The 55440-nt window shown below is 47.1% G+C and carries 49 protein-coding genes; 22 read left to right on the top strand and 27 right to left on the bottom strand.

Translation table 11 applies throughout. The annotated features are described in order from the left end of the window. Nucleotides 1–74: 74 nt before the first annotated feature. Together rimJ and Q1B11_RS11760 are read right to left on the bottom strand one after the other, a co-directional pair. Nucleotides 75–755: a ribosomal protein S5-alanine N-acetyltransferase gene (rimJ, locus tag Q1B11_RS11765; RefSeq protein WP_299732658.1), complete on the bottom strand. Its 681-nt coding sequence runs from the start codon at nt 753–755 to the stop codon at nt 75–77. Nucleotides 756–818: 63 nt separating this feature from the next. Further along, on the bottom strand, nt 819–1358 hold the full coding sequence (locus tag Q1B11_RS11760; RefSeq protein ID WP_299732655.1) for a hypothetical protein: 540 nt from the start codon (nt 1356–1358) through the stop codon (nt 819–821). Nucleotides 1359–1951: 593 nt separating this feature from the next. On the opposite strand from Q1B11_RS11760, the gene Q1B11_RS11755 reads away from it, so the two are divergent. Further along, nucleotides 1952–2116: a hypothetical protein gene (locus Q1B11_RS11755; RefSeq protein WP_299732652.1), complete on the top strand. Its 165-nt coding sequence runs from the start codon at nt 1952–1954 to the stop codon at nt 2114–2116. Further along, the gene (locus Q1B11_RS11750) at nt 2109–2393 is read left to right on the top strand and encodes a hypothetical protein (protein ID WP_299732649.1); all 285 of its coding nucleotides are present in this window, start codon (nt 2109–2111) and stop codon (nt 2391–2393) included. Before Q1B11_RS11755 ends, Q1B11_RS11750 begins: the two co-directional genes overlap by 8 nt. Before the next feature lie 31 nt (nt 2394–2424). Here the strand turns inward: Q1B11_RS11750 and Q1B11_RS11745 are convergent, their stop codons facing one another. Then, a complete protein-coding gene (locus Q1B11_RS11745; RefSeq protein ID WP_299732646.1) occupies nt 2425–2616 on the bottom strand; it encodes a hypothetical protein in 192 nt (63 codons plus the stop codon). 69 nt (nt 2617–2685) lie between these two features. On the opposite strand from Q1B11_RS11745, the gene Q1B11_RS11740 reads away from it, so the two are divergent. Further along, nucleotides 2686–2970, top strand: coding sequence for a hypothetical protein (locus Q1B11_RS11740; RefSeq protein WP_299732643.1), 285 nt, complete (start codon nt 2686–2688; stop codon nt 2968–2970). Between the two features lie 11 nt (nt 2971–2981). Here the strand turns inward: Q1B11_RS11740 and cydX are convergent, their stop codons facing one another. The 4 genes from cydX to Q1B11_RS11720 form a co-directional block, all read right to left on the bottom strand. Next, nucleotides 2982–3101 carry a cytochrome bd-I oxidase subunit CydX gene (gene cydX, locus Q1B11_RS11735; protein WP_299732640.1) on the bottom strand — a complete coding sequence of 40 codons (120 nt, stop codon included), beginning with the start codon at nt 3099–3101 and terminating at the stop codon, nt 2982–2984. Between the two features lie 14 nt (nt 3102–3115). Further along, entirely contained in the window at nt 3116–4249 is a 1134-nt protein-coding gene (gene cydB / locus Q1B11_RS11730; protein ID WP_299732637.1) for a cytochrome d ubiquinol oxidase subunit II, read from the bottom strand. A 12-nt stretch (nt 4250–4261) separates the two neighbouring features. Further along, nucleotides 4262–5842 carry a cytochrome ubiquinol oxidase subunit I gene (locus Q1B11_RS11725; protein ID WP_299732634.1) on the bottom strand — a complete coding sequence of 527 codons (1581 nt, stop codon included), beginning with the start codon at nt 5840–5842 and terminating at the stop codon, nt 4262–4264. A gap of 652 nt (nt 5843–6494) precedes the next feature. Then, a complete protein-coding gene (locus Q1B11_RS11720) occupies nt 6495–8468 on the bottom strand; it encodes a hypothetical protein (RefSeq protein WP_299732631.1) in 1974 nt (657 codons plus the stop codon). 195 nt (nt 8469–8663) lie between these two features. Here Q1B11_RS11720 and Q1B11_RS11715 point away from each other — a divergent pair, with 195 nt between their 5' ends. The 7 genes from Q1B11_RS11715 (at nt 8664) to Q1B11_RS11685 (ending at nt 13459) form a co-directional block, all read left to right on the top strand. Continuing rightward, the gene (locus Q1B11_RS11715; protein ID WP_299732628.1) at nt 8664–9224 is read left to right on the top strand and encodes a Smr/MutS family protein; all 561 of its coding nucleotides are present in this window, start codon (nt 8664–8666) and stop codon (nt 9222–9224) included. Nucleotides 9225–9438: 214 nt separating this feature from the next. Beyond that, nucleotides 9439–9819, top strand: a complete 381-nt coding sequence (locus Q1B11_RS11710; RefSeq protein WP_299732625.1) for a multidrug efflux SMR transporter — start codon at nt 9439–9441, stop codon at nt 9817–9819. After that, a complete protein-coding gene (locus tag Q1B11_RS11705) occupies nt 9798–10133 on the top strand; it encodes a multidrug efflux SMR transporter (protein WP_299732622.1) in 336 nt (111 codons plus the stop codon). Before Q1B11_RS11710 ends, Q1B11_RS11705 begins: the two co-directional genes overlap by 22 nt. 69 nt (nt 10134–10202) lie before the next feature. Beyond that, nucleotides 10203–10739, top strand: coding sequence for a peroxiredoxin (locus Q1B11_RS11700; RefSeq protein ID WP_299732619.1), 537 nt, complete (start codon nt 10203–10205; stop codon nt 10737–10739). Between the two features lie 432 nt (nt 10740–11171). Further along, a complete protein-coding gene (locus Q1B11_RS11695; protein WP_299732616.1) occupies nt 11172–11777 on the top strand; it encodes a YitT family protein in 606 nt (201 codons plus the stop codon). 52 nt (nt 11778–11829) lie between these two features. Continuing rightward, a complete protein-coding gene (locus Q1B11_RS11690; protein ID WP_299732613.1) occupies nt 11830–12252 on the top strand; it encodes a hypothetical protein in 423 nt (140 codons plus the stop codon). A gap of 478 nt (nt 12253–12730) precedes the next feature. Further along, nucleotides 12731–13459: an RING finger domain-containing protein gene (locus Q1B11_RS11685; protein ID WP_299732610.1), complete on the top strand. Its 729-nt coding sequence runs from the start codon at nt 12731–12733 to the stop codon at nt 13457–13459. Between the two features lie 139 nt (nt 13460–13598). Here the strand turns inward: Q1B11_RS11685 and Q1B11_RS11680 are convergent, their stop codons facing one another. After that, a complete protein-coding gene (locus tag Q1B11_RS11680; protein WP_299732608.1) occupies nt 13599–14027 on the bottom strand; it encodes a thioesterase family protein in 429 nt (142 codons plus the stop codon). A 208-nt stretch (nt 14028–14235) separates the two neighbouring features. On the opposite strand from Q1B11_RS11680, the gene Q1B11_RS11675 reads away from it, so the two are divergent. After that, nucleotides 14236–15879, top strand: a complete 1644-nt coding sequence (locus tag Q1B11_RS11675; RefSeq protein WP_299732605.1) for a hypothetical protein — start codon at nt 14236–14238, stop codon at nt 15877–15879. A gap of 218 nt (nt 15880–16097) precedes the next feature. On the opposite strand, the gene Q1B11_RS11670 is transcribed toward Q1B11_RS11675, so the two are convergent. The 18 genes from Q1B11_RS11670 to Q1B11_RS11585 form a co-directional block, all read right to left on the bottom strand. After that, nucleotides 16098–17735 (bottom strand): AarF/ABC1/UbiB kinase family protein, encoded by a 1638-nt coding sequence (locus Q1B11_RS11670; RefSeq protein ID WP_299732602.1) that lies wholly within the window; start codon nt 17733–17735, stop codon nt 16098–16100. A gap of 792 nt (nt 17736–18527) precedes the next feature. Next, complete coding sequence (locus Q1B11_RS11665; protein ID WP_299732599.1) at nt 18528–20873, bottom strand: diguanylate cyclase; 2346 nt, start codon at nt 20871–20873, stop codon at nt 18528–18530. Nucleotides 20874–21052: 179 nt separating this feature from the next. Further along, nucleotides 21053–22042: an alpha-L-glutamate ligase-like protein gene (locus Q1B11_RS11660; RefSeq protein WP_299732596.1), complete on the bottom strand. Its 990-nt coding sequence runs from the start codon at nt 22040–22042 to the stop codon at nt 21053–21055. Between the two features lie 43 nt (nt 22043–22085). Then, nucleotides 22086–23627, bottom strand: a complete 1542-nt coding sequence (locus tag Q1B11_RS11655; protein WP_299732593.1) for an inactive transglutaminase family protein — start codon at nt 23625–23627, stop codon at nt 22086–22088. Nucleotides 23628–23635: 8 nt separating this feature from the next. Beyond that, nucleotides 23636–24787, bottom strand: a complete 1152-nt coding sequence (locus Q1B11_RS11650; RefSeq protein WP_299732590.1) for a RimK/LysX family protein — start codon at nt 24785–24787, stop codon at nt 23636–23638. Between the two features lie 278 nt (nt 24788–25065). Continuing rightward, entirely contained in the window at nt 25066–26409 is a 1344-nt protein-coding gene (gene brnQ, locus Q1B11_RS11645; RefSeq protein ID WP_299732587.1) for a branched-chain amino acid transport system II carrier protein, read from the bottom strand. Nucleotides 26410–26713: 304 nt separating this feature from the next. Next, the gene (locus Q1B11_RS11640; protein ID WP_299732585.1) at nt 26714–27949 is read right to left on the bottom strand and encodes an ATP-binding protein; all 1236 of its coding nucleotides are present in this window, start codon (nt 27947–27949) and stop codon (nt 26714–26716) included. Beyond that, nucleotides 27946–28644, bottom strand: coding sequence for a response regulator transcription factor (locus tag Q1B11_RS11635; protein ID WP_067521808.1), 699 nt, complete (start codon nt 28642–28644; stop codon nt 27946–27948). The genes Q1B11_RS11640 and Q1B11_RS11635 overlap by 4 nt, the downstream gene beginning before the upstream one ends. Before the next feature lie 36 nt (nt 28645–28680). Then, the gene (locus Q1B11_RS11630; protein WP_299732580.1) at nt 28681–28962 is read right to left on the bottom strand and encodes a hypothetical protein; all 282 of its coding nucleotides are present in this window, start codon (nt 28960–28962) and stop codon (nt 28681–28683) included. Nucleotides 28963–29066: 104 nt separating this feature from the next. Next, entirely contained in the window at nt 29067–29600 is a 534-nt protein-coding gene (locus tag Q1B11_RS11625; protein WP_299732577.1) for a PepSY domain-containing protein, read from the bottom strand. A gap of 130 nt (nt 29601–29730) precedes the next feature. Further along, the gene (gene corA / locus Q1B11_RS11620; protein WP_299732574.1) at nt 29731–30690 is read right to left on the bottom strand and encodes a magnesium/cobalt transporter CorA; all 960 of its coding nucleotides are present in this window, start codon (nt 30688–30690) and stop codon (nt 29731–29733) included. Between the two features lie 308 nt (nt 30691–30998). Further along, nucleotides 30999–33722, bottom strand: a complete 2724-nt coding sequence (gene glnD / locus Q1B11_RS11615) for a [protein-PII] uridylyltransferase (RefSeq protein WP_299732571.1) — start codon at nt 33720–33722, stop codon at nt 30999–31001. A 463-nt stretch (nt 33723–34185) separates the two neighbouring features. Continuing rightward, nucleotides 34186–34980, bottom strand: coding sequence for a type I methionyl aminopeptidase (gene map, locus Q1B11_RS11610; RefSeq protein WP_299732568.1), 795 nt, complete (start codon nt 34978–34980; stop codon nt 34186–34188). A 153-nt stretch (nt 34981–35133) separates the two neighbouring features. Continuing rightward, nucleotides 35134–35415: a hypothetical protein gene (locus Q1B11_RS11605; RefSeq protein WP_299732565.1), complete on the bottom strand. Its 282-nt coding sequence runs from the start codon at nt 35413–35415 to the stop codon at nt 35134–35136. Continuing rightward, the gene (locus Q1B11_RS11600; RefSeq protein WP_299732562.1) at nt 35403–35819 is read right to left on the bottom strand and encodes a hypothetical protein; all 417 of its coding nucleotides are present in this window, start codon (nt 35817–35819) and stop codon (nt 35403–35405) included. Before Q1B11_RS11600 ends, Q1B11_RS11605 begins: the two co-directional genes overlap by 13 nt. A gap of 14 nt (nt 35820–35833) precedes the next feature. After that, on the bottom strand, nt 35834–36397 hold the full coding sequence (locus Q1B11_RS11595) for a hypothetical protein (protein WP_299732559.1): 564 nt from the start codon (nt 36395–36397) through the stop codon (nt 35834–35836). 588 nt (nt 36398–36985) lie between these two features. Beyond that, on the bottom strand, nt 36986–38464 hold the full coding sequence (locus Q1B11_RS11590) for a hypothetical protein (protein ID WP_299732556.1): 1479 nt from the start codon (nt 38462–38464) through the stop codon (nt 36986–36988). Nucleotides 38465–38816: 352 nt separating this feature from the next. Next, complete coding sequence (locus Q1B11_RS11585) at nt 38817–40319, bottom strand: hypothetical protein (protein ID WP_299732553.1); 1503 nt, start codon at nt 40317–40319, stop codon at nt 38817–38819. A gap of 400 nt (nt 40320–40719) precedes the next feature. On the opposite strand from Q1B11_RS11585, the gene Q1B11_RS11580 reads away from it, so the two are divergent. The 6 genes from Q1B11_RS11580 (at nt 40720) to Q1B11_RS11555 (ending at nt 47839) form a co-directional block, all read left to right on the top strand. Further along, nucleotides 40720–41106 (top strand): c-type cytochrome, encoded by a 387-nt coding sequence (locus Q1B11_RS11580; RefSeq protein WP_299732550.1) that lies wholly within the window; start codon nt 40720–40722, stop codon nt 41104–41106. Between the two features lie 18 nt (nt 41107–41124). Beyond that, the gene (locus Q1B11_RS11575; RefSeq protein ID WP_299732547.1) at nt 41125–42501 is read left to right on the top strand and encodes a D-arabinono-1,4-lactone oxidase; all 1377 of its coding nucleotides are present in this window, start codon (nt 41125–41127) and stop codon (nt 42499–42501) included. A gap of 228 nt (nt 42502–42729) precedes the next feature. Further along, on the top strand, nt 42730–44022 hold the full coding sequence (locus Q1B11_RS11570; protein WP_299732544.1) for an alanine racemase: 1293 nt from the start codon (nt 42730–42732) through the stop codon (nt 44020–44022). A gap of 2 nt (nt 44023–44024) precedes the next feature. Beyond that, the gene (locus Q1B11_RS11565; RefSeq protein ID WP_299732541.1) at nt 44025–45218 is read left to right on the top strand and encodes a DUF819 family protein; all 1194 of its coding nucleotides are present in this window, start codon (nt 44025–44027) and stop codon (nt 45216–45218) included. 3 nt (nt 45219–45221) lie between these two features. Then, nucleotides 45222–45992 (top strand): SDR family NAD(P)-dependent oxidoreductase, encoded by a 771-nt coding sequence (locus tag Q1B11_RS11560; protein WP_299732538.1) that lies wholly within the window; start codon nt 45222–45224, stop codon nt 45990–45992. Between the two features lie 260 nt (nt 45993–46252). Beyond that, entirely contained in the window at nt 46253–47839 is a 1587-nt protein-coding gene (locus Q1B11_RS11555) for a hypothetical protein (RefSeq protein WP_299732535.1), read from the top strand. 44 nt (nt 47840–47883) lie between these two features. Here Q1B11_RS11555 and Q1B11_RS11550 read toward each other — a convergent pair whose 3' ends face one another. Next, nucleotides 47884–49647 (bottom strand): sugar phosphorylase, encoded by a 1764-nt coding sequence (locus Q1B11_RS11550; protein ID WP_299732532.1) that lies wholly within the window; start codon nt 49645–49647, stop codon nt 47884–47886. A 47-nt stretch (nt 49648–49694) separates the two neighbouring features. Between Q1B11_RS11550 and galU the strand changes: the two genes are divergently transcribed. The 5 genes from galU to ahpF all read left to right on the top strand — a co-directional run bounded on the left by galU (nt 49695) and on the right by ahpF (nt 55223). Continuing rightward, a complete protein-coding gene (gene galU, locus Q1B11_RS11545; RefSeq protein ID WP_299732529.1) occupies nt 49695–50531 on the top strand; it encodes a UTP--glucose-1-phosphate uridylyltransferase GalU in 837 nt (278 codons plus the stop codon). Between the two features lie 3 nt (nt 50532–50534). Beyond that, nucleotides 50535–51356 carry an HAD-IIB family hydrolase gene (locus Q1B11_RS11540; RefSeq protein ID WP_299732526.1) on the top strand — a complete coding sequence of 274 codons (822 nt, stop codon included), beginning with the start codon at nt 50535–50537 and terminating at the stop codon, nt 51354–51356. 18 nt (nt 51357–51374) lie between these two features. After that, nucleotides 51375–52586, top strand: a complete 1212-nt coding sequence (locus Q1B11_RS11535) for a glycosyl transferase (RefSeq protein ID WP_299732523.1) — start codon at nt 51375–51377, stop codon at nt 52584–52586. Between the two features lie 300 nt (nt 52587–52886). Then, entirely contained in the window at nt 52887–53456 is a 570-nt protein-coding gene (ahpC, locus tag Q1B11_RS11530; protein WP_299732520.1) for an alkyl hydroperoxide reductase subunit C, read from the top strand. 183 nt (nt 53457–53639) lie between these two features. Continuing rightward, nucleotides 53640–55223: an alkyl hydroperoxide reductase subunit F gene (gene ahpF / locus Q1B11_RS11525; RefSeq protein WP_299732517.1), complete on the top strand. Its 1584-nt coding sequence runs from the start codon at nt 53640–53642 to the stop codon at nt 55221–55223. Nucleotides 55224–55440: the final 217 nt, after the last annotated feature.

Raw genomic sequence — 55440 nt, 5'->3', positions numbered from 1 at the left:
TCAATGGTCAGGGATGGGGTTCATTGGAACCCCGAATTAGCTGGATAATTTATGATTGACACCATAGTCACTTGTTATGTGCCTGTGCCTGGGTTTATTTTTGATGTAAGAATGTGATCTTGCCATTTACCATTTATTTTAAGATAGGATTTTGCATAACCTTCTTTTTCAAAACCTAACCTATTCAAAACTGCTGCACTTCGATCATTCTCTGGGATATAGTTTGCCATTACCCGATGCATACCAACAAATTCAAAAATATATTTTATAGCAGCTGATAATATTTCATACATGTAACCTTGACTCTCATATTTTTTGGCAACTGAGTAACCAACATTACATGCCTGAAAGACGCCATGTACGATGTTTGAAAAATTGCAAACTCCGATAATCTCAGTTTTTGTTTTATTCAAAGCAATAAATTTAACAGCTGTTCCTGAGTTGAATGAATCTTCATACTCAGAAATAAATTCCTGCCACTTTTCTAGTGTGTGAAATTCATAGTCCCTAGCTGGCTCCCAAAGCGATAGATGCGCCTTGTTTTCAAAATAGTAATTTCTCACCATCTCTGCTGAACTCTTGCTCAAAGTAACAAGAGTAGTTCTTTCGGTTTGGATATTAATCATTTTTGGTATTTTGTATGAGGCACATAACGCCAATTTCAGGGGCGCCGCAGGCGTCCCCTGGAAATTTTTGTTAGCTTCACTTCTTAGTTGGTTTCGGTGCAGGTCTTGGCTGAGGTGGTGGTTTATCACCTCTTACATTTCTTGCAGGCGGTGGCGGAGGTGGAGGCGGTTTTTGAGGCATGAAGTTTTACCTTAGCTCTGCTGGTGAATAAAGTTGTAATAGGGATAATATGCTACAACAAAAAGTAAGAATGAAATAATTAGTGCTGTAACACATTTGTATAGATTGTATGATTTGCGATCATTATTAACAGTATTGTGAGCTGCATAATCTCTGAAAGTACTTAGCAAATATTCCTCAAAAGCTTCATTTGTCCACGTTTCAGAATTTTCCAATTCGATTTTATTGTAATGCTCATTTATATCTTGAAAATAATTTTCTAGTACAACTGCATTTGGCACCATTTTGTAGGTATACCCATACCAAGATTTCACAAAGAAAACAATAGAAGTGATCAGTGAAACGATTCCTCCAAAAAAAATAACTGAAAAGAAGGCGTCAGGTTCAAATGACTTTTTTACTATTATTTCGTTGAATAAAAATAATGCCATTGCAGAAACAATCGCAAAAATAGTCATTGGTAATTTAAGCCTGCTTTCAATTTTTTCTCTTATATCAAGCTCATGAAAATACAACTTTTCGTAAAACTCTCTTCTTTCTTTTATATTCATATTCTGGATAATTAGTATGTGGAGCTAACGCTTAGTAGGCCAACTAATCCAAACTATTTCAGTCTAGGGGGCACAGTCCTGTTCTATCTAAGGTCAGGCCTTTCTCTGTGCATTATATTAATCGAAATCATCCTCTCAACCAAAAAGCACGCTACCGCCCGTGGATTGTGCCGTTGCCTTTCATTGGCACTGGGGAGCATAGGACCAGATAGCTCAGAAGTGATATTTGTGAGAGTGAAATTGTACGCTTGTTGCGTATGTGGCGGTAGTCGTGTCTTTACGAAGTGAGATGCAAGAAAAAATTTCATTTTTTAGTTTGCATGCGACACAACTCGTCGCAGGGGTGTTTTATGATGGGATTATGAACTGGGAAAGCGTTGCCGCATGGTGATGAAGTGAGCTTTCTATGCTACGCCTGTTTTCGGAGTCTGACAAGAATATGAATAAACGACAATCATCCTTGGAAAATACCATTCTCATTATTGAGCTGCTGAAGCGTATTCCCAAAAGCTGGTGGATTACAGCCTAGCAGATGCAAGTGCAACTGGCAGAGATTGGTCTGGACCGCGATATCCATACTATTCAGCGGCGACTTGAAGTCGCTGGTAGAGAGTAACCATTTTTCCATTGATATGAACGACAAGAACAAGCCTTATGGCTATCGCTGGAATCAGCAGGCTGTGGTTTTTACGGCCAATTCACTGAGTATTCAGGAATCGCTGATCCTGCAAATAAACCGCAGCGGATTATATGATTAACTTGCAGGAGCAGCAATTTGCTGACCTGCACTACGTGCTTGGCATCAGCTACAGCCACTGCTTGTTTGGCAAGGCGGTGATTCGGGTGGATGACCAGTATTACGATCCAACAGATTCCAGCAGCAGCGGGTTCCAGTTACATGACCTGTTTGTCAGCATCTACGAAATGCCAGTGAATGATCTGATCGATTTCATGGTGAAGAACAATAATGAGCTGCCGTCTATATTGAACCTGAAAGTATTGAACCTGAAAGTGGTGGAGATGCTGAGCCAGTAATCAGCATTTCTCCAACTTATCGAACGGTATGTCAATAAAAGGCTGGTGCTTGGGTTTGCCCCACCAGCGATTGCACCTTATCCATTTTCTTGATGATATGAGCTAACAGCAGTACACCAAGAATGGCTGCTTCCTTTTCACCGTATTCGGTTTCACTCCTCACCAGATCCACTACCGCTTTATAAGTTCGCAGTTTCACCGGCTCATCACTGTCGCTGAACATGGCAGCGTGGGTGGCTTACATAATGGCCATTTCAAACTAAATGCCCAGGATTTTTGTATAGCTCCTGAGGTGTTTTTCACATTCTTTGCTTTTCATGGTGCTGATGGCTGCGGCGAGTTTGGTGTCTGGCAGTTGGAGCAGGTCGCGGGTTTTCATGGTTTGTTAAGCACTTCTTTTGCAAATGTTGTCAGGCTGGGGTTGAGTTTAATGGATGCGCCCGGGAAAGCGGTTCTGGGTCAGGGATATACAAAAGAAACGGTACCATTTTATCGGTCTACCATTGCAGCGAAATGCGGCAAAGGTACGATTTGGTACCGTTTTTTAGGCTTAGGTTACAATAAAATTGAAACCTAAAATTTTTTAAATCAATCTAAATCATTGATTTCATTATCAAAATGATCGCTGTGAAATTCGTACCACATCACATTGATGATGCCGAAAGCACAGGCCAGTAATACACCCAGTATCCATGCGAAGTACCACATAATTTTTCTCCCTTTCAGTACAGTGAGTGGCTTTCTTGTTCAATCTGTTCAGCGGTCATGCGTCCCCACATTTTGTAGAAACACCAAGTAGTGTAACCAAGAATGGTAGGGACAAAGATCGCGGCTACACCGGTCATGATCGCCAGGGTCATGAAGCTGGAAGTGGCATCCCAGATGGTGAGACTGAAGGTTGGATTGGAACTGGACGTCAATACAAACGGGAACAGGCTGAAGCCTGCGGTCATAATGATGCCGGCCTGAGCCAATGAGGAGCAGATAAAGTTTAAGGCATCTTTATGAGTACCAGAGAACAGAATCACGCCAATGGTACCAAGAAAGCCAAGCACCGGAGCAATCATCATGATCGGGTACTGACTGTAATTGCTCAGCCACAATCCTTCGCCAAGAACCACCGTTTTGTTCAGTGGGTTGGACGGAGCATTGGGGTCAATCAAACTGGTGATTTGATAGCCATCGATATTAGCAATCCACAGTCCACCAACAGCAAAGGCCACCAGAGTTACCAGTGCTGAATAGCGGGCGACGATGGACGCACGATGACGAATAGGATCACCGGAGCGCAGTTTCTGCCACACAGCACCCTGCATGGTCAGCATGGCACCACTGACAACACCGCAAAGCAGAGAGAATGGGTTGAGCAGATTAAAGAAGTTTTCAGTGAAGCTGGATCGCATAAACTCATCCAGTTCAAAACCAAAGCCCACAAAGATGTTGCCAAAACCCACACCGAAGACGATGGAAGGCACAATGCCACTGGCAAACAAGCCCCAGTCCCAGGCGTTTCTCCAGCGGGTGTCTTCCAGTTTGGATCGGTAGTCAAAGGCCATTGGACGAATCAGCAGGGCAAATAACGTCAATACCATTGCCCAGTAAAAGCCAGAAAATGCAGTGGCATACACTGTTGGCCATGCTGCGAACAGTGCGCCGCCAGCAGTCACCAGCCATACCTGATTGCCATCCCAGTGGGGCGCTACTGCGTTAATCATGATTCGACGTTCAATGTCGTTTTTTGCCATAAAAGGCAGAAGGTTGGCAGTACCCAGATCGTAACCATCCATAATGGCAAAACCAATGAACAGTACGCCGATCAGTACCCACCAGATTAATCGAAGAATTTCATAATCCATCGTCATCACTCCTTATGCATTCTTCGGGTCAAGATGGGTTACTGGCTTTTGCTCAAAGTGGTAGCGTCCTGTGTGCAGGCTGCTTGGGCCCATTTTGGCAAACTTCAGCATCAGCCACACTTCCACCACAGCAAAAATACCGTAGAACAGAGTAAAACCGGCGATGCTGAGATACAGGTCGGTCACTGTTCGGCTGGAAGCGGAAAGGTATGTGGGCAAGATGCCGGAAATAGACCACGGCTGACGTCCAAACTCGGCAACAAACCAGCCCATTTCGCTGGCGATAAACGGCAGTGGTAGAGACCACAGACAGAGTTTCAGGAAGAATCGGCTCTTATATTCGTTGCGTTTTGCGGTTTTTACAAACGCAGTCACCAATAGCAGCAGCATCAGAACACCACAGCCCACCATAATGCGGAACGCGAAGAACAGTGGCCATACCGTTGGAATGGCGTCTTCAGCGGCCTGACGAATCATAGCGTCGTTAGCGGATGGAATGTCATCGGTATAACGGGTCAGCAATAAGCCATAACCCAGATCATCCACAACTTCTAAGAAGGCTGCACGATTTTCCGGAGTGTCCTCACCATTCTTGAGTTTCTGGAGTAACTCGTAAGCGCCCATACCGCTTTTGATACGGACGACTTTGTTCTCGATCAGATCCTTGATACCCATGACTTCTTCATCCAGAGAGCGGGTCGCAATGATGCCCATTACATAAGGAATTTTAATGGCGAAGTCGGTTTCCATGTTTTCCTGATCAGGAATACCAATCACGGTAAAGCTGGCAGGGGCAGGATGAGTATCCCACTCTGCTTCAATTGCAGCCAGTTTTACTTCCTGTACGTCACCCAGTTCATAGCCGGATTCATCACCCAGCAGAATGGTGGAAAGAATCGCTGCCAGACCAAAACCGGAAGCCACCGCAAAAGAACGGCGGGCAAAACCGACATCACGATTTTGCAGCAGGTAGTAAGCAGAGATGGAAAGTACGAAAATCGCCCCCGTGGTGTAACCTGCGGCCACGGTGTGAATGAATTTAACCTGGGCAACCGGGTTCAGAATCAGATCAGCAAAGCTGGTCATTTCCATGCGCATGGTTTCGAAGTTGAATTCAGCGCCTACCGGGTTTTGCATCCAGGCGTTGGCAATCAAAATCCAGAGAGCGGAGAGGTTGGTGCCGATTGCCATCAGCCAGGTACACGCCAGATGTTGTACTTTGCTCAGACGATCCCAGCCGAAGAAGAACATGCCCACCATGGTGGATTCGAGAAAGAACGCCATCAGGGCTTCAATGGCCAGCGGTGCGCCGAAAATATCGCCCACGTAGTGAGAATAGTAGGACCAGTTGGTGCCAAACTGGAATTCCATGGTCAGGCCGGTGGCCACACCAATGGCAAAGTTAATACCAAAGAGCTTGCCCCAGAATCGGGTCATGTCTTTGTAGATTTGTTTCCCCGTCATCACATAGACGGATTCCATGATCGCCAGCATAAACGTCATGCCAAGGGTCAGGGGAACAAATAAAAAATGATAGAGCGCAGTAATGGCAAATTGAAAGCGCGAGAGTTCTATGACTTCTTCCAGAATCATAAAGCTCCTCCACAGTTAATACAGGAAAAGACCCCGGCTACTACAGGGTAGAACGTAATGACAACATCAGCCAGATTCACTTTTACCGGGTAAGGTTGGCTCAGTTATTCATGTAGCCTGCGACCTTAATTACTTGGAGCGTAAGTCTCTGATTAAAGTTCCCTGATCAAACGGAGAGTTCTCAAATCACGTTGTCGCTGAAAGTGACTCAGGTTGCTGTATGAATAGTACACTGAAACGAACCTGGCCCGTCTGGAGCGGACTTTCTGGTAAGGCGTTGGTTTTGGCTTTGCTGTCATTGCGCACTAACACGTTACGTGCAGGGACAGAAATTAGTTCATTGACTATGGTACAGATACGAGCCTGGTAGGTATATTTCGGTATGCCGCAATTATCGGTATTTCAGGTTTTGTTGATGTGGGTCAAATTTGGAATGGTATGGTTATCTGTACCTAGGAACTGCCCCTGAATAACTTCACTGCTCAGAGAAGCGTTTTCCGTTTGCCGTTTACCGTAAAAGCGCAAGCAGCAAGGCTTTTACGGTAAACGGACAACGGTAAACGGGCAACGGTTCTGGTTAAAAGTGGAAGTTATTTTGTGACAATTCCCTATTTGGTCTGTCAGTATTTCCCATTCTGGGTTGAACAGCTTCTTAGACCATATTCTTCAGATTAAACCGCGTCAGTGTCTTCTTGGCATTGTACAGGTCAATCTGCCAGCTTTCTTTGGGCTGCGGAATCTCCATGGCAGACATACCGTTCAGAGAGTAAGAGGCGCTCAGTGGCGTTTCGTAACGGGCGATAAACTGCAAACGTTCGAGACTGGCGCCATAAGTCTCCACCAGAAAATGAATGGTCTGATCACTGAGTGGCACGCGATAATAGCGGATCAGGTTCTGAGCCAGCTTCTCGGCGCTGGACGCCAGATTCTTTTCCACCGCACCGGCCATGGCTTCGCCCCAGCCAGCTTTGGTTTTTGCGCTCATGCCGGGCTCGATATTGGCCAGGCTGGTGGCGTTGGAGGTTTCAATAGCCCGTTGGGTTTGAGGGTCGTTCAGATGAATATACGGGTCCAGAATTGTGGCAATTTCAATGGCAATGTCCCGGGCATTGGATTCTGTCAGCAGACCGGTTTGTTCGTGCCATGACGCCGAGTATTCTTTGCCAATTTTACGACCGGTCGGGAGTTCAGGAGAATCTTCCAGATATTGTCGGAGTTTCAATGCGATCTCTGCCCGATCTTCTTCATCGATAAAGATAAACTGCTCCGAGATGGTCAGGCTGCGTTTCAGGTTTTCATTCTTCTGGCTCTGGTAATTAGACGACAACTTCTGCCAGTTTTTCAGAGCGCGCTTTAACTGCAGACTGTCACGACCCTGTTTGAGGTAAGCCCGACGACTTTCGTTGTATATCTGCAGTGCTTTTTCCAGCTGCTGGCTTTTGGTTGTCAGGGTATGTAGCTGTTTGGACGGGCCTTTTTTTAACGGAGTGGTGAACATCAACTGACGGGCTTCACGAACCTGCAGGCTTAACGTGTCCAGTGCGCGTACGGCAATGGATAACAATTTTTGGGTACTCAAACCACTGCCACTGCCAATCTCCGAAGGCATACCAAGGTTACTGAGGTAGGTGTTCAGTGCCTTTAAACGAGAATAGACGCGCGCGCGGCTGATGCGCAGATCATTCCGTTCTTCTTCCAGTTTATCCAGCGCTTTGGCCAGATCCCAGTGACCGGTATATTCAATTTTCAGGAAGGGGATTTCACGCCCGCAAATCAGCTCAAAGCAAAGCGTGAGCATTTCTTCCACGTCGTGGAGCGTCATCAGGTTTTCGTTGCCTTCCTCAATTGCCGACAGAATCCGTTCAATAAACAGTGGCTCCCGACGTTGCCCTTGATGTGGGCGCATGACGATACCGTTGAGCCGCTTTTTCATGGCTTCTGCGGTTCTCGGGTGATGCTCATTCAGCGTTTGGAAAGCGTCGTTCGAAGCTTCTTCAGCTTCGGTAATAATATCTCGCATGCGGCTATACAGGCCGGCCCGGCGGAAAATCTCAATGCGCTCTGCCTGTTTGGCCAGTACTTGATTGCCGGTGAGATCTTCGATAGCGGTGGACACCCATTCGGGGCCAAGATCCATTTTTCGTAGAAGGATGCCAGCAGAATGAATACGACGTTGTTCCTCTGTCATATTAGCCTGACCAAGATCTCGTGCCTGATAGATGAGTTCAGGCAAGTGATCGATCAGGTACAAACGGTTCAGACGGTCGCGGATTGCCTGCCGGCCGTGAGTCATGTTGTGGAACAGTTTGTAGCTCATACCCAGGGCAACGGCGATTACCGAATAGCCCAGAAAGTAAAAAGCTCTCTCCAGGGGCATTAACACGCCATAGGCAAAGTAGTAACCGAAATAAGCCGCCATCAGCGTGACGGGGCCGGCGGTCCAGGCGTATTGAAAAACAATAACGCTCCAGGGCTCCGGCTGTGGTGCACTGGCGACTTTTTCCAGCCACCGCTGATCCCGCTCTTCCAGTTTGAGATCAATGTTATCCAGCTGTTTTTTCCGGTGCTCTTTTTTATCAGGAGCGTTTACATCAGTGACGTTGTCAGCGTCGGCTGTCTGCGACATGGAGTGACCTGAGAGGGAAGGTGTTATTCTTAAGAAGGTATTCTAATCGGCAATGTCGGTAAATCCCTATATGTATTACTACGGTTCTGGTGATCAGTGGACTGTCATTCGCATTTCATTCTATCCCGACTATAAGACAATGGTTACAATAGTATTTTGGTGTTTATCAAATCTGACTATAGACCTGCGCAACCTATGTGTAAAAACGACGACGAAGAACAAAGCTTTGAGCAGGCAATGAAGGGGGTTAAACCCCTGAAGAACAAAAACATCAAAGCCCAGATAGGTAAGCAACTGCCTAAAAAGGTATCGGTACCGGAAAGTACGTTACAGGCTCGGCGAAAAGCAGCGCAACAACTTCAGTCATCGGGCGGTGCTGCATTATCAGAAGCCTGGATCGAGCCCATCGAGCCGGAACAAAGCGTTGCGTTCTCCCGTGATGGTATCCAGCACAATCGTATGCGCCAACTCCGTCAGGGGATGATACCCATTCAGTTCGAGCTGGATCTTCACGGCTATAAGATCGATGAGGCTCGGGAGCTGATCAACGAGTTTATCCAGATTGCCCGACTGCGCGGTTTAACCTGTGTGCGGGTGGTTCATGGTAAATCCCATCGTACTAAAGATCGTCAATCTACCCTGAAGAGTCATACCAATCATTGGCTGAAACAAATGTCGGACGTACTGGCCTTTTGTTCCGCACCGCCTTCAGAAGGTGGCACAGGGTCGGTTCTGGTGTTGTTGAAGAAGCGTTAGAAGCTGTATATCTACGGCTGATTAAATAACCGTTGTTTTGCTACTCTCTTTTTCTATGTTCTTTATTTGTTGTTTTTATGCTGACTCACGTTATGAGTGATCACATCACGGTTCATTCCTACCCTTCAGAGCGCCACTGGCGTTCAGCTCTGTAGCGCCTACTATTTCTTTCCTAAACATCATAAAAATCGACAAACTTATCTGGAATTATCCTGTGTATTACTGGTGTATGTTGTTTCTTGCCATTATTACGGAAGTGGCCAGCACATCGTTTATGAAGATGGCTACCGGCAGTCACCCGGTGGTTGGCTATACATTGATGGCGCTGCTCATTTCAATTTCATATTTTTTCCTGTCTCAGGCGGTCAGGAAAATACCGCTGGCGATCGCTTATACCATGTGGGAGGGCGTTGGTCTGCTGTTGATTAGCTTGAGCTCCTGGTACTTTTTTGATGAACAATTTTCAGCGATGAAGCTGGCGGCCATGGCCTGCCTGATCACCGGCATGATGTTAATGAATTTGGGAGAGAAACTGTCTGAACGACAGCAGGCCAATAAGAGGGAGGAGAGCTCATGTCAGACCATCTGCAACTGATCGCCATTTTTTGGATCGTGGCCGCATCGAGCTGTGACATTTTTGGCAACGTGCTGACCAAACTGTCCAACGGCTTTACCAAAAAACGGTTGGCAGTGTTGGTGATGATCGTACAGATCGCCGCGTTTGTGTTTCTATCGTTTGCTTTGAAGAGTATTGATCTCAGTGTCGCCTATGCGCTTTGGGGGTCCCTTGGAATTATTGCGACGTCCATTATTGGGCGGGTGATGTTTGGTGAAAGCCTGCATCCGGTCAAGGTGCTGGGTATCTGTATCACATTGGTGGCGATTGTTTTTCTGAAGCTCTCTATGTAGCCGGATTTCGGGCAGCGAACAAAAGGTCGCCTAAACTGACACTTGAGTTTCCTGTCAGGAGTTGACCTTATGAAAATGATACCGGAAGTGACTTTTCAGACCCGTGTTCGTGATGAATCCATCCCCGGAGACAATCCGTTTCGCTGGCAGGAAGTCACCACCAAAGACATTTGTGCCCATAAAAGCATTGTTGTTGTTGCTTTGCCTGGGGCATTTACACCGACCTGTTCAAGCACGCACCTTCCTGGCTATGAGAAACATTATGAGGCGCTGAAAAGTGCCGGTGTCGATGAAGTCTATTGCCTGAGTGTTAATGATGCTTTCACCATGTTTCAGTGGAGTAAACGACTGGGGGTAGAAAAGGTCAAAATGCTACCAGACGGTAATGGAGATTTTACCCGGCTAATGGGGATGTTGGTGAAAAAGGAAAACCTGGGTTTTGGTTATCGCAGCTGGCGTTATTCCATGCATGTGGTGGAAGGTGAGATTCAGCAGGTCTTTACCGAACCAGGTAAAGAGGATAATTGCCCCCATGATCCCTTTGAAGTGAGCGGTGTGGAGAATATGCTCGATTATTTGGCTAATGCCGTTCCTTCCAACACATGAGTTAACGTACATTAAGGAGCTGTATCTGAATAACTTCATTGCTCTGAGAAGCGCTTTCCGTTTGCCGTTATCCGTAAAAGCCTTGCAGCATGCGCATTTACGGATAACGGAAAGCGGGTAACGACGTTGGCAAATGTGGAAGTTATTTTGTTTGTGAGAGTCTCTAAGCAATTCCTATCCTCGACTAATCCACAAAAAGTTGTCATATTGCCGTCACGATAAAAACAAACGACGGATGACTTTTTAATGGTTATGGATATAGGAGTTATACCAATGGCGTTTTTAAATTGTGGTGTGAGCAAGTTATTTTGGGCGACTGGGCAAGACGAAGAGACGAGTCATAGCAGTAGCTATGGCGAGGAACTTCAACGCTGATCCAGTCGGTCAAAATAGCTGCGCAGCCCATAATTTAAAAACAGAATTGGTATTACAATGGATCAGGATCATAGCCTGCGGGAAAACTTACTGGCGCTGATACTCGGCAGTGCGCTGGTTTCACTGGGGGTGGTTTTCTTTAATAAAGTGGGGTTGCTGACTGGCGGTACAGCGGGTTTGGCGATCTATCTTACTAAGGTGTCGTCGTTCAGTTTTGGACAGATATTTTTTGCACTCAACCTGCCTTTCTATATGTTGTCGTTCACTCGAATGGGGTGGCGATTTACCCTGAATACTTTTATTGCGGTCACTATTGTCTCGGTGGCGGTAGATCATCTTTACCACGTTATTCAGCTTTCCATGATTCACCCTTTGTATGCGGCATTATTGGGTGGTGGGTTGATAGGAACCGGTATGCTGGTGATCTTCAGGCACAAAATGAGTCTGGGCGGTTTTAACATTCTGGCACTGTTCTTACAGGATCGCTTTGGTATCAGTGCCGGTAAGGTACAAATGGCACTGGACTGTACCATTGTCGTGTTATCCATCTTTGTAGTGGATGCTCACTTGATCCTGTTATCAATTCTGGGTGCGGTTGCCACCAACCTTGTGTTGGCAATGAACCATAAACCGGGTCGCTATCAGCCGGTTCGCCAGGGTTGAGGGAAGGGCGCTGGCAAAATAACAATAAAAAAATGCAAAGAGAGTATTTGTAATGGTGCCTGAAATAACCCCGGAGTGGCTGTTAATCACAGCCGCCATTGCCATGTTGATCTCGCTGGTGGAAGCCTGGCTGGCAACCTTGATTATTTACGGGAAAGTGGAGTTTCTAAGAAAAATATTTCCTGCCACTCATAACCTGATTCGTTCCCATGTGGATTTCACCATTATGACGGCGCTTGCGGGTGTTCTTTATTTGATTATTACTCACCTGAACCTTGAGATTCCCGACTGGGTCATCACGATTTTCTGCATTGGCGTTTTGTACAACCCCAGTGGTTTTATTGCCAAAGCCATTAATCCTGAGATGGGGGGTGCGAATACGACCTTTGGTAAGGTGATGGTTTGCCTGGGTTTTGTTCCGGCAACTATTGGTTTTGGTTATACATCATTGGCTATTCTCGAAGTCTTGGTTTAATACCAATTCTGCTTTTAAATTGTGGGCTGCGCAGCTATTTTGCCCGACTGGGTCTGCGTTGAAGTTCCTCGCCATAGCTACAGCTATGACTCGTCTCTTCGCCTTTATGCCCTCGGGTATTGCCCAGTCGCCCAAAATAACTTGCTCACTCCATAATTTAAAAGCGACATTGGTATAAAAAACTTGTCCGTAATAGAGAGTTTTGAATGCAGGCGTTCCTTGGGTTCTATTACGAGGCTTGGGGGAAATATCAACTAACTGTTTGTGTGTCCAGTTGATATTTCCTCTTGGTGAGGAACTTATTTCTTTTAGGCTAGTCCTAGCCTAATAACAGTGATGAATGGATATTACGGGTAGCTGATAGAAGATTTCTATTACCCCATTCAGTATGACGTCATCAAAGCTGAACAGTCATTCTACAACAGCACGCTTTTTCTTAAAAAAGAAAGCTCCCCAAAGATTTTGTAGGGTATTTGTTATGAATGTTACACCATCCGATGGTCTTAATTGCAGTATCTGTTGGGAACCTTTCGATGCTAACCCTGCGGGTGAGCATGGGCGATTTGCTTTGCCGTGTAGTGCAGGGCATGTTTTTGGTAGAAAGTGTATTGCTACGTGGATCAAAGATCATAATACCTGTCCGCTAGATAGGGAGAATTTTACATTGGAGCAAAGAAGGCAAGTTAATCCAAACGCGCGTGACTTAAGTCAGCGATCTGTAAGCTTTATAGAATATCAACTGTTTTTCTTACATAGCTTAATGCCACAAATACCCATGCCCGAGCCTAGAGTTGAAAATAATCTGTTTGGCAGGTATCTAACTGAAGATATATTTTTGTCAATTGCTTATCAAGGTCTTATTGACATAAGTCGCCAGGTTTTGAATGGACAATTCGAAGATTATCATTCAGATGGACGAGATGTACGTAATGTTTCGGCTCGATGGAATGAGAATAATTTTATAGCTAGCAACTTACGCGATTTTGGGTTGGCAATTGGTGGCTATTTTTTGGGCTCAATTATGAGAAGCGTTACTTCACCAATGTATAGTGATTTACCTGCTGCTCAGGTGAGCACTCCCGAAGTAACGGAGAGCTCATATTCACCTTTCTCCGGTCTATATCCTGAAAATCGTGAAGTGATAAGACAGCTTTATAGCTCAACAGGAGGTGAGTCCAGGCAATATCCTTTCTTGGAATTTGACTAGATGTTTTTTTAAGACACTCGATGAGAGTTAAGAGTGTTGTTTAATGATGTAGTGAGCAGTGCTTGTGTGCGTGTCGCCTTCTTTGTTGCAATGCTCTGTGAGTAAAACGACCAAGCAAAGAAGGCTGTGAGGCAGGTGTCTATTGGTTCTCTATAGAGTTGATGGCTTCTTTCACATCATCACTGAGGTTAGCTTTGGTGCCGGTTTTGAAGTTGAACATCACGGCGGTCGCTTTACCCGTGGTGGTGACCTTGCCCAGTTTTTTGCTGACAATCCGGTATTCCATGGTCAGGCGATCATCCTGAATGTCTGATACTCGAGAACCAATCAACAGGGTGTCCGGATGAGTGACCGGGATTTTGAAGAAACATTCCGCGTGGCTAAGTACGGGGCCAATGCCGGTTTCTTTGGCTTTTTCCATCAATTCAAGACGATTAAAGTAATCCAGCCTGGCGGATTCAAAATAACGGAAATAGACCACGTTGTTTACGTGCTGCAAGGCATCCATTTCACCCCAGGCTACTGGCACTTCGGTGATGACCGGAAAATCTTCTAATAACGCTTCCATCGTAACTGTTTCCTCAATTTCTTATTATCAAGCTGCTGTTATCAAACTGTTGTTATCAAACCTTTGAACCTTAAAGGGAAATTACCGGTTAGACAAATGGTTTAGTGGAAACTATTTTGATCAATTGCTGTCAAAACAAGCGGGTAGTTTATCAGTGGTGTTGGATATGATGTTGGAGATCAGGTCGTGCGCGAGGTTAGCGGCGAAAATGGCAAACGCCCTACTGGCAAAAGCTCGACTGACAGAAGCCCTGCGTAAGCAAAGCCGGAACGCTATTGTGGGTGGTGTATTGGCCTGTTTGTCCGGTATTGCTCTGGGGTATCCCGATGCGGATCGGCAGGGCGAAGTGTATCCGGAGCTTCAGGATGTTCATCGTATTGCTCAGTTTCAAGGCATCAACACTCAGGACGAAACCCTGCGCTGGCAGGTGAATGAGCCTAATTTGATCCAGTGGTTACTGGCGCCTTGGGATGCAGCAAAAGTGAATGAGGCGCTCTTTTTATATAAAGAAGAGTACGGTTCAATCGCCGATACTGCGGTTAAGGTTGCTTCTATTGCCCGTGATCATTTTGATGCGTCAGGCCATCAGATAACGGAGGCTGAGCTTGAGCGTCTTTTGACGCTGGTAGAATCCACTGGTTATCTTCAACAGTTTGATCCGCGCGCTAGAGCCATCACGGTGATGGATACCGATGCCCAGTTTTTCCCCAGTGATGTGTTCGTCACGAATAATCTGTCTAGCGGCTCGAATGTGGCGGCGAACCAGAAGTCATCCAGCACTCTGATTGCAAGAAATACCCCTGTTATCGTGCTTGGACAGCTGACGCCAGTGTCTTCTCCCGGGCTTGATGCCGCAGAAGATAGCTGGGTTGCGCTGTGGCGGCCGGAGTTTGGATTGAAGTTTGCTAAATCCCGACATATTGCACTGGTTGGCGATGATTTGGTGAACAAACTTCAGTCCGGCTACGGTGATGATGGCTTGTCAGGTCAGCTCAAGTTAACCACCACCACGCGAATTAAATCAGTCGGTGAGTTTCATCGACTGCCTTTGGGCGTTCCTGTTTTCTATCAGAACGGTGAGTATTTAATGGCTGCGCGTAGCGGGATAGAGGCAGCTTCCCAGCAAACATCTGCAGGAGCTGTTCGACTGTTTAATGCTCAGCTGATGCCAGTTAGCCTTGCTACTGATCCGTCTGGCAGCTTGGGTGATCAAATACCCAATGTGCCTATGCTGCTGAATTATAAAAACTATCTGAACCAGATCAGTAATGTATTGCTGAAGTATCCTGCAGGCTATGTTGCTCTCGCAGAAAATGAAAACCGATACTTTGCTTTTGGTGAAGGCACTGTCGGGCCGGATAGTGAGAGAGGGATGGATGCTTCGACCTTTGCCCTGAAGGTAGTTCAGCCATTTGGCAAATGGTTACCGAGATATTCTGTTCATCAAGTACAGGAAGGCGTTGAAAACCGTCTGCTTATAACCACAAACCAGGGTGATTCAGAAGAGAACTTTCAGGCGATGTTGAACCATTGCTCCGTGGGTAATTTTGCCTCTGTGGGCGCTGGTAATAATATGGCTTGCCTTGGTAGTGTCACTCTGGAACAGCTTGGACAGATAAGCCCTCAGGCAAAAGCCGATGCATTGGCAACAGGCGGAATGACGGAAAGTGATCGGGTACCACTGGTTGCTTTGAGTGCGGTTGGTCTGACTCATCGGGAAGGTGATGGTGTTATCTGGTACATCACCGGCAAAGCGGCGATCTTTCCTGTTTTCAAGTCAGGCTACCTGAGCAGTTTTGTGCGTGATGGGCGATCTCTGTCAATTTTCAGCTATTTTCAGCTTGCCCCTTAGCGACAGAGATTGTCGCAAAATTCCAGATATCTCATTGGGTGTCGAAAAAGCCCTGGCTCCCATGCTTTTATGCCCTTTGGGTATTGCGTGGGAACCCACACTTCTAACCCTTTGAAAATTCAAGGATATGCATTCCCACGCTAAGCATGGGAACGAGATGTTTGGAGTTTTTTGCGACACTCTCGCGTCGCGTGGGAACCATGGGTTTTACAACACCCTCAACAGTCATAAAATAGATCATCGGGTTCCTCTGCTTTATCAGGTGAGTCTTTGTCTTTAAAGAGGCGTGCTTGAGGGATATTGATCGACGCTGGCTCGGTATCTAACTGCGCGAATAGCTTAAGCAGGTTGTTTGTTCTGTGGGAGAGTTCAGGGTGTTCTCCCTCGAGTAAATCGACGTCGTCTTTCCGCTTCAAATCATGAACGCAGTTAACAAGATTTCCCAGACATTTGTTTAGAGCTACTACTTCTGGTCTCAATGAGATTTCATATTTTGCCATTAACTCGTTGAGAAGTTGCTGCCAGGAAAATTCATCTCTAACTGGAACTTTTTCACTCCATTCATCCCAGAACCACTGTGCTTCTGAGTGTGTCAGGCGCAACAAAATATGGGTGCTTATGTTGGTAAGCTCTTCGAGCGTTAAGGGTTGTTGGTCAGCTTTTAAAAAAAGCGCTTCAACGATTTGTTGTATTTGACTCAATGTCTCTTTATAGGTAGTTCCTGTGTTGTCATATGTGGTGTCATATTTGAAAATCAACAAAAATTGTTTCGCAAGTTGAGTGTCATTGAGTAGGTTGCGCAAAGTATCCGGCAGGATAAAGGCATCTCCAAAGTCAATCAGACAGAGTTTGTCATTGCAGTGAATGCCGTTACCCGGGTGAATATCACCATGAACCAACCCGGTGGAGCAGGCAATCTCTAACCAGATATCGAGTAACTTCAGCGTTAGTGCTCGTGCTGCAGGTCGATCGGATTGCATCAATTCAGCAATACTATTCCCTTCAATAAACGCCATAACCAGAACGTCGCGGTTGCTTAATTCATGTATGATTTTGGGAATCATCACTTCATTGTTGAGGTCCAAGCTATCAACCGCTCGCTGAAAATAGGCAGCATATCGAGCTTCAATCTCTAAATTTGCTTCGGTAGTGATACTGGATATTTTGGCTTTGAGTTGTCGAATCAAAGGTTCTTTCTTATCAGGGGATAATTGGCCAATGACCTTGCTCAGTAATTGCGATAGCGGATGCTGATGTTTTTTGATGTCGTCAATTAAATGAGGTCTGACGACTTTTACGGCAACCATCTGCCCACTGGTAAGAGTCGCTTTGTGAACCTGAGCCACGGAGCCTGTTTTTATAGGCGTTGGATCAAAATGTGTGAAGGTGCTATCCCAGTTTTCATTGTGATGCTCCAGTGCGGAGGTGACCGCTTTTTGAATGTCTGAAAAGGGAATAGGGGGATTGTTCTCGAGAGTGGGTTTTAGTGTGTTACGCAATGACTCAGGTACTTCTGAAGACAGTGCCAGTACCTGAGCTATTTTTATGCCCAGCGGACCAGACTTGACCAGGGTATCAGCAAGATTGTTTTCTGTGTTAAAGCCGAGCCAGCTTTTTGCTTCCAGATATCGCATGTGGAATATGGCATTCATACGTAGCTGAAAAGATTCAGCGATATGACCTGGCACTTGAATCGCACTGGCACACATATTCGAAACTTGGCTGAAAAACGTCTGAAAGGTTTCGTGTTTTGAAGTGGCTGCATTTTCTTCAAGAGCCATTTGCTGACCTAACTGGCAACCCAGAGTCAGTCGCTCTTGTTCCTTGTTATCAAGCATGCGATGTTGGATAGTCACCAGCGGTTCTAATTGTTTCAGTCTGGGTTCTGACTCTAGATCCCTGTATAAAAAAGAAAAGCAGACTTCTTGTAGGCCTTTACTGCGGATTGGTTGGGAGATTATGAATTCGCTCTTCAGGTCTTTACCTATACCTACAGGGAGGTAATCCTGACATCGCTCAATCAATAGTTGCTTCTGGCTAAGGTATCTGGATTTTGCTTCAGGCCTTATTGGAAAGGCTGGCTCATGTGCTTTCGATGCGGCAATTTTTGATCTTTCTGCAGGATGGCAAAGTTTAATAAGCCGAGTGCAGATAGCTTTAAAAAAAGATGGCTTTTGTGCTGTAGGAATATGTCTGGTGAAGTCTGGCTTCGGGGAAGGGCGCCTACCTTGCCGACTGGCTGAGTTGAGTTTGTGAAGAGCTCTATCAGGTGGGTGATTCAGTGATATTGGGTTTGCAATGCTACTAATCTTGCCCATGTTTAACGGTTCGATAAATGACATAAGATCATTAGTTGACCGCACGAACAATTTAAAGTTCAAATCATAAGTTTGATGTTGTGAATGGTGCAGTATGTCAGTGGTAAGTCCGACAGGCTCTAGGAGGCTGACCGAGAATAGCGCCCGTAGCGAGGATGGTAGAAAATTGAGGATGAAGATTCTGTTTTGTGCAGTGAATAGTGGTGCTATTTGCTGAACAAAACAGAATCTTCAGACCAATTTACTACCACCGCACGACTGCATGGATGCAGGAGCTAGAGCAACGCAGGAGCAGTTGCCGCGTAGGGCAACCTATTCTCGGTCAGCCTCCTAACTACCTTTTGCGACAGCCTCTCCATGGGGCAGTCGAACATCCGTCAGCTCAGCGCTGATGGCGGTTTTGTTCTTGCCTTTTTCTTTGGCTCGATACATTGCCTTATCAGCGTCTGCCATCAGTTTTTCAAGAGAGTCCACGGTGCTACTCATGGCGGCGACGCCAATACTGATGGTGATGGGTTGTTGGTTGTCTGGTCCACAGAGTTTGGCATTCATGACGGCATAACGAATTCGCTCTGCTACCCGAAATGCCTGCCAGGGTTCGGTATTTGGCAGCAGGGCAACAAACTCTTCACCGCCAAAGCGCCCCAGAATATCCTGCTGGCGTAAGGCTTTTTTACAAAGGCTGGCGGTATTTTTCAAAATCAGGTCGCCAGTGTTGTGCCCTAGTTGGTCGTTAAATTGCTTGAAGTTATCAATATCCATGAACAGTGCGCAGCACGGCTCTGGATTATGACTGGTCCGTTGGCGATGAATCACGTTATCTGATTCTTCACAGAAGGCTCTTCGATTCAGCAGGCCGGTTAATGAATCGAGGCTGGCCTGTTGTTGCCAGAATAACGACTGACGATTGGATTGCGCCAGTGTGGCGGCGTGGCTACTGATATCACAGGCGGTTTGCCATGTATTGGCATTCCGGTGTTGTCGCATGGGAATCAGCGCCAGAATGATTTTCTTACCGGGCTCAATACTCAAGGGGAACAACCAGAAAATGGTACCGAATCGATCTTTGAAATTGATTCGTGTGCCTGATCCCGATGCAATTACACTCATCAGATCATTTTCAATGTCCGGTAATTGCTTGCGAAGATTGGCGGCGATATTAAGGTGGTTGCCTTCAACCTGCCATTGGTCCCCTTGATGTTGCAGCATAATGGCCGGAATTTCTGGAATCACGGTTTCACAGGTGGCCAGAATACGCTGGGTAATTTCAGACTCTGGCATGGGGGCATCCAGGGTCTGGAGGTGTTGGCGAAGAGCCGATTCAAAAACCCGACGCTTACTGCTGGTGGGTGCTACGGCATTGATAGCAACGCTGTGCTGTAGATTGTGGTAATGCCCGTACCAATAGAACAGTGGCAGTAACGCACCGTGCAGTGAAAGGAAAAAGACTTCATTAAAGGTGGGCATGCTTCTGGGCCACATTTCGGTAGACCAAGACCAACTCAGAAAACCCAGTAAAATAAGGGATGCCGGAAACGCTAATCGTGCCGGTCGGATGTTGTTATAGAGACAATAACCACTGGCAATGACCACCAGAGCCAGACTTAACAAGAGGCTGGTGGCCGCTACTGTGAGTACTGGTTCTGCCACTGGGTCGGAAGCGGTAATAGCATAAACGACAATGGCAAAGCCCATGGCAGTCAGTGACAGCACCAGTCGATCGACGTTGACGCTATACACTGGCAACAGCGTCAGAGAGCGATAGCAGGCGATGGCAGTGACGATTACACCGGTGGTGACCAGCATTAACCAGTGGCCGGGGTTTCCCAGCCAGGTGAAATTACGAAAAATATCGCCATCCCACATCAGCAGCATCAGAGTCGATGCCAGCATATGGCTGATCAGCAAATACATGGCGCGGGTTCGGTTGTGCATGGTCAGGACAAACAAAAACACCAGCGCCACGATCAACAGCGTAATAGCAGAACTGATGGCGGCATCTTGATTGCTGAGCGTTTCAAAATAGGCCATCGCAGGCCAGAGCTCTGGTAACAACCGGTTCGGTTTTACCTCATTGTGACGCAGATAAAATGTGCTGATTTGCCCTGGCGTTGTATTAAGCTCCAGAGTGTTTTGTTTGATGCCGTTGCGGCCACTGTCCAGCCCCATGGCAACAAGACGATAGCCGCCGTTTGCGGGGGCAAAAACATCCAGTTTACTGTGGGGGACCTGTCGGAACACTAACAGCCAGTCGTCTGTGGCAAAGCTCGGTTGTGTGACATCCAGTTGATACCAGTCTGCACGGCTCTGATGCTGGGGGGCAGTACTGAGAAAAATAGCTTTCGGGGCTTCAATAGGATTCAACTCGACAGGTATGGCACCTTCACCGTTGAGAACTATTGGCTGGGCTTGTATTGCGGTGGAATGCAGTAAAAAACAGGAAAAAAAGGTTAGCAACAGAGAATGTATCCAGCGGCGGTTGATAGGCCGTGGAATATGGTCAGCAAGATAGTGGCTGGTTGTCCTTAACACAGAGCCGGTTCCCTTATAGTGATCTACTGATAAGTAGTTACCCGGCGATGAGCAGACAGACCTTGAGCCATAAGGCTGGGCTGCGCTTCTGAACGACCATGTAATACTAACTAATGCTGGCTTTCCTTGCTGTGAGGTTTGCACCCGAGCCTCCTTCCTGGAGTGTTGGAGCAAACCTCATTTTTACACAGTCTTTAGAGTTCTGTGAAGTACAGAACCCTGAAGTACGTGAAAATTAGTGATCACTACGCTGATTATGCCTGATTTGGCCTGATTTGGCTTAGTTTTTCAGAGTGTTGGTTGTAAGTTTCTTTTTCGGTGTTTCAATCTGCACCGAAATGTTGCTGTGAAAAAGCGACTCGCTCGTCAATAGAAATATCGTGTTTGCGCAGGGCTTCAATGGCTTTCAATCTTGGCTCAATGCCCTGGCCGTTGGCGATTTGAATGGCAAGTCCGGGGCGGGCGTTCAGTTCAAGGATTAACGGGCCAAGATTCTGGTCAAGCACCAAATCGACACCAAGATAGCCAAGGCCGGTCATTTCAAAACAGTTGGCAGACAGCTGCAGTATTTTCTGCCAGTGAGGTACATTCAGTTTGCTGAAGTCATGACCCGTGTCCGGATGATTCTGAACCGGGCGATTATGCTGAACCGTGCGCAGAGGTTTGCCGGTGGCGATGTCCAGACCAACGCCTACAGCACCCTGGTGGAGGTTGGCCTTGCCATCGGAGGCGCGGGTGGCTAAACGCATCATGGCCATCACCGGAAAGCCCCGGAAAACAATGATGCGAATATCCGGCACACCTTCAAAACTGTAATTACTGAAGATAGGATCCGCAACAATCAGGCTTTCAATCACCGCCACATCGGTTTTGCCGCCGAGACTGTATAGACCACCCAGAATGTTGGACACATCCCGGCTGACAGCATCAAACGATAAACTTTCACCGCTGGCTTTGACATAACGGTCGCCGTCACGACTGGTGATGACCAAAATACCTTTACCGCCACTGCCTTTGGCCGGTTTGATAACAAACTGTTCCAGAGGCTCCAGAATGTCTTTTAATTTGCGGATATCCGATTGGTATTCGATCACACCAATGAGTTTGGGGACATCAACCCCGGCTTTTTCCGCCATGCGTTTGGTGGTGAGTTTATCATCCACCAGAGGGAGTAAACTTCTGGGGTTATAGCGCGAAATGTAGTTCAGGTTGCGGGCATTCATACTGAGAATGCCCGAGGCTTTGAGTTGCGCCGGGGTGCTGATGGACAGCTTTGCCAGCAACGTTTGCAGGTGTGAGCTGAAACTACTCATGATGTGCGCTTTCCATGATTTTCCATGACATGGGCAGTGGCCTTTACTGATGATTTTTTATTGAGTGAGCCAATGGATAAAAGCGCTTCAACTCCAGTAACCGGTACCCGGTGTATTGACCGAGCAGCAGAACAAGACCCAGCAGGGTTAACATCAGCTCCGGGAAGTTAAACGTCAACTGTTCAACAATAGGGTTGGACATTAACAGATAGCTCATGGTGGCAACCAGAAGACTGCCGCCGCCTTCCGTGACTACGTGTTTGGGGCCTTCTTCTTCCCAGAGAATGGACATTCGTTCGATGGTCCAGGCCAGGATGATCATGGGGAAGAAGGTTACCGTCAGCGCCTGGGTAATACCCAATTTCCAACTGAGGATGCTCATGGCCGCCATGATCAGAATAACCACGATAATGACCGCCCCCAGCCGCGCGACCAACAACATATTCTGTTGGCTGAGGAAGGAGCGAATCCATAAACCAATGGAGACGAGCGAGATAAATATGGTTAATCCTGGCAACAGCTGTGTCTGTAAAAAGGCCATGGCAATCAGAACCGGCATAAAGGTTCCGGAGGTTTTTAGGCCAACAATGATACGCATCACCAGCACAACGAGCACGCCAATCGGGATCAGTAGAATGATTTTAAAGGCGTTTTGAACTTCAAGCGGCAGGGTGTAAATCGAGAAATCAATCAGTGCTGCGCCGTCCTGTTTCGCTTCTGTGATGGCCAGCTCGCGGGTCGGGACATTACGGGAAATCATGGAAAAAGTAACATCGGAGCCAACACCACCCATCACATCCAACAGGGATTTGGCGCCCCGTTGCCACAGGAAAAAGTCTTCCGGTGTGCCGCGCTTGGCGGTTCTTGGGTTGAACAGATGCCATTGATTGCCGTCGTATACTTCGATCATATCCACAATAGGCTGTCTACGTCGTCCATCTTCCAGATGAAGGCCGCGCACGATACGGGCAGGAATCTCACTCATATTGAGCAAATTAACCAGCAGTTTAGGCAGTGATGTGCCTTCTTCTGTCATGCCCAATAACATATTGGTGTTTTGGCTGGGCTCTTTGGCGATAAAGTGGTTGATGAGTGTGCCAGCAAAGCTGGAAGGGTCAGAAGAGTGTTCTTTTACCTGCTTCAATAAACTCAAGGCTGCGGTCTGATAGGGTTCTGGCAGTACTGGAGGAATGACGGCTTCCGGTTCATCATGGATCTTTTTATCATAGTCCGGCTCCAGATGAAGCTTCACTTTATAAAACAAATCCTGCCGACCGTCCGCCTGACGAATACTCCAGACGGCTCGCTGCTGGCCACCTTCATCAATTTGGTTGATGCCATAACCGGGAGAGGCAAAGGATTCATCAAGAATGCGCAGACCGGATTGCTGGTCTGGCAATGTCAGGCTGGCTTGTGCCGGTTCGTCTTCAGCTTTAAACGTTACCCATGCCTCAATGCTCCACACTTTGGACACATCGTGGCTGAACAGGGGGAACCCAAGGGCAAAATGTTTGTACATTGCCAGCCCGAGGCCGGCAACAATGAGCAGGGCAATCATAAGACCCAGCTGAAAACGACCATTCATGCCCTAACTTACTCCTTGGTGCTGGCGGTGCTTGAAAGTTCTGTTTTGGAAAGCTCTGTATTAGAAAGCTCGGTAACGTATTCCTGAGACACATCCACCAGTGCTCGCTTTTCCAGGTAGCTGGCGCCAATCAGTACCGGGAAGTTGTAGTTTTCCCGATCCCGGAGTGTAAATTCCGCTTCTGCTTTAATGCCGTCAATACGAGTTTTCAGTTTGATCACCGGGCGACGATCATTATCATCACCGTGACGTTTAATGCGAACAAAACGAACGACGGGTTCTTCAAGCGCAATCAAGTCCCCGGAGGTATCGAGAATCTTGAAGCGTACCCAGCGTTTGTCGTCTTTACGGAACAGTTCCATTTCCTTTGCATCGATTGAGGACGTTTGCGCTCCAGTATCAATGCGGGCTTTCAGGATCGTACTGGCATTCTTGATCAGCACGTTTTCAATGGCACCGATGGTTTCCAAGCCTTTGACGCTGACGGGTTTGATAATAGCCCGGGTGTAGGATTTCTGTGTTACGGGTACCAACACTTTACGATTGCTGGACTTTAACACGAGCTTGGTGGCAATGAATTTCTGGTTAACATCGATCACCGCCAAATCCTGCATGAAGCTACGACCAATTAACAGCGGTGACTCATATTGGCTGCGATCGGTCAGTGAGACGGGAACAGACTGAGTGATCTCACCAATGGAGATGGTTAATTGAACCACCGGGCGTTCAATGGCGCTGAGTCCAGGGCGTTTGATCCGAATGGTGCCTTTGATCGGCAGCTCCATGGGAACGGTGCCTTTGGAGGTGCGGCTCAGATCAAATTTTACCCACTTTTTGCCATCGCGCTCGAATAGCTGAATATTGCGGGCATCCACGGAACTGTTTTCTGCGCCAGTATCCAGTTTGGATATCATGGTCAGGTCAAGGTTGGGTAGAGACGCGGTTTCATTCAGGCCTAATACCAAACGACCTTCCAGGTGGGCAGGTGTCTGAATCGTTTGTTCACGAATGGTAATCGTGTGGGTCTCAGGTGGTTTGGGTTTTTCTTCAGGTACAGGCTGTTGAGGTAATGCCGGTTGGGGCACCGATTGAATTATACGGGAATCGTCTTTTTTTGGACGATCCTTGAATGGTAGAGTCTGGCAACCAGTTAAAATCATGATGGAAAAAATTACAGCGGGAAGGGCCAAGTTGCGGAACATTTGACAAGACTACTGTTCTTTGAAAATAGGTTTTCACGCATCAGATGTGCGCAGCCATGGCTGTTGCCGTTATCAGCAAGAAAGTCCAACAGAATAGTAGCTGAAATACCGGCAACTAAAAGCGCGCAAGCTTACTTGATCCTCTGAATATTGCAATCCGTAGTACTGCATTAAATCCAATTGGGTCACATTTCTGACTCTTCCCAGGTTGGCATAGTTGCAATAACAAAGTTGCATTAATTACTTAACGACTCTGGTTGTTTAAATAGTGAACTCAACGTCAGGCTGATCAGAAACATCGCTAAGGCAGGTAAGACCCAGAGCATGTGATTGTGGTATCCCGGGAGGGAATCGAAGACTCTTAACAGTTGGGTAAAGAGTGGGTGACCCTGATCTTTAACTAGATCAATCACACTGAATAAAAATGCAGTGGCCAGTGTTGAGCGATAAATGAGCACAGAGTGTGGCATGCGGTGCCGGAACAAACCCAGCAAGATCAGGACAATGGAAATAGGGTACAGCACCTGAAGTGCGGGAATAAACAGTTCAATAATTTCTCCCAATCCACCCATATTGGCAAACACCACGCAGGTTGCGCTGACGATGGTTACCACGGTTCGATAACTGACAAAGGAGAAAAGTTCATTGAAATATTCACTGGCGGCGGTAATGCAGCCAATGGCTGTAGTCAGGCAAGCCAGGGTGACGACGCAGGCCAGCATAATTGCGCCCGTGTTGCCAAACATCAAGTATGCATAGGAGGCCAGAATCTGGCCGCCATTTTCTGGTGATGCAATGATCGCCCGACTGGTAGCGCCGAGATAAAATAAAGACAGATAAACCAAAGAAAGGCCAATGGCGGCAATAATGCCTGTGGTCATACTGTAATGAAAAAGGCTGGTTTTGTCTTGAATGCCGTGGGATTTCAGATTGGTAATAATCACGATGCCAAACATTAAGGCTGCCAGCGTATCCATGGTCATATACCCTTCCAGAAAACCACCGATCAGTGGCGTCTCCTGATAGACTGAAAGAGATTCGCCAGGGCTGCCAAGGGGGGCAAAAACCGGCGATAGACCCAGTAGAGCCAGCAGGATGATTAACGCCGGGGTTATGAGTTTGCCAACCGTCTCAAGTAACTTGCCGGGGCGTATGGATAAGTACCAGGCAATGGAAAAAAACAACAGGCTGAATATCAGTTGCACATGCGCGTTATGACTGGGCAGAAATGGTTCAATACCAATCTCAAAGGCAACCAGTGCGGTGCGTGGAACCGCATAGACAGGGCCTATGATCAGATAGATAGAGGATGCAAGGGCAATCACCAACCCTTTCGGCAACTCCTGACTGATGTTATTGAAATCCCCCCCGACTCTGGCAATGGCGACGATACCGAGCAACGGTAACCCCACCCCGGTAACCAGAAACCCTGCAGCGGCGTACCACACCTGCTCTCCGGCCATAAAGCCAATCAACGGAGGAAAGATAAGGTTACCGGCTCCCAAAAACATGGCAAAAGCCATAAAGCCCATGGCAATGGTATTTTGCAGACTCAGCGTTTGTTTTATAGCGTGATTCATGGAAGTTAAAATCAGAATCCCTTTTGTCGACTTTTTCTCCGGGATTCTGCTCCTGTCAGCATGTAATGAAATGGCCTGAATGGCTTTCAGGCAGCCTGCTAACAGTATGGACGCTATCTGTAAAAGTGGTAGTTCCGGTAGTTTCTAAGGAGCTGTCCGAAATAAGATCCATATTTACTGAGGTCTTGAAGCATCGTTGAGACCGCTATCCGTGATCCGCTATCCGTAAAAGCGCGGGTGGCTTCAGTTTTTTCGGACAACGGATAACGTTAATTGAAATGTGAAAATTATTTCGGGACAAATCCTAAGTTCGGGGGTAGCGAATGACAACACCAAGGCCGGGATGTTGATCCTGTAATTCAATGGAACCGTGATGCAGGCCGGAAATGGCCTTGGCTAGCGACAGCCCCAACCCTAATCCGCCATCGGTGCGACTTTTATCCACCCGATACATTCGTTCAAACACCCGTTCTTTTTCAATTTCAGAAATCCCGGGGCCGTTATCCTGCACTTTTAACCATGCCATTTTGTGCTCAAAGTCAGTGCCTGTGCGGAGTCGAATAACGCTGCCTTCGGGGCAATAGCGCAGGCTGTTTTCAATTAAGTTAGCTACCTGCTGAATCAGCAGTTCCCGATCACCCATGATGGTGACAGGGTTATCTTGTTTGTCATTAATCAGGCTCATGCCGGCATCTTCTGCGACATCACTGTAGATTTCGGCCACTGTGTCCACAATTGTGTTCAGATCTTGAAGTGCAAAGCGACTTCTTCTCGCTCCAGACTCAATTTGAGAAATACGTAAGAGCGCATCAAAGATGGAAGCTAATCGTGCTGACTCTTCCAGAGCGTTGTTTAATTCCCGCGCCACCGGTCCATTTGAGTCTGGCATGACATCCAATAGTTCTTCCTGCAGCGTCAGCAGATTATGGCGTAATCGGGTAATGGGGGTTTTTAATTCATGGGCGATGTTGGCAGAGATATCCCTTAGCGATGCGACCGATCCCTCAAGCCGGGAGAGCATTTCATCCACCGACTGGGAGATACGGGCCAAATCATTAAACGCATGTTCCTCCCCGGTGCGGGCTGACAGATCACCTTCGGCAGCCCGGTTCAGTACGTGCTCAATTCGGGAAATCCTTTTCTGGCTGTACCGGCTGAGCAGCGTGACGATGCCAGACGTAAACAGTAACGCCAGTAAACCGGAGAGGATAAAGCCGGAGGTCATGATTTCCAGAACATCGTCATCATCAATGGGGTCATCGTCAATGGTACGACTTTTCCCTCGAACTAATTCCCGGGATTCCTTAACGATTTCCCGATTTTGTTTCTCCAGCTCATGATCCACATAAAGAAGTGTCACTGCTGCCATCAGTACCAGGCTGATAATTGTGGTAACACCAAACAGAAGACCCTGTTGTACAGCAGAGTTTTTCATCCATTGCGGAGTCTGGCATGGAATTCTTTGTTGAATTCTTTGAAAGAGCCGTTGCAAGCCCCGCAGGCCTTTCAATAATGAACTGATCAGGAAGAATCGCCTCATAAAGTGGACTCTGAGGGTTTGAACTCCAGTTTGTAACCCGCGCCTCGAACCGTTTGAATTAACGTATCACCAAAGGGCTTTTCCAGTTTGTTACGAAGCCGGCTGATATGAGTTTCTACGACGCTGGTCTGTGGGTCAAAATGGATGTCCCAGACATGCTCCAGCAACATGGTGCGGGTAATAACTCTGGAAGGGTGACGCAGAAACAGTTCGAGAATGCGAAACTCTTTAGGCTGTAGATCCAGATACTGACCTTGGCGCATGACCGTTCTTTCCAGCAGGTTTAACGACAGGTCGCCGTACTTTAATTCTGGAGCTGTTTCTGCAGGCTTTGCCTGAGACCGTCGGGACAGGGCCGTGACTCTGGCCAGGAGCTCAGAAAAAGCAAAAGGTTTGGTGAGATAATCATCACCTCCCGCCTCCAACCCTTCAACACGATCATCCACACCGCCTAACGACGTCAGAAATAAAGCCGGAGTCGTCACCTGGGCGGCTCGCAGGGCTTTCACCAGTGACAGACCATCCAGCCCCGGCAGCATTCGGTCTACAATGGCAACGTCGTATTGTTCGGTCAGGCACAGTGTCATGGCATGTCGACCATCATCAACCACTTCAACCTGGTGGCCAGCCTCGCGCAACCCTTTTTCAATAAAACGGCTTAGGCTTACATCGTCTTCTACTAGAAGGATACGCATTAATTATCGATAACTCTTAAAAAGCATCGCTGCGGCTTATGCCGCAACGATTGGACTGCAGTTAGGTTCACTTTTGGTTTCTACCTCAGCCTCTGTGGCATCCTGCAGCTTTGCGGCGATGAGCGCAATAATGCCAGCCAGAAAGCAGGCGCCCAGTGTGATCACACCCAAAACGATGACCAGAGAGTAGGAGAGCATGCCGAGAATGTTCTTCAGCACATTTCCTCCGCTGGCGTTGGTTTTCAGTTGAGCTTTCAATTGTACAACGATGGCTTTCATTTTGGTCATGATTGCATCTTTGTCGAGACGTTTTGTCATTTTAACTCTCTATTACGTGGGAGCCGGAAACCCTGATGTTTGGGGTATGCATTCCCACGCTGGAGCATGGGAACGAGTTGGTTGGAGTTTCGCGACACCCTCTATTACGTGGCAGAGTTGGCAGTGAATCGGGTTTCAAGGCGACGGTTGTCTTCGCCCAGTAGCTCTACCTCGTATTCCACTTCGTTATGATCGTGATCAATGTCAATGGTCCACGCCCTGCCGTTCATGGCTTTCTCCGTTTGTGTCAGTGCTTTTTCCAGAGAAAGGAATTTACCGCTTTGGATGCCGGAAAAGAGCAGTGCATTTTCACGGGCATCATCACGGTCTTCTTTTTCCATTCTGGAAAGAATGACGGCACCGGTCTGCGCATCGATATCGGTTTCAATCTCCTGTCCATCTTTAGTGGTCAGGGTGATTTCATAAAAGGTTTGACCCATTTCGACCTCACGCTCTGCCTGCAAAGGTTCTGCGCCGGTATGCTGTCGGGCAATTTTCACGGCCTGTAGCAGTGAGATGGCATCTTCGTTTATAGATGTTGGTGCATCATCGGCAAAGAGGTTGCCTGCGGACATCAGAGTGCTCATTCCCAGAATTGTGGCCAGTACTGCAGGTTTGAAAATACGCTTCGTTTTCATTCGTCAGTTCCTCGAACTCGGTGACTTAGTGTGAACAGGTGTTTGCCCTGTCGATGTGCACACTATACGACCATAGGTTTTCACCGAGTTTTCCGGAACTATACAATTTTGTAAGATTAGGTGTGAAAGGTTATAGCCAGCCTTTTCGTTTAAAGAAGAGGAAGGTTGAAAGCGCACTGAGCAACATCAAACCTATCGCCAACGGATAGCCATACTCTACTGAAAGCTCCGGCATCACTTTAAAGTTCATGCCATAAATACTGGCAATCAACGTCGGCGGCATAAACATGACGGCCGCTACCGAGAAAATTTTGATGATGTTGTTCTGCTCAAGGTTGATGTAACCCATGGTGGATTCCATCAGGAAGTTAATCTTCTCGAACAGGAAGCCGGTATGGGGTGTCAGAGATTCAATATCCCGGAGCATTTCGCGAATATCATCTTTCTGGGCATCGCTGAGAATATTGTTACAGGCTCTCATGAGGTAACGCAAAGAACGCTGGGTATCGAGCAGGTTTAGTCGGACTTTGCCGTTTAAATCTTCCTGCAGAGTGATGGTGCGCAGTTGTTCATCCACGTCCACATCTCGAATATCTTCAGAGAGTGTATTCTGGCTGACTTCTTCCAGATCTTCGTACACTTCTTCAAGAGTGTCCGCCAGATATTCCACTTTGGCATCAAACAGTGCAATGACAATATCCAGTGGTGTGGCCGCATGGATATGCTGGGTTTTCAGATGTTTGCGCATCAGCCGGAACAGGCCGGTGGGTTCATCCTGCAGAGTAATCAGCTGATCAGGCCGGAGGTTAAAAGCGACGTTGATGTTTCTCAGCTCATGACCCGCACGATGGGGGAACAGTGAGCGGATATGAATGCCGCTTTCGGTTTCATAGTAACGGGAGGAAATCTCAATTTCCCCAAGGTCGTCTTCGTCGGGCAAACAACCTGGAAAGTAGGTGTTCAACCATTGATGTTCATCAATGTCCGGTTCCGTTGCTTCCAACCATATAGTGCCCTTAGCCGGAGGAACATCTGGAGTAACCCGGTCAATGGAAAATCGGTTTTCCTGAGCACTATAGGCATAGATCATATGTACTGCCTCTGCTGGTTGGTGTGCATGTTAATAATAAATACCCTTTATTATGATAAAGGGTAAAAAAGGCGCGAAATTGTACGATAATTGACTTTTGCTTGGCTAGGGTCTGTTGACGATGCGTCGCATGCTTAGCGGCTCCTAGGAGCCTGTCGGACTTACCACTGACCTACTGCGAAAAAGCCGGATTTGGCCATTTTTTATGCTCCTTTTCGTTGAATAGCTCGCTATTCGCCTCAAATGAGAATAAAAACTGACTCAAACCGGACTTTTTCTCGCTACGGTCGGCTAAGTCCGACAGGCTCCTAGGAGGTGATAGCATCCAGTTTGGAGGCTTCCCTAAGTACATCACACAACTCTGAGCAGATTTTTCGGCTCATGGCTTCATCTTCAATCGGATTCATGTTCCGGTCAGAAATAAAGAAGCTGTCTTCTACTTTTTCACCAAAAGTGGCGATTTTAGCGCCTTGTACCTGAAGCTCAAGTTCTGCAAATGTTTTTCCGATGAGTGTCAGCAATCCGGGGCGATCCGTCGCGGTTATTTCCAGCACGGTCTGGCTGGGGTCAATCTGATTACTGATGATGACTTCCGGCTCTCGGCTGAAGTGCCTTAACTGCCTTGGTGTCCGGCGGCGAATGACATTAGGGAATCCGTCCGGTGCTGCCAGTACATTCTGCAGGTGATGTTGAATCTCCCGAATTCTGGCAGGGTTCGCGCCGATAGCCGATCCGTCTTCTTCCAGCACCCGAAAGGTATCAAGACTGAAATTGTTATCAGAAGTGATGATTCGGGCATCCTGAATCGCCAGCCCCAGTTGGTGAAAGGCGGCCACAATGGCTGCAAACAGGTTGGGGCGATCAGGCGTGTAGACAAAAACACAGGACCCTTGGTTGTCATAGTCTTCATCCACTTCCGGGATCAGGATCAATGGCGTTTCGGATAGGTGGTTCAGAATACCTTCGGTTTGCCAGACGATTTCTTCACTTTGATGGCGTTGGAAATAATCTTCGTTAAACAAGTGCCACAGATCATTGATCTGTTTTTTGGCAAATCCTTTGTCGATCAATAGTTGTTGTGCCTGCTCCTGCGTCTCGGCAATTTGTTCATCAAGGTCTGGCAGCTTATCAATCCCACGTTTTAACAGCTGTAGTGTTTGGTTATAGAGCTGTTGCAGCAAAGATGCCCGCCAACCGTTCCATAGCCCGGGGTTGGTGGCGTTGATATCCGCCACGGTTAAGAGATACAGGTATTTTAAACGATCGCGTGTTCCGACTTGTCTGGCAAAATCCTGAATGACCTGAGGATCAGAAAGGTCTTTTTTCTGGGCGGTTACGGACATGGTTAAATGTTCTTGAACCAGCCAAACAATAAGAGATGTGTCGTCTTTGTTAAGACCATGGGTTCGGCAAAATTGTTGAGCGTCTACCGCGCCTAATTGAGAGTGATCACCGCCACGGCCTTTGCCTATATCGTGGTAAAGGGCAGCAATATTGAGCAGTTCCGGTTTTGGTATGCGATGTATTATTCGGGAAGCAATTGGGAATCGGGCGCTCTTTTCATGAGACGTTTTGCCGTAGGCAAAGCTGCGCAGGTATTTGATCAGCAGTAAGGTGTGGGCGTCCACCGTCAGGGTATGAAATAGATCATACTGCATCTGCCCGATAATCTTGCCAAATTCCGGCAGGTAGCGACCCAGAATGCCGTACCTTGCCAGCCGTCTCAACGTGGCTGTCAGGGCATAAGGTGCACGCATTAATTCAAGAAACAGCTTGTTGCAGCGAGGGTCTTTACGGAATGTGCGATCCACCAGATGGCGGTAGTCTCGCATCAGTCGAATGGTTTCTGCAGTGGGCCCGAGGATGGATTGATCCCGGGTCATCAACACAAACATTTCCAGAATCGCCGGTGGATACTCGGCAAAAACACTGTCATTAACGGTTTCAATGTAGTTATTGCAGATCTGAAATCGGTCATTGATCGTGCGCACAAATTGCGGCGAGTGGGCGCTGAGAATATTGTCGTCAAAATGCTGGAGTAGCAGGTCTTTCAGCTGGCTGACAATCATGGCCGTTCTGAAATAACTCTGCATGAATTGTTCAACCGCCAGAGCGCCGGTGTGATCGTGATAACCAAACTCATTGGCCAGGGCTTTCTGGTGATCAAACAGCAGCCGGTTTTCGCTGCGGCCGGTCAGAGTGTGCAGAGCCCAGCGGATTTTCCAGAGAAAAGCCCGGCATTTTTGCAGTTGCTGATATTCGACAGTGGTCAGAAATCCCAGTTCAAGAAGTTCTGCCGGATCGTGGGTGCCGTAATGTCGGCGGGCGACCCAACCGAGCATGTGCAAATCTCTCAACCCACCGGGAGAACCTTTGAGGTTGGGCTCAAGGTCATACTCGGTATCATTGTACTTACGGTGTCGTGCACGTTGCTCATCAAACTTGGCTTGCAGATAACGCTGGCTGTGCCACATATGTTCAGTATCAATAGAATCCATCAAGCGTATGTGAAGGGATTCTGGCCCGGAAATCACCCGGGACTCCATCAAATTGGTGATGATGGTGAGATCACTGGCAGCTTGTTCGGCACACTCTTTCAGGGATCGAACACTTGAGCCAACTTGCAGGCCGATATCCCAGAGCAAGGTTAAAAATTCTTCAATGGATGTCTGATGCTGCTCGTAGTGTGCTTCCTCAAGCAGAATCAGAATATCAATATCGGAGCCGGGGTGAAGCTCGCCACGACCATAACCACCCACTGCCAGCAGTGCTACCGGGCAGCCCCGGTTCCAGTTCAGGTGTTCCCAGACCAATCGCAACACCTGATCGATAAACCATGCGCGGCTATACACCAGCTGCTCAATATCCATGCCGTCCTTAAACAGCAGTGACATTTTTTCAGTCGCCTCTTTGATGCATTTTTTATAGGCAGGAATTGGGGTTTTGGAGATGGTCAGGTCAGCACGAAACTGACTTTTGTTGAACAGACTTTCTTTGATTTCGTCTGGGATATGCTCGAAGGGCGTATTCATTATTAGTCGTTATCTTTGAACCATTATTTGAAACTCGAATCTAAATGTCCGGTGTCTGTTTAATAGTTGAGCTGCAACCGATATGACAGGAACGAGAGCTGAAGAGATTATGCCATGTATGTTGTGCACTGTAAGTACCCGGCCATATGGAATCGAATATTTCTGGCTTGTTGATCAGGTTCTCTGCAAGGCGCAACGGCGGGAGCATAGCGAGCTATGTGACCAGAGTTGCAACGCAGTCAGAGGGGCTGATCAATGAGTCAGAGAATATGATTTCATATGGTTGGGTACTTAAGCAGTGACGTTGTAATAGATTCTCAAGAGTGGGCATCATAAATAATGATGGTTCATTGTTATTGGAAGACAGAGGTTGAGGCGTTTGAGGGCTGGACTTAGGGAGATGGTTTGAGGAAAAGAGAGTACGGCAACCAGCGTCTGTTGCAGTTGCCGTAAAAATACGATGCTAAAAAGATTCTTCAGCCCGCTTAGTCAGAACTTCACAACCAGTGGCTGTGACAACAATGGTATGTTCCCACTGAGCCGAAGGGCGACGATCTTTAGTTACAGCTGTCCAGCCATCACCCAGAAGTTTGGTGCCTTTTTTACCGGCATTGATCATGGGCTCAATAGTGAAAGTCATGCCTTCTTGCAGTACACAATCATTCTTATCGTTGTAGCCTTCGTAGTGGATGACCTGTGGATCTTCATGGAACACTTGGCCGATACCATGACCGCAGTACTCTTCAACCACGGAGAAATGATTGGCATGGGCGTGGTTGGCAATAACACGACCAATGTCTCTCAGGCGATTACCGGGTTTTACTTGTTCAATGCCCAGATAGAGACATTCCTGAGTCACTTGTACCAGACGCTCGTTAAAAGGCTGAACATCGCCAACAAGGAACATTTTACTGGTGTCGCCATGCCAACCATCTTTGATGACCGTGATATCAATATTGAGCACATCACCACTTTTCAGGATTTTCTTATCGCTGGGAATACCGTGACAAACCACTTGGTTGATGGACGTACAGATAGACTTTGGAAAGCCTGGACGACCGGGTGCGGCACCGTAGTTGAGTGGTGCAGGAATGGCTTTTTGTACATTGACGATATGGTCATGGCAGAGGCGATCCAGCTCACCGGTTGAAACACCGGGCTTCACGTAAGGACCAATCATTTCGAGCACTTCAGCAGCCAGACGGCCGGCAATGCGCATCTTTTCAATATCTTCCGGAGTTTTGATGGTTACATTCATGTCTGTTGTGTCGTGCTTATAAAATGCGAATAGGGTAATTGATATAGCTTATCAGAAACCCTTAAGAAAGTATTCGATCCTTACCTATTCAACGTGCGTCTATGGTTCTGCGAGGAGCCTGTCGGTTTTTTTCGCGAAAGTACGACACGCTTCCTAGACAGGCTTGTCCAGCAGCGCTCGCATCTTCCCCCACGGGTTTTTGATGACCCTGACCTCTAATTGCTTTTCCATTTCTGAAGCGGCAGCCAAAGCTCTTGATTTCGTTAGAGCGTACATTCCTGGAGAAATTCGTTTTGCTCTTGCTGCTTCTGAGTAATCACATATTTTGTTGTAGAGTTCATCGTTCGATCTTAAGTCGGAAACGTCCTGAACAGTTTCTGCCATGTTTTTTAGAAGTTGGGCATGATTTCCATCATGTTCCTTTACTGAATCCATAAACGCTGTAACAGATTTCTGTTCAAACACACCGTAGTTGGGTAAATGCAGCATAGTGTCGCCGCCTGCAGAGAGAGCAAGATGTGAGTTGCCATAAAAAAGCAGAATATCCCCCGTTCCGCAACCGTGTCCGATAAAGGTTGGGATTCCGACATGCCAAAAAGTTCGGTGATTTTTTCTGTATAAGTAAAGTCAATGTCCATGGCTTCGTTGTCTATCAGCCAGTTAACAAGCTTATCCTTTGGTAATACGCCGCTTTCCATTCCTGCCTGTAAAACCCCTTCCCAACAATTAAGTTTTGAATCTTTGGTGATAGGGGTGTCATTTTGCACCAGTTCCTGTAGACCATTCTCCTTACCGTGGGCGTTCACTGCTGGAAACCCCCATTGATATTTGCCAACCATATTCTGGGCTGCATCTACAACCTTGGTTCCCAGTGAATTGGTTTAGAGGGCTCGTTTAGGGTGATGTTGATGATTTTATCCATCGGTATAGTGTGGCTTTCGAGGTCGGCTGAGCCGATGGTGGTTGGTGATTCTGAGTGATATAGCTCCGCTGTGTCCCTAGTAGTATTTACAGTAATGCTGTTCTGATTGTGATGGATGGTTTCAATTGAGGTGTTGACATCTTTTGATGGAATGCTCGGGGTGTTATTAGTGGGAAGTGCATCGAGTGTAGCTGGTTCGGCGGTCATCTTCCTGATGTTCAGTGCTTGAAGGGTTGTTTGTTGCTGCATAGCCGTGTTGTCGGCAATACGGGATCCCTGCGTTGTGGGCGGTTGCAGTTTGGGTGTTTTTACTGCGATAGATGAGATTTTATAACTCGATAAGAGCTTCGGCAGTGATTTTATTATGGAAGCCAGATACCGTGTGGCCTTATGCAGGGTAACTTTGCGCTTATCCGCTGTTTTTCCAATATTTTCGTTTTTTAAGTTATCAATGCTGCTTGATGTTACCGCCAGATTTGCCCCAATCTTGCTCATAAACGTGTCTTCCCTGACCGTTATTTAGACCCATTGCACTTAACAATAATAGTCAATAGACCCTAGGAGGCTGACCGAGAATAGGTTGCCCTACTGCGGTGGTAGTAAATTGGCCTAAAAAATCTGTTTTGTTCAGCAAATAGCACCACTATCCACTTCACAAAACAGATTTTTTATCCTCAATTTTCTACCATCCTCGCGACGGGCGCTATTCTCGGTCAGCCTCCTAGGGGGCGCTACCAACTGGTCATCCAGCCAGTTGGTTATACAAACACTCAGGTAATACCCAAAGGGCATAAAGGCGAACGATGCAGGACATGGTGGTTCCCTGTTCAAATCGTTCAACGCAGCATGAGTGTTTGTATAACCAACCCGAAGGGCCACCCATGATTTGCGCCATACAGCGTTACTCGCTGCTTATGTGGAATAACCACACAGCGCAGCTCGTGCCTTGCCTGGCGCAAATCATGGGTGGCTGGTTGTATGACCAGTTGGTAACGCCCCCTAACATCTTACCGGTTTTAGTGGTTGTTGATGAATCTTTCAGCAATGTGTTAAACGAATACCTTTGATGACTATGGCGTAAGATTAAATAAAGGCCAGAACAGAGAATGCAATAGCGCCTATTGGTATGGCAACCTGAGCGTACCGTGTAACCTGCCAAAAACTCGACAGCCACGTTCTTTCATCAACATTTGGGTTTGAACGAAACTTGAGATCCAGACTCTTCTGGGAAAAGTAATAGTCTTCCTGCCAGCCGGGGCTGAAGATATCCCAGAGGAAATACCATGCGCTGCAGTACCAGGCATTTGGGTTGACGTCACAGGACTGATGATAAAAGGGCATGTTTTTCTGGTAAACCGTCAGCTTCAGGGTGTATTCCGTATCTGGCGCCAGATGGTCATCATAGCTGAGACCATCATCGGACAAGAAGATCTTGCCAGGGTAGTAGGCAATGGATGGCACCAGAGTTCGGTAAAGGTTTTTCTCAGGGTAATCGCCATTCTTCAGTTTAAATTCCCACAGGGTCGAACGGCGGATTTTCTGGTCACTGGAGATAGCGTTCAGAGTTTGCTGTATACCTTTGGCTTCATCGATATAGATAGTTGATTTCAACCTCTCTCCAAAGAAGGACGGCTCGTATAATTGAACACGAATAACGACATTTTTCAGTTTTTGGGAAACATCTTCTGACACTTCGTTGAGTGCGGCGGCTGAGAGATCTTGAACCCTGACGAATTCGGGAAAGCCCTTTTCTTCTCTAGCGGCGTTCAGCCCCATTGCCGATTGCCAGACTATGGGGGATATTGGCTCATTGTCGTAAGCCTTGGGCAAGCTTAAAGCATTAGGGGAAAATGAGGCTATGCGGTGTTCAGTTGTTACCGTGAAGCTGATTTTATCATGGCCGTTAACACGGCAGGATAGGCTTTCCGCTGTCTGGTTATGGACTGCTTGATGAATAGAGTAATCGTTTTTGGGATCCTCAATGGCCAATGCCGGGGTGAGCCAACTATAATGTGTGGCACTTTTATTTTTGACCGTAACAGGCTCCTCTTCCCCGGGTAACAAGTCGTAACCATTGGCCAGTCGATCAATATATCCTGCAATCTCAGGGTTCCAGTTTGCAAACTCCTTCTTTAGAAACGTTACATCAAACTCCAGTTGGCTCGGGCTGCAGTAGGTTTTTTCGTGAATAGTGACATCAGCGAAACAAGTCCTTGGTGAAGTGGTGCAGAATGTGTTTCCTTCAGAGTCTGTATCACAGTCCACATCAATACCACAGATACTACTGTCCGTAATCAGCTGACAATCCTGCCAGTCCCAGACAAGCTGTGTCGTATACTCCAACGTTCCAGACCAGAAGGGGGCAGCTTGTTCTCTCAGTTGTTCGGCGGCTTCATGACGACTGATGTTTTTTAGATCAAGCCAGGCTTCTTCATCAAAGTCTTCTGCTTGTCGCACATGCAGACCGGCATTCTGGGTGCACCAAAGGCCTTCAGAGATGAAGTTTCTGGTTTTGTGTGCAGGGATGATGTTTCCCGGACATATCTGGCTATGACGTGCCATGGGAAACGATTGTTGAACGCAGAAATTATCGTAAGCCATCAGCTTTAACGAGCATAAGGTACAGAATAAAGCCAGTCCTGCTAACCGGCTTGGACGCGGTAACATCAAGTTTGATATCACAGGATGCATGGCTATGGCTCTACTTTTGATTCTATTGGCGTCTTTTTGAATTACGACGCTCCTAATGAAGCATCAACAAACCCTGAGAACCTGACCTGAAAGTATTTCCGTATTTCGACAAACAAAACCCCGTTCGGGCTGAGCTTGTCGAAGTCCGTGGGCACTACCCTTCGACTTCGCTCAGGGTGAACGGGAAAGGGTAGATTTTTCAAGGCCAATTCCTAAGCACTGGTTAGAACGCTTGTCTTTTTTTACGACGCTGGGCCGTAGCATTGTCTCTGGAGAGTAAATCAATCACACCTTGCAGTTTTTTGGCTTCTTCCAGTCGGTTTTCTTGGTTTTCAAGTGCGTTGATGGAAAGCGCTATGGAGCCCTTTAGTGTGCCTGCCTCAATCATGGCAACATCTTCTTCAATATCTTCATCGTCGATATCTTCATCGATAGTGTTGTTATCCGCTATGTGGGAATCAGGGTAATGACCAAACACCTGCCTGGCTTTTCCTTCGAAGATTCTGCGCTCCTGATCAGTTGCCAGATAATGCCGACGATAGCCATTACGAACCACTCGGAGACCGCCCGAGCGGCTTAATGCCAGCTCTTCTTCGATGTCCTTTCTGATCAGGGCAAGAATAAAGTATTTGGTGGCATACTCATTGCCCCGACCGGATACCCAGGTAAGCCAGGCACTGACGGAGGTCCATTTCTTGCTCACGGCCCTTTCTTGTTCGAAAGTGGTGAGTGCTTCTTTGGCAAGGTTGGCATAGTGAGTTAATTTGTTCTGATCGTAGGTGGGGTTGGCACCAATGGTCATATCACTGAGATAGAAATCCAGATTGAAAATGCGTTTGCTGTATTCAACCGGAATAGTACCAATTTGAATGCCGTAGGTTGCACGAATGTAAGAACGAGCCCAAAACGCTTCGATCAACATATCTTTGGCACGCGCCCGACCTTCATCGTCATGACCGGTACGATAACGCTCGGAGCGACCGAAACTGTCCACATAGGTTTCCAGAGCATTTTTGGTAAAACGGTTGATGCCTTCATCGATCACACGTTTGTCTTCAGTTCTCATGGCCCTGAGTTGCATGACGTTGCGTTTCATATCCGCAATTTGTTGCGAGGTGAAGAGCGTCATCCCTTTCAGCTGGCTACTGTCAATACCGGTTTGTTGGTGAAAAATGCCGTTGGGTAAAATGATATTGAAGGGCAGGGCTGCTGTTCGGTGATTCAGGTTATTGATGGTCGTTCGATAGTGATCTGCCAGCGGGCGCAAATCCACCTGACTATCAACAGTGATGGTGATGTCATCTCTTAAGGTGGGATAATGCTCAAGGGTTTCAACGTCATCCATAAATAAAGCCGCTTCCTGTTTGTAGGCTCGAATCTGGCCAAGGAAGTCGTTAATAGGAACCGGTTGAAAGTTGGCTTCATCGGACATTTTTTCAAGCTCGGACGTAATGTTAGTCAGCGCTCTCACGCTGTGATGAAGTCGATCAATCGTTGACAGTAGCAGGTCACTATCCCGCTCGCCGCGCAGGTAAAAATATTTGATGTACTCCCGCTCGATCTCTGTTTTGTCCGATAGGTTGATATTTAACTGCCCCCCCTCTCCGGATAAAGAAGCGGGGAGAACAGAGAGTAAAGAGGGTTGCGAGGCTGCCAGTATGGAAAAACTGAGTACGGATATTAGCAGGCTGAATATAGCCAAACTGTAGTTATGGAAGCGCTTCATTTAAGACACCTGATTGATCAGTGCAAGTAGTTATACATGTAACGGGGCATGCTACTCATTGACCGTAATGAAGATGGTTGGTTCAAATATAATTGAGAAAAATGTTCGGTTTTATGGGGGGGGCCGGTAGTACATTTAGGTAGGAACGGTTACAAAATAACTTTCATCTTTAACCGTTATCCGTTATCCGAAAAAGCCTTGCTGCTTTTGCTTTTACGGATAACGGTAAACGGAAAGCGCTGCTCTGAGCTTTGAAAATATTCAGGGACAGTTCCTTAATGAATCGACGTAAAGGGTTTTCCTGAAATTAATCTTGTACTATAGTTCTGTTTAAAAGACGGGGGACGGATACCTAGCTTCCCTGTGAATACTAATAAAAATAAGATGAGTGCTGTTCTCCATGTGTTTACAACGAGCATTAAAATACCAGGCGAGTATTCTCCTTCTTTTTGTCATGTTGACTGGCTGTGATCCTACAGAACAAACAACCTTTGATCCTGCCTTGTCCAGCCAGATTCAACCCCATGATCCTCAGCTCTCAGCGATCTACGATCGTAGCTGTAAAACCTGTCACACGCTGGAAGGCACTGGCGCACCACTGACCGGCGACAGCCAGGGTTGGCAGGTTCGAATGGATAAAGGCATGGATGCATTATTGGACAGCGTTATTAACGGTTCCGGTGGTATGCCGCCTTTTGGTATGTGCATGGATTGTGACGTTGACGAGTTTGAAGCACTGATCACCTTTATGGCGGCACCGGCGATTCCGGCCACGTCTGCAGAATAATAATAAAAGGAAAGCACCATGTTGAATCGTCGGCACTTTTTAATGTCACTGTTAACCGTCGCCGCAGCGGAAGCTATTTCCCCGGCGATCAGTTTTGCTGAAGCCACGGCTAAAGGACAGAAACGCCGTATCCCCTGGAGTAACTGGTCTGGCTCCCAGAGTTGTTTACCAGAATTCAGAACTGCACCAGCAACGGTTGCAGAACTTCAGGAGATTATCACTTCAGCGACAGGTGTTGTTCGTCCCGTCGGTTCAGGTCATTCCTTCAGCGCCCTGGTGCCGACGGATGATGTATTAATCTCACTTGGTCGTTTATCCGGATTGATAAGCCATGATGCGGAAAAACTGCAGGCAACCTTATATGGTGGTACTCGCCTTGGTGCTATTGGTCAGCCTCTTGAAGATATTGGGCAGGCGATGATTAATATGCCGGATATCGATCAGCAATCCCTTGCCGGGTGCCTGGCGACAGCCACCCACGGTACCGGCGCTGGCATTGGTTGTATGCCAACCACGGTTAAAGGTCTCGAGCTAGTGACAGCCAATGGCGACATACTTCAGTGCAGTGACGATGAAAATCCGGAGATCTTCCAAGCGGCTAAAGTCTCCATGGGCGCATTGGGTGTTGTCACCAAAGCCACCATTCAAAATGAGGCGCCTTATCGCTTGAAGCGGGAAACCGTGTGGCGGGAGTTTGATGAAATCATGGAAGTGGCTGAATCCATGGCGGACAACAACCGTAACTTTGAATTTTATTACATTCCGTTCACCGGCATGGGGTGGACCGATGTTCATAACTACACCAATGAACCCATCGCCTCCACGGACAGACTCGACACTAATGATGGTGCCAATGATCTGAAACTGGCACGGGATTTACTGAGCTGGTCACCAGCCCTGCGTGAGCTGATACTCAGCACGTATATGAAAACTATTGATGACGAAGTGGTGATCGAAAGTTCCTGGAAGAACTATGCCAGCGATCGTAACGTGCGTTTTAACGAGATGGAATACCATCTGCCCCGGGAAAATGGCCTGAAGGCGCTAAAAGAAATTCGTGAAGTTCTGGAAAACAATTTCCCCGAAGTCTTCTTCCCCTTCGAGTGCCGTTATGTGAAAAGCGACGATATCTGGATGAGCCCATTCTATCAGCGGGAAACGTTCTCTATTGCCGTGCACCGTTTCTTCGAAGAAGATTATCAGGACTTTTTCAAAGCCATTGAGCCGATTCTGAAAAAATACCATGGTCGTCCACATTGGGGTAAGCTGAATACTCTGACGGCGCAGGACTTTTCCAAACTCTATCCGAAGTGGAATGAGTTCAAAGCGATTCGTAAAGAACTGGACCCAAATGGTAAGTTCCTGAATCCTTACCTGAAGAGTTTGTTTGTCTGACATTTTTCAGGAGTCAGACCTCGTTCCCACGCAAAGCGAGGTTGTCGCGAAACCCCATACTTCTCGTTCCCATGCTCCGCGTGGGAATGCATACCCCAAAATTTTCAAGGGGATACAGTATGGGTTCCCACGCAAAGCATGGGAACCAGGGTTTTTGCGACAACCTCAAAGCATGGGAACGAGAAATCACTTACAACAAGGCTAATAACAATAATGACGAGGCCTTAAATGCATGAACGCTATTTTCAGAATCTGGATAAGGTCCTGAAAAACTCCGGCATCTGCCAGCCAACATTGGTCATCGATAAACAGCGGCTGGATCAGAATATTGACCATCTGAAGTCAGTGATCGATCGTGGTTTTGATTATCGCATCGTTGCCAAATCATTGCCGTCTATTCCCATGCTTCGCTACATTATGGAGCGCACGGGAACCCGACGGTTGATGAGTTTTCATATCCCTTTTTTGATTCAGGTGGCTAAAGAAATTCCAGAGGCCGATGTGTTGTTGGGAAAACCCATGCCCATCAGTGCAGTGAACGCTTTTTATCAATGGTATCTCAGTGCCCAAGGCGCATTTGATCAACAATCTCAATTGCAGTGGCTGGTGGATTCTGTTGAGCGCCTGCAGGAATACGAACACTTTGCCAAACAGCATGATCTGCAACTGCGCATCAATTTGGAAATCAATGTAGGCCTGAATCGGGGCGGCTTTGAAAATCCGCAATCCTTTGATCAAGCCCTTGGTTTACTACAAGACAGTGCTCATTTAACCCTGTCTGGCTTAATGGGTTATGAAGCCCACATCACCAAAATCCCTGGTTTTCTCGGTGGGCCCGCCAAAGCGTTTCGAAAGGCGATGGCGCGGTATCAGGATTTTGTTCGGCAAATCTCCGACCGGTTTGGTCATGATGTTGTCAAAGATCTCTGTCTTAACGCCGGCGGCAGCACCACCTTTCCTCTGTATAAAGAGCAAGGTGTCGTGAATGAACTGGCCACCGCTTCGGCGTTGGTAAAACCCACAGACTTTGACGTATACACATTGGATCACCTGGAACCGGCGGCGTTTATTGCTACTCCAATATTAAAAGATGTCTCTAACCCCAGCCTGCCAATGGCGTCGGAGCTTTCGGCATTGTTGAGAAAGATGGGCCTTTCGCCAAAGCGTGGATTGTTTATTTATGGTGGTAACTGGCTAGCGTCGCCTTGTTATCCTGAAAAAAGTAAACGGGCTGATTTGTTAGGGCATTCCAGTAATCAGGAACTGTACGAGGTGGCGGTGAATCATCCCATTCAACGAGATGATTTTATGTTTTTCCGACCAACCCAAAGTGAAGCACTGTTGTTACAGTTCGGGGAATTGGCCGTTATGGATAAAGGTGAAATCAAGGAATATTGGTCAGTGTTTCATTATCCTGAACAATGCCCTGATGCAGGCGCCAATGAAGCTTTAAATAAACATTTTAATAAAACTCTCAATACAAAAAAGACAATAAATCCGGAAGCCGGAATTAGGAGTTAATCGTGCCAGTAATTGTTGCTGTTCTTGCCTGCCTGTTGATGCCGGCGTTGCTTATTATTCTCTGCCAGCGCATCAAGATTCTGGATAAACTGGGCGTAGTGGTGTTGTCCTTTGGCCTGGGTATTGCGCTCAGCGGTTTTCTGGATTTACCCGCATTGTTTTCTGGCGGTGATCTAACCGCGGCTCAGATCAGCCTGACGGAAATCTCTATTGCCCTTGCTCTGCCATTATTGTTGTTCTCTATTAATGTGAAGCACTCCATGAGAATGGCGGGTGATACCATGAAAAGCATGGTGGTTGCGGTGGTTGCCGTGGTGATTGTCACGGTGGCAGGTGCCTTTCTCTTCAAGGATGCTCTGGGCGAAAATATCTGGCAGATTGCGGGTATGTCCGTCGGCGCTTACACCGGTGGTGGTGTGAACATGGCGGCCATCAAAACTGCCATTGAAGCTGATCAGAATATTTTCATCACCATGAACACCTACGATATATTGCTGTCGGCGATCTATCTGATTTTTGTGATGACCATCGCCAAATCCATTTTTGGTCTATTCCTGCGCCCATTTTCTTCGAGCAAAGCGGGGCAGGGAGAAGAATCTGAAAACGAAATGGCGCACATGGCCGATGAAACCGCCAATAGCTATAAGTCACTGGTCAAATTAAAAGCATTCCCACAAACATTGTTGGCTATCGTCTTTTCCGGTGTGGCTGTTGGCCTTGCGCTTGGCTTTTCTTCGCTGTTGCCGGAGTCTGTGTCATCGGTGGCCACCATTGTCAGTATCACCACGTTTGGATTGATGGGTTCTTTTATTCCTTTTATCCGTAAACTGACCAACAGTTTTCAGGCGGGCATGTATCTGATTCTGGTGTTCTGTTTTGCCATGGGTTCTATGACCGATGTACGTATGCTGGCAGAGCTGAATTACGATTTGTTCGCCTACATTGGTTTTATCTTGCTGGGCTCCATGGTGATTCAGGCCATTATCTGCAAAATGCTGAAGATTGATATTGATACCTTCATGATCACATCTTCTGCAGCTATTATGTCGGTGCCGTTTATTCCGGTGATTGCCGGTGTGCTTAAAAATCGTGAAATCATGTTGCCCGGTTTTGCTGCGGCCATTATTGGTTACGCCCTTGGAAACTACTTAGGCGTGCTGGTGGCCTACAGTACTCGCTATTTATTGGGTTTATAACCGGTGATTCTCTGGAATAAAACCATCCTTATTGCCGGAGCTTCCTCCGGCATTGGTCGTCGTGTCGCCCTGCAGCTGGCTGGGAAGAATAATCGGCTGATCATTTTTGCCCGTCGCAAAGATCAACTGGAATCCCTGGCAGAAGATATTCTTGCAACAGGGTCGAAGGTGTTGCTGGTGGCCGGCGATGCTTTGAGTAAAGAGCAAGCTGAAGCCGCTGTTTCGCAAGGGATTACAGAATTTGGCCGTATTGATGCGGCGTTATTAAATGTTGGCGATGGCCCAGCGTTTAATATGAGCAAAACCGGCGTTGATGATGTTTTGGGTAATATGGATTTGAATTACGCCACCATGGTGAATTTTCTTATGCCGCTCATTGCTCAAATGAAATCGCAGGGTGGAGGTCTTATTGCCCATACTAACTCTCTGGCTGGATTTTTGGGCTTGCCCATGCAGGGGCCGTATTCTGCAGCAAAAGCAGCTTGTCGGATTTTGATGGATACCTGCCGGATTGAGTTAAAACCTTTTGGGCTCAGGTTTGTGTCAGCCTATCCGGGGTTTGTGGCGACGGAACGGGTGGCTGAAGATGGCATACCAGCCCCTTTTGAAATCAGTGAAACAGTCGCTGCAAGGCACATTATCAAGGCGATGAAAAGGGAACGGGCGGATTATTTATTTCCTTTTATTACCGGCAGCTTGATCAGGCTCGCGTTACTGCTTCCCAAGTCGATCACTGGGTACCTTTTAAGTAAAAGTGTGCCATCTGATTATTGATGGCGCTATTCAATATTTCTTTCTATTTTTGTGTTTTCATAATCAATTTTAACGATTTTATGAATTTGTTAGTAATGCTGACTTGATTGTTATTATATTTTCTTTTGGTTTTCAATAAGCTGTGTTTAAAGTTTGTGATGAGTCTGGGAAATAGAGCAGTATTGGCTACTTTGCAGATTGACTAAGTCCATATCTGATCCATTATTTTAGAGATTTTGAATCTTTGGTTTAGAAAAGTTTTATTCACTGGAGTAGTCATAATGGACGGTATCCCACTTAATTTTTATCAGTCAGCCTCCTATTCTTGGCATTCGAACAATGATAAAAACGTTGTTGAACGATTTTTCCGTGCAGTCGGTGCAGTCTTTTCAGGCGCAGTCGGTCAGTATAAGGTAACGGTTGCGGATGCAACGAACTACATTGATAAATTCGGTGGAAAGATTACGTGGGCTGGGCAAGAGCTTATCAAACATGTACCGATCAAAGAACGAAAAGCTGCATTGGTTGGCGGGTCTGCTGAATTACCAAGTGTTCGCTCACTTCAGACTCGGCAAGTACCAGAAAAGGTTGCAAGTACACCCGCTTCATTACAGAGCTCTGTGCCAGCTGAGAAAGTGCAACAAGAGAAGGTATCACCAGAGGCTTCCCCTGTTTCTGAAACATTCGTAAAGCGGACTCCTGAATTAGTTAAACCTTCGGGGCGCAATTTGGCATCAGGTAGAGCGTCAACCGGCGCTGTTTCAGCAAGTAGTGAAAATACACTCAATTCGCTGACAAGGTCACACAATGACAAGCCTGAAGCTGAATCTGCACATCGGAAAGTGGCAAAAAAAGAAGCATCCACTATTACTGCTAGCAGCACCACGTTAACCACTGATAGCGCAAATCAATATGGTGCCGTTGATATTAAACCGTCTCAAGTTGCTAACGTTATTCAGCAGAATTTCTTTTCACACGGTGATGATTTTACCGAAAATAAGCAAGCTTTCGGGCAATTTTCTCAGACGATTTTAGATGAGAATATTGTAGGTTTAGTAAATGAGCGATTTTCAAAATTTAATGTGACAGACTCAGAAAAACTCACATTTAGTTATAAAAATGTTTTCATGTGCGAAATCAGGCTATTGATGGCTGTTCAGAGTAAAAAAGAAAATCTGCTTAAATTGATGAACGATGCGCATAGTTATAAGGCAAAAGGTGATATCAATGCTGAAAAGATTGCCAAGGTGGAATTTGTTAAAGTATGCATAGAAAACCAGCGTGCCCGTCAAAGTGCAAATTTTCAGAATAGAGAGTATGAAAATACCAAGCAAGCGAATTTGGCTGGCAGTAGCGCCTTGGTCAAACAAGGGAGATTTACGCCTGAACAGGCTTTTTCCATTTTGAGGGAACATAATAATGCAGCGTATAAAAGAGGAAAAGAGTTAAATCAAAAATACGGTGAGCAGGACTTTGCGTTTGAGCTGGACAAGGCTATTCATGAAGCAAACGGTCAATATAATCAGCAAGGGGGGGCTCGGGATATTAAAAAACATACCTTGCAAGCACTTGAGAAACTAATGAAGTCAGGGAAGATAATTGACCTTGAAACGGGAGGCCTGATTATTCCTGGTGAGGTTGCTCAATTTTCGGAAAAGCAAAAACAATATGAAGAATATGCAAAAAAACTGCATCAGCATTATCATCGCATCTCTGAATACCGTCAGAGTCGTGACCCAAGTAATCCGAAAGAATCAGACAATATAAAGGATATTTTACAAACCATTCTGCAGATTGTTGAGGTGCAAAATTACTGCAGGAGCCAGTTCCGGTTGGATGATTCTGAGAGGCTGCAGCAGTTGGCATGATTTTAGGATTAATTGATTGCATGCATGATATTAACAACTCTTATTCAGACTAACCATAATGATTGATAGGGTTCTATTAAGCTTGGTTTCTTCTGGTTGTGGGGTAAAAGGTTTAACTTATTTATAATCTGGCTGTTACTTAATTCAATAGGATTAGCGGTCATATTATGAATTGCCGTCAGGGATCTTCCCCCTGTCGACTTTCTGTTGAAAGCAAAAATCCCCGTTTTTATGTGCAAAATAGCTTGAGTGGCATCAGGATGAAAGCACGGTTCATTTTGTCGAATCTCAAGAATATCTTTCAACGTATTGAAAATCAGCCCTTGAATGGATGACGGGTTATCAAGCTCTGGCATCAGTTCATCCATTTCCCATTTCCGACGATTGATAGAACGAGTACGCCCAGACCGTTCAAGGCCCGAAATGTCATTGGGTGTTGCCAGCAGGCTATGAATATACAGTGCAGGAATGCCTTTCATGCCCAGCATAATAATTTGTGCGCAAAGAAACCGTTGAACCTGCCACTGATCTTCTCCACGACGAGTGCCTTTCATGGCGTCAAATAATGAAATATTAATCTCGTACGGTTCTTCACCGTTATCCGGCATGGAGCGCATGCTTACAAAGCCGCCAAAGCGGTGCATACTGTCTACCAGCTCGGCAACATCGCTATCCGGAACTACCCCTTCCAGAGATCGCAAACCAATACCATCATGGGAAGCGGTGAAATTCAGTACCGTACAACCTTCTGGAAAATCCGGTAATGCACTAGCCCAGCGCACCAGATGTTTTTCTGTGCCCCGATTCAGTGCATGAAGCACCAGCGGTGGCAGAGCAAACTGATACACCACATGGGCTTCATCGCCGTTGCCAAAGTAGCTGAAATTCTCAGGATCAGGAACGTTGGTTTCAGTCAAAAGCAGTGCACCAGGGCAGACTTCTTCCATAATCAGGCGGATTGCTTTCACAATGGCGTGGGTCTCGGGCAGGTGTACACAGGATGTATTTAATTCTTTCCATAAAAAAGCAATGGCATCCAGCCGCACTACACTGGTGCCTTTGCTGAGATAGAAAAGCACAATATCGATCATGGAAATCAGAACGTCCGGGTTTCGGAAGTTCAGGTCGATCTGGTCTTCACTGAAGGTTGCCCACACATGTCGGGTGCCTCGCCGGGTTTGAATAGGCACCAGCAGAGGTGAGTTCCGGGGGCGTGTGACCATGGACACATTGGTGTCCGGATTTTCTTCAATAAAGTAGTCACGACCAGGCTGATTGCCGCCGACAAAATCGGCAAACCAGAGGCTTTCCCGGGAGATGTGGTTAATCACCAGATCCGACATCAAACGAAAATTGTCGCTTATGGCAAGAATATCGTCCCAATCCCCAAGCGTTGGGTTCACCTGCAGATAATCAATCACCGAAAAGCCATCGTCTGAGCTGTAAGGGAAGTATGGAAGAATATGAACGGTGGATATTAGGCCCTCCAGCTGTTGATCCAGAAAGTCTTTTAACACCTGAAGTGGTGGACGATCGCCGTCTGTCAGGCTGTCGCCGTAAGTGATCAGAAAAACATCACGCTCAGACCAGACGGGCTGTGCGGGTGTTGGGGAAGTCGCCATAAAGTGCTCCACCCGGCGAACAATGACACTGGCCAGATCGTCGCTCCTCTCTCCATAAGGAAGCTTGAGCAGGCTGGACAGGCGCTGGTGAATCTCTATGAATGCTTGTGGAATGCTTTGCACAATGTAACCCCCGGTTATTCCTTGAATAATGAAAGCAGAATCCGTACCAGTGTTGGTTGGCACAAGTCGTGCATTGTTTTGGGGCAAATGGTTAAAAAAGGAATGCTCCATTGATTAGTAAATGTCTGTTTCCCGTTGCCGGTTATGGCACTCGTTTTTTACCGGCCACCAAGTCCATGCCCAAGGAGATGCTGCCCATCGTGGACAAACCCCTGATCCAATATGCCGTGGAAGAAGCCATGGAAGCAGGGTTGACGGATTTGGGTTTTGTGAATGGCCGCAACAAACGAGCCATACCGGATCACTTCGATATTAATTACGAGCTGGAAGCAGAAATCGCCGGTAGTGGCAAAGAAGAAAAATTGTCGTCTATTCGCGATGTCATGGCGGCCTGTACTTTTTCTTATACACGACAGAATCAGATGCTGGGGCTGGGTCATGCCATTGCCTGCGGAAAAACGTTAATTGGTGATCAGCCTTTTGGGGTGATTCTGGCGGATGATCTTTGCACCAACGATGAAGGCGCCCTGGTGATGGCGCAGTTGGTGAATCTCTATAAACAGTTTCGCTGCACCATTCTGGCGGTGCAGGAAGTGCCGGCAGAAGAAACGGAAAAATACGGTGTCATTGCCGGTGAAGCGTTGGATGACCATTTAATCCGCGTCACGGATATGGTGGAAAAGCCGGCACCTGCGGATGCGCCAAGTAATCTGGCTGTGATTGGTCGTTATGTATTAACGCCGGATATTTTCGACATCATCGACGAAACCGAACCTGGAAAAAACGGCGAAGTGCAATTAACCGATGCCATTCTCACTCAAGCCAGAAAAGGTTGTGTGATCGCCTGTAAGTTCAAAGGCAATCGTTTTGACTGTGGCAGTATTGAGGGTTTTGTCGAAGCCACTAACCGCATTTATCAGAAACGACTTGAACAACAGGCTCGCTAATTTATGAAGTCTAACGGCGAGAAGTGGCTGGTGTTCACGGATCTGGATGGCACGTTGCTGGATCACGATTCTTATGGCTGGGAAGGTGCCGAAGCGGCGCTGAAATTATTGGCAGGCCATGATATTCCGGTGATTATAAACACCAGTAAAACCTTGCCGGAAGTGGTTGCCTTACAGCGGGAGCTGGATCTCAAACATCCTTTCATTACTGAAAATGGCATGGTGACAACCGTGCCTGGCGATTATTTCCCTAACCAACAGGACACAGAAACAACCCATTTCTTCCATGGTTTGCCTTACCGGCATATACGTCGATGGTTAATCAATATTCGACAGCAGAACGGTTTTCGGTTTCAGGGATTTGGTGATCTGACAGTGAATAACGTTGTTGAACTCACCGGCCTTTCAGAAGTGGCAGCAACACAGGCAATGAATCGTAAGGCCAGTGAGCCTTTAATCTGGATGGATACTGAAAAAGCACTGACACAATTTAAGCAATTGTTAAACGATGAAGGCTTGTACTTAACCAGAGGCGGGCGGTTTTATCATGTCTCCGGTAAAGGCAATAAAGGTCAGGCGTTGTTAAGTCTGTTGCAGCGATTTCAGTCTGCTTATCCCGATACCTATTGGAAGACCATCGGCCTTGGGGATGGTATGAATGACCAACCAATGCTGGAAGCAGTGGATTACCCGGTGCTGATTCGTTCTGAACATGGTGCGGCGCCAGATATACGGCATCTTAGCAAGGGAATTGAAACCACAAACACAGGTTCCAAAGGTTGGAATGAAGCGATTCAAACATTGATTCAAAAACATATTTATTAAGATATAGGACGGTTAGTCATGGGCGACTTTTATCAAAATGGCATTATTACCAACTTTCACAACTTGCGCGTACGCAGCACAGAAGATATGGAACGCGAGCTTCAGGCTTTTTCCAGTCAACGACCGATGTCGTTGGTGTTGCCGTCTCTGTACTCAGAGTTGGAAGGCTCTGCCCTTGGCAATATTGTTGATGAATTAAGTAAGGTTCGTTACCTCTCGGAAATAGTGATTGGCCTTGATCGTGCTGACCAGAAACAGTATGCCAATGCCCGTGACTTTTTTGCCCGGCTGGATCAGCATCACCGGATTCTCTGGCAGGATGGCCCTCGTCTGCGCAAAGTCGATGAACTGTTGGCCAGCAAAGGGTTGGCGCCAAGAGAGCCGGGTAAAGGACGAAATGTCTGGTACTGTTATGGTTATGTGTTGGCTTCCGCTAAATCGGAAGCGGTGGCATTACACGACTGTGACATTGTGACCTATAAACGGGATCTGTTGGCAAAACTGCTGTATCCAGTGGCTAACCCTTCATTCAGCTATGACTTTTGCAAAGGATATTATGCCCGAATCGCCGACCATAAATTGAACGGCAGGGTCAGTCGTCTATTGGTGACACCGCTATTGAGAGCGTTGAAAAAGATTCTCGGACCCATGGAGTATCTGGAGTATTTAGACAGCTTCCGTTACCCGCTGGCGGGGGAATTTTCCATGCGCACCAGCGTCTTTAATGATATTCGCATTCCCAGTGACTGGGGGCTGGAGATTGGCGTGCTTTCTGAGGTGAAACGTAACTACTCCAGTAAACGATTGTGTCAGGTGGATATTGCCGATATCTACGACCACAAGCACCAACCGTTATCGGAAGATGATGTAAAGCAGGGCCTCTCCAAAATGAGCCATGACATCATCAAAGCGGTCTTTCGAAAACTGGCGACTAACGGCGTACAGTTTAACACCGAAACCTTTCGGACAATTAAGGCAACTTATTACCGGGTTGCTTTGGATTTTATTGAATCCTATTACGACGATGCCATGATGAATGGCCTGCATGTGGATCGTGATAGTGAGGAAAGGGCGGTCGAACTGTTTGCAAAAAATATCATGGAAGCCGGGCAGCACTTTCTGGAACGCCCGATGGAACAGCCGTTTATTCCCAGTTGGAATCGAGTCATCTCTGCGGTGCCAGATATTCTTGAGCAACTTTATGATGCGGTTGAGGAAGACAATATGTAGAGTTGTTTTGTTCAGCGCTCAGCGGGTCTGAAGATAAATGAAATACCTGTAAGTTTGTTGTTTTTTGTTCTTCTTTGGGTCTAAGATGTTGATTTTATTGTTTTTTGCTGCCTCGGTTTACACTGTATTTATGTTCGGTAAACCGAAAATCTGTCAATTAATAAAATCTATTGGGCATATTCTTTTAATTAATTTTAACCCTTCGCGGTTTGGTCGTAATCTTACCTACAACGAACTGAGACATTCAGTACAACGTTAAGGTTTAGTACAACCCAAAGAGAAACCAAGAAGGTATATAAAATGACTCAATCACTGATCAACACCAAAGTTAAGCCATTCAAAGCGACTGCCTTTCACAATGGCGAATTCGTTGATATGACCGAAGAAACCATGCTGGGCAAGTGGGCAATTGTCTTCTTCTACCCTGCAGACTTCACGTTCGTATGTCCAACTGAGCTGGGCGATGTTGCTGACCATTACGAAAAACTGCAGTCCATGGGCGTTGAAGTGTACTCCGTGTCTACAGACACTCACTTCACTCACAAAGCATGGCACGATACTTCTGACACCATTCAGAAAATCAAATTCCCAATGATTGGCGATCCAACCGGCACCATCACCCGTAACTTCGGTGTGATGATCGAAGAAGAAGGCCTGGCGCTGCGCGGCACCTTCGTGATCAACCCGGAAGGCGAAATCAAAGCCATCGAAACCAACGATCTGGGCATTGGCCGCTCCGCTACAGACCTGGTTCGTAAAGTGCAGGCTGCCCAGTACATTGCTGAGCACGACGGCGAAGTTTGCCCAGCTGCATGGCAGCCAGGTGAAGAGACTCTGGCACCTTCGCTGGACCTGGTTGGCAAAATCTAACTGCTGACTGTTAGCCAAACATCCGGGCATCGCCCGGGTGTTTCTCTTCAAGGCTGACGAGGCATTCTGATTGCCGAACCCAACTTCCTAACCCCAATTTCACAATCACAATGCCTGGTCAGTTTTTCTGGCTCACCCGAATGAGCCTGCTTTTGTTCAAATTTTATAATTAAGGTGGCGCATATGCTTGATACAACCATGAAAACCCAGTTGCAGAGTTACCTTCAGAACCTGAAGTCGCCGGTTCAATTATTAGTGTCTCTGGATGACAGCAATAAATCCGCTGAAATGGATTCTCTGGCAAGCGACATTGCCAGTCTTTCCGACAAAGTGTCGATCTCAAAGCTCGACAACAGCAGTGAACGCAGTCCACAAATGCTGGTTCGCTCCGAGGCCACAGGCAGTGAAATCCGCTTTGCCGGTTTGCCAATGGGGCACGAATTTACCTCTTTGGTTCTGGCTCTCCTCCACAGCGGCGGCCACCCGATCAAAGTAGACGACGCCGTTGCTGAACAGATCAAAGCATTGGAAGGCACTTACCGTTTTGAAACCTACGTTTCTCTGAGCTGCCAGAACTGTCCGGATGTGGTGCAGGCATTGAATATCATGTCTGCCCTGAACCCAAACATTACCAACGTAATGATTGATGGCGCACTGTTCCCGGAAGAAGTGGACGAACGCAAAATCATGGCAGTGCCTTCCGTTTATATGAACGGCGAGTTGTTTGCCCAGGGTCGTATTTCTCTGCAGGAAATTCTGAACAAGCTGGATACTGGCGCTGCTAAACGACAAGCGGCAGAAATCTCTGAAAAAGCACCGTTCGATGTGCTGGTGGTTGGTGGTGGGCCTGCTGGTGCTTCTGCCGCTATTTACAGTGCCCGTAAAGGCATTCGTACCGGTATTGTCGCTGATCGTTTTGGTGGTCAGGTCATGGATACCGTCGGCATTGAAAACTTTATCTCTGTGAAAGCCACGGAAGGCCCAAAGCTGGCAGCCAGTCTGGAAGAACACGTTCGTGATTACGATGTGGACATCATGACGCAACAGCGTGCCAGCAAAATTGTTGCAGCAGACCAGGTGGGTGATCTGATTCAGGTAGAACTGGAAAGTGGTGCAACGTTAAAGAGCCGTTCACTGGTCATCGCTACCGGCGCCCGCTGGAGAGAAATGAATGTACCGGGCGAACAGGAATATCGTGGTAAAGGTGTCGCCTATTGCCCACACTGCGATGGCCCGTTGTTTAAAGGTAAGAGAGTTGCGGTGATTGGCGGTGGTAACTCTGGAATCGAAGCGGCGATTGATCTGGCCGGTATTGTAGAGCACGTCACTGTGCTGGAATTTGACAGCAAACTTCGTGCAGACGACGTATTGCAACGCAAAGCACGCTCCATGGGCAATATTGATATCATCACCGAAGCCATGACCACAGAAGTGATTGGCAATGGCGAAAAGGTGACTGGCCTGACGTATACCGATCGCGCCACCAACGACAGCAAATCCGTTGAACTGGCAGGCATCTTTGTTCAGATTGGTCTGGTGCCAAACGCAGAGTTCCTGAAAGGCTCTCTCGAACTGACACCAAGAGGTGAAATCATCGTAGGCGCTCAGGGAGATACGTCAATGCCTGGTGTTTTTGCCGCCGGTGATGTGACGACTGCGCCTTATAAGCAGATCATCATTGCCATGGGTGGTGGAGCCACGGCAGCACTGGGTGCATTCGATTATCTGATTCGTACGCCGGAGCCTCAGCAGCAACAGGCAGCTTGATTTTTGCTGCTTTAAATTTTGATTTAATACGGTATTAGCCGTCATACGACGACGGTTTGCGTAAAAAGACCTCGGTAACAAAACGTCATCTGTTGTTACCGAGGTTTTTTATTGGCGGTAGAAAGTCCGCCGTATCCCCTAAGTACCCGATCATTAGGAGAGTGAACGCAAGAGATAAAGCCATCGTGATTTACCCCTGCCTTTCATGACCCAGAGT

This window comes from uncultured Endozoicomonas sp. (genome assembly GCF_947495845.1).
Classification (GTDB): domain Bacteria; phylum Pseudomonadota; class Gammaproteobacteria; order Pseudomonadales; family Endozoicomonadaceae; genus Endozoicomonas.
This window is presented reverse-complemented; position numbering and strand designations above follow the sequence as displayed.

What these genes read in the sequence shown, in the direction of transcription:
- Q1B11_RS11760 (WP_299732655.1), bottom strand. Translation starts at nt 1,358, where the DNA reads ATGAATATAAAAGAAAGAAGAGAGTTTTACGAAAAGTTGTATTTTCAT.
- Q1B11_RS11750 (WP_299732649.1), top strand. Translation starts at nt 2,109, where the DNA reads ATGATTAACTTGCAGGAGCAGCAATTTGCTGACCTGCACTACGTGCTT.
- Q1B11_RS11745 (WP_299732646.1), bottom strand. Translation starts at nt 2,616, where the DNA reads ATGTTCAGCGACAGTGATGAGCCGGTGAAACTGCGAACTTATAAAGCG.
- cydX (WP_299732640.1), bottom strand. Translation starts at nt 3,101, where the DNA reads ATGTGGTACTTCGCATGGATACTGGGTGTATTACTGGCCTGTGCTTTC.
- cydB (WP_299732637.1), bottom strand. Translation starts at nt 4,249, where the DNA reads ATGGATTATGAAATTCTTCGATTAATCTGGTGGGTACTGATCGGCGTA.
- Q1B11_RS11725 (WP_299732634.1), bottom strand. Translation starts at nt 5,842, where the DNA reads ATGATTCTGGAAGAAGTCATAGAACTCTCGCGCTTTCAATTTGCCATT.
- Q1B11_RS11720 (WP_299732631.1), bottom strand. Translation starts at nt 8,468, where the DNA reads ATGTCGCAGACAGCCGACGCTGACAACGTCACTGATGTAAACGCTCCT.
- Q1B11_RS11715 (WP_299732628.1), top strand. Translation starts at nt 8,664, where the DNA reads ATGTGTAAAAACGACGACGAAGAACAAAGCTTTGAGCAGGCAATGAAG.
- Q1B11_RS11705 (WP_299732622.1), top strand. Translation starts at nt 9,798, where the DNA reads ATGTCAGACCATCTGCAACTGATCGCCATTTTTTGGATCGTGGCCGCA.
- Q1B11_RS11700 (WP_299732619.1), top strand. Translation starts at nt 10,203, where the DNA reads ATGAAAATGATACCGGAAGTGACTTTTCAGACCCGTGTTCGTGATGAA.
- Q1B11_RS11695 (WP_299732616.1), top strand. Translation starts at nt 11,172, where the DNA reads ATGGATCAGGATCATAGCCTGCGGGAAAACTTACTGGCGCTGATACTC.
- Q1B11_RS11690 (WP_299732613.1), top strand. Translation starts at nt 11,830, where the DNA reads ATGGTGCCTGAAATAACCCCGGAGTGGCTGTTAATCACAGCCGCCATT.
- Q1B11_RS11685 (WP_299732610.1), top strand. Translation starts at nt 12,731, where the DNA reads ATGAATGTTACACCATCCGATGGTCTTAATTGCAGTATCTGTTGGGAA.
- Q1B11_RS11680 (WP_299732608.1), bottom strand. Translation starts at nt 14,027, where the DNA reads ATGGAAGCGTTATTAGAAGATTTTCCGGTCATCACCGAAGTGCCAGTA.
- Q1B11_RS11675 (WP_299732605.1), top strand. Translation starts at nt 14,236, where the DNA reads ATGGCAAACGCCCTACTGGCAAAAGCTCGACTGACAGAAGCCCTGCGT.
- Q1B11_RS11660 (WP_299732596.1), bottom strand. Translation starts at nt 22,042, where the DNA reads ATGAGTAGTTTCAGCTCACACCTGCAAACGTTGCTGGCAAAGCTGTCC.
- Q1B11_RS11655 (WP_299732593.1), bottom strand. Translation starts at nt 23,627, where the DNA reads ATGAATGGTCGTTTTCAGCTGGGTCTTATGATTGCCCTGCTCATTGTT.
- Q1B11_RS11650 (WP_299732590.1), bottom strand. Translation starts at nt 24,787, where the DNA reads ATGATTTTAACTGGTTGCCAGACTCTACCATTCAAGGATCGTCCAAAA.
- brnQ (WP_299732587.1), bottom strand. Translation starts at nt 26,409, where the DNA reads ATGAATCACGCTATAAAACAAACGCTGAGTCTGCAAAATACCATTGCC.
- Q1B11_RS11640 (WP_299732585.1), bottom strand. Translation starts at nt 27,949, where the DNA reads ATGAGGCGATTCTTCCTGATCAGTTCATTATTGAAAGGCCTGCGGGGC.
- Q1B11_RS11635 (WP_067521808.1), bottom strand. Translation starts at nt 28,644, where the DNA reads ATGCGTATCCTTCTAGTAGAAGACGATGTAAGCCTAAGCCGTTTTATT.
- Q1B11_RS11630 (WP_299732580.1), bottom strand. Translation starts at nt 28,962, where the DNA reads ATGACAAAACGTCTCGACAAAGATGCAATCATGACCAAAATGAAAGCC.
- Q1B11_RS11625 (WP_299732577.1), bottom strand. Translation starts at nt 29,600, where the DNA reads ATGAAAACGAAGCGTATTTTCAAACCTGCAGTACTGGCCACAATTCTG.
- corA (WP_299732574.1), bottom strand. Translation starts at nt 30,690, where the DNA reads ATGATCTATGCCTATAGTGCTCAGGAAAACCGATTTTCCATTGACCGG.
- glnD (WP_299732571.1), bottom strand. Translation starts at nt 33,722, where the DNA reads ATGAATACGCCCTTCGAGCATATCCCAGACGAAATCAAAGAAAGTCTG.
- map (WP_299732568.1), bottom strand. Translation starts at nt 34,980, where the DNA reads ATGAATGTAACCATCAAAACTCCGGAAGATATTGAAAAGATGCGCATT.
- Q1B11_RS11605 (WP_299732565.1), bottom strand. Translation starts at nt 35,415, where the DNA reads ATGGATTCAGTAAAGGAACATGATGGAAATCATGCCCAACTTCTAAAA.
- Q1B11_RS11600 (WP_299732562.1), bottom strand. Translation starts at nt 35,819, where the DNA reads ATGGTTGGCAAATATCAATGGGGGTTTCCAGCAGTGAACGCCCACGGT.
- Q1B11_RS11595 (WP_299732559.1), bottom strand. Translation starts at nt 36,397, where the DNA reads ATGAGCAAGATTGGGGCAAATCTGGCGGTAACATCAAGCAGCATTGAT.
- Q1B11_RS11590 (WP_299732556.1), bottom strand. Translation starts at nt 38,464, where the DNA reads ATGGCACGTCATAGCCAGATATGTCCGGGAAACATCATCCCTGCACAC.
- Q1B11_RS11585 (WP_299732553.1), bottom strand. Translation starts at nt 40,319, where the DNA reads ATGAAGCGCTTCCATAACTACAGTTTGGCTATATTCAGCCTGCTAATA.
- Q1B11_RS11580 (WP_299732550.1), top strand. Translation starts at nt 40,720, where the DNA reads ATGTGTTTACAACGAGCATTAAAATACCAGGCGAGTATTCTCCTTCTT.
- Q1B11_RS11575 (WP_299732547.1), top strand. Translation starts at nt 41,125, where the DNA reads ATGTTGAATCGTCGGCACTTTTTAATGTCACTGTTAACCGTCGCCGCA.
- Q1B11_RS11570 (WP_299732544.1), top strand. Translation starts at nt 42,730, where the DNA reads ATGCATGAACGCTATTTTCAGAATCTGGATAAGGTCCTGAAAAACTCC.
- Q1B11_RS11555 (WP_299732535.1), top strand. Translation starts at nt 46,253, where the DNA reads ATGGACGGTATCCCACTTAATTTTTATCAGTCAGCCTCCTATTCTTGG.
- Q1B11_RS11540 (WP_299732526.1), top strand. Translation starts at nt 50,535, where the DNA reads ATGAAGTCTAACGGCGAGAAGTGGCTGGTGTTCACGGATCTGGATGGC.
- Q1B11_RS11535 (WP_299732523.1), top strand. Translation starts at nt 51,375, where the DNA reads ATGGGCGACTTTTATCAAAATGGCATTATTACCAACTTTCACAACTTG.
- ahpC (WP_299732520.1), top strand. Translation starts at nt 52,887, where the DNA reads ATGACTCAATCACTGATCAACACCAAAGTTAAGCCATTCAAAGCGACT.
- ahpF (WP_299732517.1), top strand. Translation starts at nt 53,640, where the DNA reads ATGCTTGATACAACCATGAAAACCCAGTTGCAGAGTTACCTTCAGAAC.